The sequence below is a fragment of the Cochleicola gelatinilyticus genome, assembly GCF_001637325.1.
Classification (GTDB): domain Bacteria; phylum Bacteroidota; class Bacteroidia; order Flavobacteriales; family Flavobacteriaceae; genus Cochleicola; species Cochleicola gelatinilyticus.
In genome coordinates this window covers 922747-980417 of sequence record NZ_LRXL01000026.1, presented here as the reverse complement: position 1 = coordinate 980417, position 57671 = coordinate 922747, and the positions used below count along the sequence as shown (strand labels likewise).

The 57671-nt window shown below is 36.9% G+C and carries 56 protein-coding genes and 1 pseudogene (1 of these 57 running past the window's edge); 22 read left to right on the top strand and 35 right to left on the bottom strand.

The window, feature by feature from the left end:
• From ULVI_RS06510 to gdhA, 4 genes are all read right to left on the bottom strand, one after another.
• Window positions 1-1548, bottom strand: the 5' portion of a protein-coding gene (locus ULVI_RS06510; RefSeq protein ID WP_068590908.1) for a TonB-dependent receptor. 861 nt of this gene lie to the left of the window's left edge; 1548 of the gene's 2409 nt are visible here — the first part of the coding sequence; it begins with the start codon at window positions 1546-1548; its stop codon lies beyond the left edge, outside the window.
• A gap of 3 nt (window positions 1549-1551) precedes the next feature.
• Window positions 1552-2271 (bottom strand): DNA repair protein RecO, encoded by a 720-nt coding sequence (gene recO, locus ULVI_RS06505; RefSeq protein ID WP_068590906.1) that lies wholly within the window; start codon window positions 2269-2271, stop codon window positions 1552-1554.
• The gene (gene porZ, locus ULVI_RS06500; protein ID WP_068590905.1) at window positions 2271-4586 is read right to left on the bottom strand and encodes a type IX secretion system anionic LPS delivery protein PorZ; all 2316 of its coding nucleotides are present in this window, start codon (window positions 4584-4586) and stop codon (window positions 2271-2273) included. Before porZ ends, recO begins: the two co-directional genes overlap by 1 nt.
• Window positions 4587-4728: 142 nt before the next feature.
• Window positions 4729-6072: an NADP-specific glutamate dehydrogenase gene (gene gdhA / locus ULVI_RS06495; protein WP_068590903.1), complete on the bottom strand. Its 1344-nt coding sequence runs from the start codon at window positions 6070-6072 to the stop codon at window positions 4729-4731.
• A gap of 241 nt (window positions 6073-6313) precedes the next feature.
• Here gdhA and ULVI_RS06490 point away from each other — a divergent pair, with 241 nt between their 5' ends.
• On the top strand, window positions 6314-7114 hold the full coding sequence (locus ULVI_RS06490) for a THC0290_0291 family protein (protein WP_068590901.1): 801 nt from the start codon (window positions 6314-6316) through the stop codon (window positions 7112-7114).
• Between the two features lie 86 nt (window positions 7115-7200).
• Here the strand turns inward: ULVI_RS06490 and ULVI_RS06485 are convergent, their stop codons facing one another.
• Complete coding sequence (locus tag ULVI_RS06485) at window positions 7201-8343, bottom strand: trans-sulfuration enzyme family protein (RefSeq protein ID WP_068590900.1); 1143 nt, start codon at window positions 8341-8343, stop codon at window positions 7201-7203.
• Between the two features lie 135 nt (window positions 8344-8478).
• Here ULVI_RS06485 and ULVI_RS06480 point away from each other — a divergent pair, with 135 nt between their 5' ends.
• Window positions 8479-9240, top strand: coding sequence for a DUF3298 and DUF4163 domain-containing protein (locus tag ULVI_RS06480; protein ID WP_068590898.1), 762 nt, complete (start codon window positions 8479-8481; stop codon window positions 9238-9240).
• Here ULVI_RS06480 and ULVI_RS06475 read toward each other — a convergent pair.
• Window positions 9237-9692: a DinB family protein gene (locus tag ULVI_RS06475; RefSeq protein WP_068590896.1), complete on the bottom strand. Its 456-nt coding sequence runs from the start codon at window positions 9690-9692 to the stop codon at window positions 9237-9239. The two genes, ULVI_RS06480 and ULVI_RS06475, sit on opposite strands and share 4 nt — an antisense overlap.
• Window positions 9693-9776: 84 nt before the next feature.
• Here ULVI_RS06475 and ULVI_RS06470 point away from each other — a divergent pair, with 84 nt between their 5' ends.
• From ULVI_RS06470 to ULVI_RS06455, 4 genes are all read left to right on the top strand, one after another.
• On the top strand, window positions 9777-10133 hold the full coding sequence (locus ULVI_RS06470) for an arsenate reductase family protein (protein WP_068590894.1): 357 nt from the start codon (window positions 9777-9779) through the stop codon (window positions 10131-10133).
• A complete protein-coding gene (locus tag ULVI_RS06465; RefSeq protein WP_068590892.1) occupies window positions 10133-11047 on the top strand; it encodes a DMT family transporter in 915 nt (304 codons plus the stop codon). The genes ULVI_RS06470 and ULVI_RS06465 overlap by 1 nt, the downstream gene beginning before the upstream one ends.
• Window positions 11037-11606: a hypothetical protein gene (locus tag ULVI_RS06460; RefSeq protein ID WP_068590891.1), complete on the top strand. Its 570-nt coding sequence runs from the start codon at window positions 11037-11039 to the stop codon at window positions 11604-11606. The genes ULVI_RS06465 and ULVI_RS06460 overlap by 11 nt, the downstream gene beginning before the upstream one ends.
• A 100-nt stretch (window positions 11607-11706) precedes the next feature.
• Entirely contained in the window at window positions 11707-12066 is a 360-nt protein-coding gene (locus tag ULVI_RS06455; RefSeq protein WP_068590889.1) for a nuclear transport factor 2 family protein, read from the top strand.
• A 74-nt stretch (window positions 12067-12140) separates the two neighbouring features.
• Here the strand turns inward: ULVI_RS06455 and ULVI_RS06450 are convergent, their stop codons facing one another.
• From ULVI_RS06450 to ULVI_RS06440, 3 genes are read right to left on the bottom strand one after another with little or no spacing between them, the layout of a single operon-like run.
• A complete protein-coding gene (locus ULVI_RS06450; RefSeq protein ID WP_068590887.1) occupies window positions 12141-12614 on the bottom strand; it encodes an acyl-CoA thioesterase in 474 nt (157 codons plus the stop codon).
• A complete protein-coding gene (locus ULVI_RS06445) occupies window positions 12605-13459 on the bottom strand; it encodes an alpha/beta fold hydrolase (RefSeq protein WP_082830792.1) in 855 nt (284 codons plus the stop codon). Before ULVI_RS06445 ends, ULVI_RS06450 begins: the two co-directional genes overlap by 10 nt.
• A gap of 11 nt (window positions 13460-13470) precedes the next feature.
• Entirely contained in the window at window positions 13471-14061 is a 591-nt protein-coding gene (locus ULVI_RS06440) for a TetR/AcrR family transcriptional regulator (RefSeq protein WP_068590883.1), read from the bottom strand.
• 138 nt (window positions 14062-14199) lie between these two features.
• Here ULVI_RS06440 and ULVI_RS06435 point away from each other — a divergent pair, with 138 nt between their 5' ends.
• The 4 genes from ULVI_RS06435 to nadD all read left to right on the top strand — a co-directional run bounded on the left by ULVI_RS06435 (window position 14200) and on the right by nadD (window position 17319).
• Window positions 14200-15162 carry a YheT family hydrolase gene (locus tag ULVI_RS06435; protein ID WP_068590880.1) on the top strand — a complete coding sequence of 321 codons (963 nt, stop codon included), beginning with the start codon at window positions 14200-14202 and terminating at the stop codon, window positions 15160-15162.
• A gap of 104 nt (window positions 15163-15266) precedes the next feature.
• The gene (locus ULVI_RS06430) at window positions 15267-16124 is read left to right on the top strand and encodes a YicC/YloC family endoribonuclease (RefSeq protein ID WP_068590878.1); all 858 of its coding nucleotides are present in this window, start codon (window positions 15267-15269) and stop codon (window positions 16122-16124) included.
• Window positions 16124-16717 (top strand): guanylate kinase, encoded by a 594-nt coding sequence (gmk, locus tag ULVI_RS06425; protein ID WP_068590876.1) that lies wholly within the window; start codon window positions 16124-16126, stop codon window positions 16715-16717. The genes ULVI_RS06430 and gmk overlap by 1 nt, the downstream gene beginning before the upstream one ends.
• Window positions 16717-17319 carry a nicotinate (nicotinamide) nucleotide adenylyltransferase gene (gene nadD / locus ULVI_RS06420; protein WP_068590875.1) on the top strand — a complete coding sequence of 201 codons (603 nt, stop codon included), beginning with the start codon at window positions 16717-16719 and terminating at the stop codon, window positions 17317-17319. The genes gmk and nadD overlap by 1 nt, the downstream gene beginning before the upstream one ends.
• Before the next feature lie 77 nt (window positions 17320-17396).
• On the opposite strand, the gene ULVI_RS06415 is transcribed toward nadD, so the two are convergent.
• Window positions 17397-18311, bottom strand: a complete 915-nt coding sequence (locus ULVI_RS06415; protein ID WP_068590873.1) for a nicotinic acid mononucleotide adenyltransferase — start codon at window positions 18309-18311, stop codon at window positions 17397-17399.
• Window positions 18312-18567: 256 nt separating this feature from the next.
• Between ULVI_RS06415 and ULVI_RS06410 the strand changes: the two genes are divergently transcribed.
• A complete protein-coding gene (locus ULVI_RS06410) occupies window positions 18568-19572 on the top strand; it encodes an NAD(P)H-dependent glycerol-3-phosphate dehydrogenase (RefSeq protein ID WP_068590871.1) in 1005 nt (334 codons plus the stop codon).
• A gap of 9 nt (window positions 19573-19581) precedes the next feature.
• Here ULVI_RS06410 and ULVI_RS06405 read toward each other — a convergent pair whose 3' ends face one another.
• From ULVI_RS06405 to ULVI_RS06390, 5 genes are all read right to left on the bottom strand, one after another.
• On the bottom strand, window positions 19582-20007 hold the full coding sequence (locus ULVI_RS06405; protein ID WP_068590869.1) for a PepSY-like domain-containing protein: 426 nt from the start codon (window positions 20005-20007) through the stop codon (window positions 19582-19584).
• Between the two features lie 105 nt (window positions 20008-20112).
• Window positions 20113-20508, bottom strand: a complete 396-nt coding sequence (locus tag ULVI_RS06400) for a hypothetical protein (RefSeq protein WP_068590867.1) — start codon at window positions 20506-20508, stop codon at window positions 20113-20115.
• A 3-nt stretch (window positions 20509-20511) separates the two neighbouring features.
• The gene (locus ULVI_RS15535; RefSeq protein ID WP_197463482.1) at window positions 20512-20682 is read right to left on the bottom strand and encodes a hypothetical protein; all 171 of its coding nucleotides are present in this window, start codon (window positions 20680-20682) and stop codon (window positions 20512-20514) included.
• A 10-nt stretch (window positions 20683-20692) separates the two neighbouring features.
• Window positions 20693-21712 carry a phenylalanine--tRNA ligase subunit alpha gene (gene pheS, locus ULVI_RS06395; protein WP_068590865.1) on the bottom strand — a complete coding sequence of 340 codons (1020 nt, stop codon included), beginning with the start codon at window positions 21710-21712 and terminating at the stop codon, window positions 20693-20695.
• A 97-nt stretch (window positions 21713-21809) separates the two neighbouring features.
• Window positions 21810-22166 (bottom strand): hypothetical protein, encoded by a 357-nt coding sequence (locus ULVI_RS06390; RefSeq protein ID WP_068590863.1) that lies wholly within the window; start codon window positions 22164-22166, stop codon window positions 21810-21812.
• A 115-nt stretch (window positions 22167-22281) separates the two neighbouring features.
• On the opposite strand from ULVI_RS06390, the gene ULVI_RS06385 reads away from it, so the two are divergent.
• Entirely contained in the window at window positions 22282-22827 is a 546-nt protein-coding gene (locus ULVI_RS06385) for a CvpA family protein (protein ID WP_068590861.1), read from the top strand.
• A 62-nt stretch (window positions 22828-22889) separates the two neighbouring features.
• On the opposite strand, the gene ULVI_RS06380 is transcribed toward ULVI_RS06385, so the two are convergent.
• The 14 genes and pseudogenes from ULVI_RS06380 to ULVI_RS06315 all read right to left on the bottom strand — a co-directional run bounded on the left by ULVI_RS06380 (window position 22890) and on the right by ULVI_RS06315 (window position 38164).
• On the bottom strand, window positions 22890-24737 hold the full coding sequence (locus ULVI_RS06380; RefSeq protein ID WP_068590859.1) for a SulP family inorganic anion transporter: 1848 nt from the start codon (window positions 24735-24737) through the stop codon (window positions 22890-22892).
• 148 nt (window positions 24738-24885) lie between these two features.
• Window positions 24886-25518 carry a carbonic anhydrase family protein gene (locus ULVI_RS06375; RefSeq protein ID WP_068590857.1) on the bottom strand — a complete coding sequence of 211 codons (633 nt, stop codon included), beginning with the start codon at window positions 25516-25518 and terminating at the stop codon, window positions 24886-24888.
• Between the two features lie 52 nt (window positions 25519-25570).
• Entirely contained in the window at window positions 25571-26377 is an 807-nt protein-coding gene (locus tag ULVI_RS06370) for a universal stress protein (protein WP_068590855.1), read from the bottom strand.
• 9 nt (window positions 26378-26386) lie between these two features.
• Complete coding sequence (locus tag ULVI_RS06365) at window positions 26387-27967, bottom strand: SulP family inorganic anion transporter (protein ID WP_068590853.1); 1581 nt, start codon at window positions 27965-27967, stop codon at window positions 26387-26389.
• Window positions 27968-28044: 77 nt separating this feature from the next.
• On the bottom strand, window positions 28045-28338 hold the full coding sequence (locus tag ULVI_RS06360) for a hypothetical protein (protein WP_068590851.1): 294 nt from the start codon (window positions 28336-28338) through the stop codon (window positions 28045-28047).
• A 68-nt stretch (window positions 28339-28406) separates the two neighbouring features.
• Window positions 28407-29165: an SH3 domain-containing protein gene (locus ULVI_RS06355; RefSeq protein ID WP_068590849.1), complete on the bottom strand. Its 759-nt coding sequence runs from the start codon at window positions 29163-29165 to the stop codon at window positions 28407-28409.
• Between the two features lies 1 nt (window position 29166).
• The gene (locus ULVI_RS06350; RefSeq protein ID WP_317039826.1) at window positions 29167-30921 is read right to left on the bottom strand and encodes a BatD family protein; all 1755 of its coding nucleotides are present in this window, start codon (window positions 30919-30921) and stop codon (window positions 29167-29169) included.
• A 31-nt stretch (window positions 30922-30952) separates the two neighbouring features.
• A complete protein-coding gene (locus ULVI_RS06345) occupies window positions 30953-31840 on the bottom strand; it encodes a tetratricopeptide repeat protein (RefSeq protein WP_241780959.1) in 888 nt (295 codons plus the stop codon).
• Window positions 31824-32864 carry a VWA domain-containing protein gene (locus tag ULVI_RS06340; protein ID WP_068590844.1) on the bottom strand — a complete coding sequence of 347 codons (1041 nt, stop codon included), beginning with the start codon at window positions 32862-32864 and terminating at the stop codon, window positions 31824-31826. The genes ULVI_RS06345 and ULVI_RS06340 overlap by 17 nt, the downstream gene beginning before the upstream one ends.
• Window positions 32865-32943: 79 nt before the next feature.
• Window positions 32944-33929 (bottom strand): annotated as a pseudogene (locus ULVI_RS06335) (VWA domain-containing protein).
• The gene (locus ULVI_RS06330; protein WP_068590842.1) at window positions 33929-35614 is read right to left on the bottom strand and encodes a hypothetical protein; all 1686 of its coding nucleotides are present in this window, start codon (window positions 35612-35614) and stop codon (window positions 33929-33931) included. Before ULVI_RS06330 ends, ULVI_RS06335 begins: the two are co-directional and overlap by 1 nt.
• Before the next feature lie 21 nt (window positions 35615-35635).
• Window positions 35636-36499, bottom strand: a complete 864-nt coding sequence (locus ULVI_RS06325) for a DUF58 domain-containing protein (protein ID WP_068590840.1) — start codon at window positions 36497-36499, stop codon at window positions 35636-35638.
• A gap of 101 nt (window positions 36500-36600) precedes the next feature.
• The gene (locus ULVI_RS06320) at window positions 36601-37605 is read right to left on the bottom strand and encodes an AAA family ATPase (RefSeq protein ID WP_068590838.1); all 1005 of its coding nucleotides are present in this window, start codon (window positions 37603-37605) and stop codon (window positions 36601-36603) included.
• Between the two features lie 172 nt (window positions 37606-37777).
• Window positions 37778-38164, bottom strand: coding sequence for a hypothetical protein (locus ULVI_RS06315; RefSeq protein ID WP_157632576.1), 387 nt, complete (start codon window positions 38162-38164; stop codon window positions 37778-37780).
• Window positions 38165-38305: 141 nt separating this feature from the next.
• On the opposite strand from ULVI_RS06315, the gene ULVI_RS06310 reads away from it, so the two are divergent.
• The 6 genes from ULVI_RS06310 to ULVI_RS06285 all read left to right on the top strand — a co-directional run bounded on the left by ULVI_RS06310 (window position 38306) and on the right by ULVI_RS06285 (window position 44192).
• Window positions 38306-39064: an SDR family NAD(P)-dependent oxidoreductase gene (locus ULVI_RS06310; protein WP_068590834.1), complete on the top strand. Its 759-nt coding sequence runs from the start codon at window positions 38306-38308 to the stop codon at window positions 39062-39064.
• Window positions 39061-40194 (top strand): DUF5929 domain-containing protein, encoded by a 1134-nt coding sequence (locus tag ULVI_RS06305; RefSeq protein WP_068590832.1) that lies wholly within the window; start codon window positions 39061-39063, stop codon window positions 40192-40194. Before ULVI_RS06310 ends, ULVI_RS06305 begins: the two co-directional genes overlap by 4 nt.
• A gap of 198 nt (window positions 40195-40392) precedes the next feature.
• On the top strand, window positions 40393-41058 hold the full coding sequence (locus tag ULVI_RS06300; RefSeq protein ID WP_068590831.1) for a collagen-like protein: 666 nt from the start codon (window positions 40393-40395) through the stop codon (window positions 41056-41058).
• Window positions 41059-41166: 108 nt separating this feature from the next.
• Window positions 41167-42306, top strand: coding sequence for an SPFH domain-containing protein (locus tag ULVI_RS06295; protein WP_068590829.1), 1140 nt, complete (start codon window positions 41167-41169; stop codon window positions 42304-42306).
• Between the two features lie 72 nt (window positions 42307-42378).
• The gene (locus tag ULVI_RS06290; RefSeq protein ID WP_068591418.1) at window positions 42379-43470 is read left to right on the top strand and encodes a DNA helicase PriA; all 1092 of its coding nucleotides are present in this window, start codon (window positions 42379-42381) and stop codon (window positions 43468-43470) included.
• Window positions 43467-44192 carry a metallophosphoesterase family protein gene (locus tag ULVI_RS06285; RefSeq protein ID WP_317039825.1) on the top strand — a complete coding sequence of 242 codons (726 nt, stop codon included), beginning with the start codon at window positions 43467-43469 and terminating at the stop codon, window positions 44190-44192. Before ULVI_RS06290 ends, ULVI_RS06285 begins: the two co-directional genes overlap by 4 nt.
• A 14-nt stretch (window positions 44193-44206) precedes the next feature.
• Here the strand turns inward: ULVI_RS06285 and ULVI_RS06280 are convergent, their stop codons facing one another.
• From ULVI_RS06280 to ULVI_RS06255, 6 genes are all read right to left on the bottom strand, one after another.
• A complete protein-coding gene (locus tag ULVI_RS06280) occupies window positions 44207-44746 on the bottom strand; it encodes a hypothetical protein (RefSeq protein ID WP_068590825.1) in 540 nt (179 codons plus the stop codon).
• 30 nt (window positions 44747-44776) lie between these two features.
• Window positions 44777-45718 (bottom strand): OmpA family protein, encoded by a 942-nt coding sequence (locus ULVI_RS06275; protein ID WP_068590824.1) that lies wholly within the window; start codon window positions 45716-45718, stop codon window positions 44777-44779.
• A 179-nt stretch (window positions 45719-45897) separates the two neighbouring features.
• On the bottom strand, window positions 45898-46728 hold the full coding sequence (locus ULVI_RS06270; RefSeq protein WP_068590822.1) for a GIN domain-containing protein: 831 nt from the start codon (window positions 46726-46728) through the stop codon (window positions 45898-45900).
• Between the two features lie 131 nt (window positions 46729-46859).
• Window positions 46860-48413 (bottom strand): L-piperidine-6-carboxylate dehydrogenase, encoded by a 1554-nt coding sequence (gene amaB, locus ULVI_RS06265; protein ID WP_068590820.1) that lies wholly within the window; start codon window positions 48411-48413, stop codon window positions 46860-46862.
• 150 nt (window positions 48414-48563) lie between these two features.
• The gene (locus ULVI_RS06260; protein WP_068590818.1) at window positions 48564-49100 is read right to left on the bottom strand and encodes a 3-hydroxyanthranilate 3,4-dioxygenase; all 537 of its coding nucleotides are present in this window, start codon (window positions 49098-49100) and stop codon (window positions 48564-48566) included.
• Window positions 49101-49169: 69 nt separating this feature from the next.
• Window positions 49170-49673, bottom strand: coding sequence for a CAP domain-containing protein (locus tag ULVI_RS06255; RefSeq protein WP_068590816.1), 504 nt, complete (start codon window positions 49671-49673; stop codon window positions 49170-49172).
• A gap of 207 nt (window positions 49674-49880) precedes the next feature.
• Between ULVI_RS06255 and ULVI_RS06250 the strand changes: the two genes are divergently transcribed.
• The 4 genes from ULVI_RS06250 (at window position 49881) to ULVI_RS06235 (ending at window position 57581) form a co-directional block, all read left to right on the top strand.
• Entirely contained in the window at window positions 49881-50957 is a 1077-nt protein-coding gene (locus ULVI_RS06250; protein ID WP_068590815.1) for an isoaspartyl peptidase/L-asparaginase family protein, read from the top strand.
• A gap of 15 nt (window positions 50958-50972) precedes the next feature.
• Window positions 50973-51407, top strand: coding sequence for a hypothetical protein (locus tag ULVI_RS06245; RefSeq protein ID WP_068590813.1), 435 nt, complete (start codon window positions 50973-50975; stop codon window positions 51405-51407).
• Between the two features lies 1 nt (window position 51408).
• On the top strand, window positions 51409-51720 hold the full coding sequence (locus ULVI_RS06240) for an antibiotic biosynthesis monooxygenase family protein (protein WP_068590811.1): 312 nt from the start codon (window positions 51409-51411) through the stop codon (window positions 51718-51720).
• Between the two features lie 269 nt (window positions 51721-51989).
• Window positions 51990-57581: an alpha-2-macroglobulin family protein gene (locus ULVI_RS06235; protein ID WP_068590809.1), complete on the top strand. Its 5592-nt coding sequence runs from the start codon at window positions 51990-51992 to the stop codon at window positions 57579-57581.
• Window positions 57582-57671 lie beyond the last annotated feature (90 nt).

Here is a 57671-nt window from a genome sequence, read left to right as displayed (position 1 = left end):
GAATGTTGCATCTAATTTAATCTGATTAAAACGCAGACCTCCTTGAAACGAAAGTTCTTCTATTAATTTTAATTGTATGCTACTGTAAGCGGCTATAGATTGCCACGTGGCCCCGTCAGGATATCGAGGTGTATCTACTTGAGAAATACCATTGGTTATATCGGTTTGTTTTCCTTCTGAATTCACTTTATTGAATACATACTCTGCACCATAAAATAAAATATTCTTTGAGCCTAACTTTTTTTCAAAATCTAATGCAGCAGTATATGCATTCACTTTTTCGTCGGTTTCAAATAAGGTGGCTGCTCCAAAATCACGATCGTTCCGACTTTCTTTAGATCTTTGGTATGAAATTGTAAAGATACTTTGGTCGTAGAGTGTAACAGATTCGGGTTTCGAAGTAATCTGAAGGTTTCCTGATAACCATTCTTGTGGACCATAATACCATTCTGCAGCTCTTAAACTTCCATTCCTTTTTCGGATAAGGCGATCGTATCTAGGATAATCGCTGGTAGTGGTATAAAACAACCCAACATTAAAGTCCCATTGTTTAGAGGGCATAAACCTTATTTTCTGCATTGCATTTATTTGGTCATATCCTGTCGGATTTTGCACTAATGGGTCTTCATTAGGAATCACAGTATCAACACCATTTACCGTTTCAACATATTCGGTTCTTAGGTAATCGTCTGGTCCATGATTTCCCATTCGTAAATCACCAAAATTGCTATAGGTCACACTGCTTAAAAACGCCCACTCTTTTGTACCTATATTTAGATCTATATGTCCTGTTTTTTCATTGTTAGCAGTGGCATATCGTCCTGTAGTGTTGCCAGAAAGTGATATTCCTTCTTCAAAAGAAAACTTTGGTTTTTTGGTATAAAAATTCATTACTCCTCCAATAGCATCACTCCCATAAACTACAGATCCTGGTCCGAGAATTACTTCGGTTTTTTCTACCGCAAAAGGATCTATTGAAATAACATTTTGAACATTCCCAGCTCTAAAAATAGCAGTGTTGAACCGAACTCCATCTACCGTAATTAACAATCGGTTGGTAGAGAAACCTCGTATTAACGGACTTCCACCTCCTAACTGACTTTTCTGAACATATACTTGACCGCTCGACTCTAACAAATCGGCAGCCGTTTGTGGATTACTAAAAAGTATGTCTTCACTACTTAAACTTAGTATTTGCTGAGGAATATCACGCCTTTTTTGTCCGAATTTTGAAGCGGAAACAACTACTTCATCTAAAGTACTAGAATCGGTTTTTAGATTTACAACAGTATTATTTATAAGTTCATTTTTAACGATAGACACCGTTATATGTGAAATATGTTGGAAAGTAAGCACTTCATCATCTAAAAATTTAGATAGAGAAACAAATCCATCGAAATCTGTAATTGCGCTTTTCGATTTGTCATTATTATAAATTGCAACTCCAGAAATAGGTAGTGATGAATTTTCCTCTAGTACTTGAATGGTTTGAGCATTTAAAGCACCATTGAAAAACATAAAAAGACTTAGTAAAAATGGTATGCGCATTGGTTAGTGAAATAGTTGGTTAAGCACTAAAAGAGACTTTGGTTTTTTATACCCCTGCAAATGTAATTGATAATACGCCAACAACAAATTTAGTACGTCTGATCGTTCTTTTTTAGTTAGTTTTATTTCACTGATTGCATCAAAATTTACACCGAAAAACTGCTTAAATGCCTCAATCGTAACACCTTCTTCCGAATAAATATCGGTACTTTCAGATTGAAAAAAACCTGCTGCGATATTAAAATATGGAGCTTCAATATCTGATGCATCGGGGTAAAATCCAAGATAGGCAGATAGCTTCAGAAGAAAAAGAATATGAAAATTTCCAATTGCGTCGTGAGTATCTAAATAATCGAAAGCAGCAGATAGAAAGTTAAATAAATCGGGGTTCGATTCTTCTTCTTGAATACAGTTTTTTAGCATTTCTGCTAAGAACATTACTAATGAAGATTTTACTACCTCGGTGTGCAACGTTTCATAAGGATGCAGAATTTTTGCTTCCCGAATACTTTCTAAAGTTCCTTTGTTTTTATGGTATGCTACCATCTCCAACTGAGTAAGAGGTTGAAAATAAGACGTTTTTAATTTTCCTTTTCTCGATTTTAAAATGCGGCGCAGTAAATAGGTTTTAACACCGGCTGCTTCAGTATAACACGTAACAATTAGGTCTGCTTCTGCATATTTTAACGAAGACAATACAATTGCATTGGTAGTAACAATCATTACCGAATTACCATTATTTTTGAAACTGCTGTTTCTAGCGCTTCTTCTCCTGTGATAATAACGAGATACACGCCAGATCGCACTTTATATCTTCCGAAGGCCGTGGTATCCCATAATACGCTACCGCCCTCGCTGGTTGTTTCGAATACAAGATTTCCTTCGATATCTGTAATCTTTACATTGGCATTAGCGGTTAATCCATCGATGGTGACATTCCCTGTGAAACCCGGACGTACTGGATTGGGAAATGCAAACACTTCTTCGAGGTTTTCTCGTGGAGCTGTTGCGCTACCATTATATGCAACTAATCCTTTGTCGGTGGCGAAATACACAACCCCAGTAAAGGAATCGATTGAAATGTCTTGAATATTATTTGAAGGGAGAGGAGAGTTTGCCTTTGTAAACCGAAGTAGTGTTTCTTGCCCATTAGGAGACAGATAAAACACCCCTGAAGTAGAAGTTCCAATCCATTTATTATTAGATCCATCGACTTCAATGTCTGAAATAAATTGCTGAAAAAGCAACTCTTGCGGCACTCCGTCTTCTAAAATTATGATGGGTTGTGTGTCGGTATCGGCATCTTCTTCGAAAAAACCACCTACATTAAAGAGAACTCGCAACCCTCTAGGAGTACCAATCCAAAGACGGTTATTATTATCGAAAGCCAAACAACGTACAGTATTGTTGGGGAGATTTCCATTTCCTAGGTCTTTTCCGATAGAGTTATAACTAGTATTATTAGGGTTGAACGCCATTAAACCATCGGCATATCCACCGAAGAAAACATACCCTTCTCGACTTATAGCCATTTCGGTTAATGGGTTTTCACTGGTCGGCTCGGAAATAAGTGGAGTAATATCAAACTTTTGAAGTTGTCCTCCGGCTGAGAGTCGCAAAATCCCCTCTTCTTTTGCAGATTGTACAAACCAAAGATTTCCTTGACTATCGAAATCGCTTCCGTAGATTCGCATTCCTCCCCCTTGACCATTTCCTTCTATTGTACTGGTGCTTTCATTATAAATAAAAAAATCATCAGGACTTGAAATCTTTATAATTCCATTTTCAAGTGAACTTATAAAAACCTCTTCTGGATTCTCTGGGTTAAGATTTACTTCTACAAGATCGGTTGCTGAAAAACCTCCTATTTTCTCTACTAAGTCATCATAGGTATAATTGGTCCAAATATTTTCCTTAAGATTACTAATACCTCGACGAGTAAGAGGAAAAGGGTTATACGAAACCGAAGGCTCTCCATAACTTACCCAAACTTGGCCTGGAGATGCATCGATACTATACGAATCGTTTCTAAGGGGTCCGTCTGGTAATATCTGAACCGAATTTTCATTGCTAAAAGGGATTGCTAACATTCCCAAGTCGAAAGTACCAATATAAAAAGTGTCATTAAATGCATATCCTGTTTGTATAGTAAATGAAAATTCTGAAGAAGTATTATTTACTATACCTTGAATAGCAAAGCCTGGACCATAAGCTCGTATTGCAGCTAACGTACTTAAAACCAGCACATCATTTTTCTCGGTAAAGCTAAGAATTTCCGCATTTCCAAAAGTTTGTACTGTTGTGATAGTAGGAACAACTTCGACACCTATACGCACCACCGAACTGCTCCCAGCATTTACCGCATACACCTCGTTTTGAAGCGGTTGAACTCCACTATAGTTTCCAAGAGCAATGGTTGTCCATTGTTCGTAATCGATTAAGTTTGGATTATCAATACTAGCCCTGCGAAGACCTCCTGTGGAAGATGCTGCATAAATATAGGGAGGTTGCACAGTAGTTTGTAAAATAGGAATGTTTGTACCAAAGTCTCCAATTATAAAACTATCTCCAAATTCTAATGAAGCTAGGTTAAATTCCGAAATTCCGAAATCGGCAGCTATATATAAAATACCTTCGTATTCATTAAAGTGATTAATTCTTTTTTCGTTGGGAGGTATGGTTGGTTTTTCTAAAATATCTACTACGGAAAGGATTTCTTCATCACTATCGGTTACAATTTCAATTAATCCATTTTCATAACCTATTACCAGCACTCCAAATTCCTCACTATAATAAAGGCTCGAAATTGTATCTCCTGAAAGCCCGTTAATAGTTGATATAGTTTCAAACTGAAGCGTTGAAAGATCGTACGAAAAAACAGCATTTTCTGAAGCAGCATACACTTTATCATTCCCTTGAGAAATCGCTCGTATAGATCCATACGAAAAATAGCCAGACCAAGTATCTTCGAAATTTTGAGCATTTACTGTGGAAGAAATACACGCTATAAGTAAGAAGACCAAAAAGTTTCTATACATAGTTAATTCTTTACTGAAACATAACACATTTTACAGGTAAATATTGCCGTTTAAAATTCAAAAAAGGTTGCCCATTGAGAAACAGGCAACCTTGTGATCTTAATTATATTTATTTTAATTCTGTTTTTGAAAACAAAATTAATTAAACTACTCCTTGTGCGAGCATTGCATCGGCAACTTTTACGAATCCAGCAACGTTTGCGCCTTTAACATAGTCTACATGACCATCACCGTCTTTACCATATTCTACACATGCTGCATGAATGTCATTCATAATAGCATGTAATTTTTCGTCTACCTCTTTAGAAGTCCAGCTTAATCGCAATGAGTTCTGAGACATTTCTAACCCTGAAGTAGCTACCCCACCTGCATTTGAAGCTTTTCCTGGTGCAAATAAGATTTTTGCTTTTTGAAAAACGGTAATTGCATCGGGTGTGCTAGGCATATTAGCTCCTTCACTCACACAAATACATCCATTCTTAACAAGCGTTTTTGCTTCAGACTCATCTAATTCGTTTTGAGTAGCACAAGGAAGTGCAATATCACATTTTACGCTCCATGGACGATCTCCTTCGGTATATTTAGCGTTTGGATATTTATCGACATATTCTTTAATACGTCCTCTTTTTTCATTTTTCAGCTCCATAACAAATGCGAGCTTCTCTTCATTTATTCCTTCACTATCGTAAATAAATCCTGACGAGTCAGAAAAGGTGACAACTTTTCCTCCAAATTCCATTGCTTTTTGAGCAGCATATTGTGCTACATTTCCAGAACCTGAGATCACTACTGTTTTTCCTTTAAAAGTCTCGCCTTGTGTTTCTAGCATGTTTTTGGCGAAATAAACATTTCCGTAACCCGTTGCTTCTGGGCGAATTAATGAACCTCCAAAAGATCGACCTTTTCCAGTAAACACTCCTGTAAATTCATTTTGCAATTTCTTGTATTGTCCGAACATAAAACCAATCTCACGACCTCCAACACCAATATCTCCAGCAGGAACATCGGTATTAGGACCAATATGTCTCGATAATTCGTTCATGAAACTCTGGCAAAAACGCATCACTTCATGATCACTTTTACCCTTTGGATTGAAATCACTTCCACCTTTACCACCACCCATAGGTAGTGTTGTAAGACTGTTTTTAAAGGTTTGTTCGAATCCTAAGAATTTTAAGATACTAAGATTCACACTTGGGTGAAAACGAAGTCCCCCTTTGTACGGGCCAATAGCAGAATTAAACTCTACACGGTATCCACGGTTTACATGAATCTCGTTATTGTCGTCGGTCCATGGCACACGAAACATAATAGTACGTTCCGGCTCCACCATTCGCTCTAATAATTTTTTCCCTTGGTATTTTTCATTCTTCTCAATAAATGGAATTACAGTTTCAGCTACCTCTGTAACGGCTTGAAGAAATTCAGGCTCATTGGGATTCATTTTTTCTACTCCTGCAATGAAATCTTTAATGCTTTGTTTCATTTTTAAAAATATTATGATTTTAAAATTGCTTCTGAAGGTTAAAAGTTCAAAAACGACTTCACGATTTATTTTAAGCTATTATACGATATCGAAATCGATTTCGTTATTTGAGTGCAAATATACCTTATTACGCAAAATCGGAATACTAATTTTATGTAAAAACATGAAATAGTTTCATTAAATTTCCCTGTTTGCCAAGATTTTATATATTTGTTCCGTCTCAATTTAAACCTAATCTACAATGAATACCAGAATTTTGCTATTGGTATTTTTACTTCTTGCTATCTCGAAACAAGAAGTTTATAGCCAACTGGGCTTTTCTCATGAAGTGGGAATTATAACTGGTCCTGTCGCATTTTACTCAGATTTCGGGGTTCGTAACGATTTTGAAACCAACTCCGGTAACGTGGGTATTGGTGTCGGGCTTGTTCATTATATTAATTTCGCTTACAGAGCTGATTGTAATTGCTACACGCGCGATAAATACTTTAACGATCACTTTAAAATTCGAACTGAAATCGATTTTCACAAAACAAGACTCGAGCACTTTGGAGAATTTGTTGCCCCAGACGAAGAATCGTTATTTTCTGAGCAGCTTCGTGCTATGACGGGAAGTTCAACAGTTATAGAAGTAGGCTCTCAATTAGAATTTTTTCCATTAAGTATCCGAGATTTTGCCGCAGGAGCATTTAAAGTAGCACCCTACGGAAGTCTTGGAGTGCATTTTGTAAGTTTCGATCCAGAAGTTACATCAACTCTTGGAGATATCGACACTAGTTTTACTACACCAGAAAAATATATTGGCTCTTTTCAACAAGAACCGGGAACTACATGGGCTGCGGTAGGTAGTATTGGAATAAGATACAAATTAACGCAATTAAGTGATTTGTTATTGGATAGTCGATGGACCTATTATTTTTCAGATTACGTTGATGGCTTAAACCCAACATTAGAAAACAATGGAACTAGACCTGTTCCTGAAAATAAATCGAATGATTGGACGTACTGGTTAAATATAGGATATATCTACTATCTAGATTAAACTCAACAATACCTTTAAACATCAGAAAACCGTTCATAATATGAGTTGTGAACGGTTTTTTTAATGTTCTTTTAATGCTAGCTATCCTATCCTATTGCTTGTTTCAGATCTTCAATAAGGTCTTCGGCATCTTCTACACCAACACTAAGACGAATCAACGAGTCTACCACTCCAATTTTTTCTCGCTCCTCTTTAGGAATACTCGCATGGGTCATACTCGCAGGGTGTCCTGCTAAACTCTCTACACCGCCTAAACTTTCAGCTAACGTAAACACTTTCAAGTTTTCTACAATCTGAATTGCTTCATTATAATTATTCCCTTTAGTGACAAAAGAAATCATTCCTCCATAATCTTTCATTTGTGATTTTGCTATACGATGATTTGGATGGGTTTTAAAACCTGGCCAATACACTTTTTCGATCTTAGGGTGATTCGCTAAGAATTCTGCTACTACTTTTCCATTTTCACAATGGCGTTGCATACGAAGATGAAGGGTTTTTAATCCTCGCAACACCAGAAAACAATCTTGTGGACCACAAATCGCACCACTTGCTTTTTGAATAAAATACAATCGGTCTGCCAAAACGTTTTCATTAACAACTAAAGCCCCCATTACTACATCACTATGTCCGCCAAGGTATTTGGTGGCACTGTGCATCACAATATCAGCCCCCAGTTCTAAAGGTTGTTGTAAATATGGGGTTGCGAATGTATTATCTACTGCAAGCAATATATCATGTTTTTTGGCAATGGCAGCCGTCGCTTTAATATCGATAAGATTCATCATTGGGTTAGTTGGCGTTTCTACCCAAATAAGTTTTGTTTTGTCGCTTATATAATGTTCTATGTTCGCTGCATTTTCCATCCCAACAAAATGAAACTTAATTCCAAAATCTTCATAAATAGAGGTGAATAAACGATAGGTTCCTCCGTAAAGGTCGCTCGTAGATATTACCTCATCTCCAGATTTAAGTAATTTAAGAATGGCATCGATCGCAGCTAATCCACTACCAAATGCCAAACCATGATTTCCATTTTCGAGACTAGCAAAAGCTCTTTCAAGCGCTGCTCGGGTTGGGTTTCCACTGCGAGAATATTCAAAGCCTTTATGACCACCGGGAGTTGTTTGTGAAAATGTACTTGTTTGATAAATAGGAGGCATAACAGATCCATATGCTGGATCTACATTTTTTTGCCCTCCATGAATTGCTTTGGTATTAAATTTCATAGTCCCTAGTTATTTATAGTATCGCTTCAATTTTTAATAAAATTTTTAGAGGAAGCGGTTTTTAAGTGCTTACTTTTGAAAGAACAAAGGTAACCGCTTACCTTTTAATTCATGAATCTCTAGCACTTTTAACGAATGCATAACAGAATCCTTATCCTCTTATTTTCAGGCCTTATTCTTACTGCCTGTAAAAACAACACTGCAACAGAGCCGCTCACATTTTCTTCGGAAAGTGTTACCGAAAGCGACCTCCCATCTTGTAAGAATGAAGACTGCCCTAAAATAACGTTGAATTACGAATTAGCAGCAGGAGATTCTAGCACGTCTGAAGCGATAAATAAAACATTAGAAAAACATATTATCGCATCATTGCAATTAGGCGATGATGTTATTACCGCAAAGACGATTCCGGCTGCTATGGAATATTTTGTAAGCCGATATAGAAAAGACAAAGAAAAATTTCCCGATACTACTTTCGAATATGAAGCTAAAGTGGATCTCTCAAAACTCGCTCAATTAGAAAAGCTTGTGAGTTTTGAGTTACAATCGTATCAGTTCGCTGGGGGAGCCCACGGATATCAAGCCACCACGTTTCTAAACTTCAACACAGAAACAGGAACCCTCTTATCTCGCAGCGAATTATTTAAAAATGAAAAAGAATTTAAAACCTTTGCCGAAACCAAGTTTAAGGAAGCGAATAATATTGCTGTCAATGAAAACATCAATTCAACAGGTTTTTGGTTCGAAGACGACACATTTTTCTTACCCGACACAATAGGATTCACAGAAGATAACCTTATTCTTTATTACAACCAATATGACATTGCTAGTTACGCCGATGGTCCCATCGAGTTAGAAATCCCAAGAAAAGAAGCCGAAGCTTTTTTAGTATATTAAACGAGCTTACGAAGTGCTAATACATATCCTAAATGGATTCCTTCGTGAAAATTATTAAATTGCGAAGCTTCCTCCACATTAGTAAGTGTAGATTTTGTTGTGACTGTATATTCTTTATAAGTTTTAAATAATCCTGCTTTATAATCTGTAACGGTTTGCTCTAACGTTTCAAATAATTGAGTTTCTAAAATACGTACATCTTCTATCGAAATATCTCCCAATGGCTCTGTTCCTTTGCGGTATTTTGTAATCTCAACGTCCGATACTTGCATGGGCAAATTTGATAGTCCGTAAACAAGTAGTTGCTGAGTTACAACCACATGTTTAATATTCCAGAAAATATTGTTTTTAAATCCTTCAGGAATGGTATTAAGTTGTTCTAAAGAGAGTTCTTTCAGAAAATTTTTGAATATAATACGAGTTTTTAAAGTGGTATCTAAAGTAAAATCCATAGCAGCTATTTTCAACTAAAAGTAGCTATTTTCAGAAGTAAAGAAGGTATTTTTGTATAGAAATGAACCAGAAATTCTGAAATCATGCAAAAAATTTATTACCTCTCCACCTGCGATACCTGTAAACGCATTATGGATGAAATTGAAATTCCACAATCTTTTATTAAACAGGATATTAAAACGCAAGGTATTACTGAAGAAGAATTAGAAGAACTTTTTAATCTTTCTGAAAGCTATGAAGCGCTCTTTAGCAAACGTGCTAAACTGTATAAAGAACGGAATTTAAAAGATAAAGAATTATTAGAGGAGGATTACAGAAACCTTATTCTAGAACATTATACTTTTTTAAAGCGCCCAGTAATTGTAAATAATGATGAGATCTTTATAGGAAATAGTAAAAAAACGGTTGAAGCTGCTAAAGCTTCAATCCATAATAACTAATGAATCCTCGAGTTATTGCCCTCCTCGCCGCAACGGCAGCAAGTACTATATATGGTATAAATCACACCATCGCTAAAGGCTTAATGCCAGATGTAATTGGTCCATACGGATTTATTTTATTGCGTGTTGTAGGTGCTGGAATTATTTTCTGGATCCTGAGTTTCTTTCTGCCTTCAGAAAAAATTGAACGAAAGGATTGGTTGCGAATTATTGGTTGTGCCTTTTTCGGAATGGTACTTAATATGCTTATGTTCTTTAAAGGACTAAGCCTATCTACCCCAATAAACAGCTCGGTAGTGATCACATTATCTCCAGTATTATTATTAATTCTATCTGCCGTATTTCTAAAAGAAAAAATTACTTGGTTAAAATCGGTAGGCATCGGATTGGGATTGCTGGGCGCCTTGGCTTTAATTCTTTTTGGAGCTAAAACACAGCCCAACGCTCCCAACATACCGTTAGGAAACATGTTGTTTATCGTTAATGCTGCCTCCTACTCGGTATACCTCATCATGGTAAAACCGTTGGTTGCAAAATATTCATCGATTACCTTAATGAAATTCTTTTTTCTATTTGCTATCGTAATGAACCTCCCAGTGGGCTGGGCAGAATTTAGCGCAGTAAATTGGGGAGCACTTTCCTTCGAATCGGTTTGGCAACTCGCGTTTGTCGTCGTGGGAACCACCGTGCTTACGTACCTTTTTAATATTTATGCCTTAAAACAATTAAGTCCGTCGACCATTGGAGCCTTCATTTACCTCCAGCCATTAATCGCTGCTCTGTTTGCAATTTTTATTGGTGCCGATCAACTTACCCCATTACGAATGGGTGCCGCAGCACTAATTTTCTTTGGAGTGTATCTTTCTTCAAGGAAACCAAAACGAAAATTAACTCCTGTTTCTTATGACGAGTGATGGGAAACTTACTTCGGAAAAACCTCTAACACAGCTGTTTCACTCCCTTAAAATTAGACACTGGAAAGCAGCAATTTCTCATGTTCAAAAATTACCCTACGGAAGAAATTCTAATCGGGAAAACATATCGTTAGTACTTACAGAACAACAAGGAACCTGCAGTTCGAAACACGCACTTTTAAAACAACTTGCAGACGAAAATAACATTCCTAATGTTCAACTTGTGCTAGCGTTATATCGCATGACTGAAGCAAATACCCCTGGCATCGCCCCCATTTTAAGCCAACATGCGCTTTCGCACCTTCCAGAAGCCCATTGTTATTTAAAAATTGGAGGAGTTGTGGTAGATATTACTTCAGAAGAAACAAATTTTAAAAAGCTTCAGAAGGACCTTATTTCAGAACTACTAATTGCGCCATATCAGGTTTCAGCATTTAAAATAGACTATCACCAATCGTACCTTCATACATGGCTTGCTTCCGAAGCTACACATCCTTATTCATTTAAAGAGTTATGGGCTATTAGGGAATTATGCATTCAACAATTAACACGCTCATAATCTAATCTTTACATTTTATTACTTAAAGTTTTGTACCTTGAACAAGTCTTTTTTTCTAAGGCATGATCTAAACAATGTAAAACTTTTAACCTCTCTAAAAATGAATACTCAAGAAATCGCAAACAACCTTGTAGCATGGTGCAATAGCGGCCAAGAAGCTCGTTGCTACCAAGAATTATATAGTCCGAATATCGTAAGTATAGAACCTCATGGAGACAACCAAGTAGCCGAAGGCATGAAAGCTGTTGAAAAAAAAGGTGAATGGTGGCGTGAAAATTTTGAAGTTCACAGTACGGAGACTAGCGCCCCAGTGGTTGCCGAAAATTGGTTTAGCGTACGTCATAATATGGATGTAACACATAAACCCAGCGGACAACGCTCTCAAATGTCTGAGCTTGGAGTATATCAAGTAGCAGATGGAAAAATAGTTAAAGAGCAGTTTTTTTACGACGCTGAATAGAGCGAATTACTTTTTAAAGCCAACGAATTAATTAAACAATTGTGTAAAAATTCGTTGGCCTTATTTTAAAAACACTATTTATCCGCAGGCACTTGACCGAAACGGCGGGTGTCTTCTTTTGTAAGTGTTCTAAAATCACTTGTTTTAGGAACATTCGCCATGTTTTGAAGCAACTCTTCTGGAAGTCCTGTAAGTTTTCTGGTTTTTAGGTCGATCCATGCACCCATCATTTCGCAACGGCCAAAATTCTTGCCGTTGGCATCGTAGAAATTATGCACAAATTCGAAATACATTCCATCCTCACTAAGCCCTTTAACTTCTAAGGACACTTCTACGGGTTTGCCAGGAAACACCTCTTTGAAATAATACATATGTTCATAAAATACGACGGGACCAATCGTATATTTTGCCATAGTTTGGTGTCCAAAACCTTTTTCAGATAGATATGCCATACGAGTATGACTCATAAAATTAATATAGGCGCTATTTGCTAAGTGTCGGTTTGCGTCGATATCGCTCCAACGGATATCAAATTCTTTTACATACATACAAGTTCGGTATTTGGTTGTTTTATAAAGTCTGTGATTGTTTCGATCGTGTCTTTTCCGATAAGGTTATGCCCTTGGCCATCGGTAAAGAAAGTTTTTATATTTTTTTTCTTCGGAATTAAACGTTCTATTGGTTCAAATTTGGTTATGCCATCCTGCCTGTCATGAACTACGAGTACCGGTTTTTCTATTTTTTCGAAAAAAGATTGCATGGTTAATTCACTTGAAGGAATTTTTAAAACAGTATTTACTTTATGAAGTAGATTGGCAAAAGCCCTTTTTCCGAGTGGGAGTGCTTCTTTAAAATAAACAAAAATCGCATCCATCCCCGAAGGTGCTCCCATAATAACATAATTTTGTATTGGAATTTTAGGGTCGTTTAAATACATATATGCACCAACCAAACTTCCTAACGAATGACAAACAAGAGTTTCTACTGGACCAATCTCAGAAATTACAGCAGCAGCAGCTTGACGGTATTTTTCTATGTTTAAAAATTTTCCTTCTGACCGTCCGTGAGCAGGAGCATCGACCGAGTACACCGTAAATTGTGTAAGATCTAGAGAGTCTATATAAATTTTCCATCGATACGAATAGCTCATCCATCCATGAAGAAAAACTATTTTTTTAGGTCCGTTACCCCAAGTATGAACGGCTACTTTATTTTCTTCAACAGCAATAAATTTTGTCTTGGCTGTGTCTAGAAATTTATTTCCTTCGCTCGAAATAGCCATGGGTTTAACTTTACACAATTGACGAAACATTTGTTCTTGATTTATTCTTGGAAATAAATAAGCCGTTGTTGTAAAATAAGCTCCTGCTAGTCTTGGTATCATCTTCTTCATAACTTCTTTAATTAAATAGCTATCATTTCTATCACATTTCGAAGGTGATCTATGGTATAATGAATCGATTTTTTATCCCGTTCTAAACGACTCATCATGACCCCACCTTCTAATACAGCAACGATCACCGTACTATAATGTCGAATATTTATTCCGTTTTCTACCTGGCCATTCTTAATTCCGTTTTCTATAATTTTCGAAACCGAATCTTTTAACTGTCCCAACATTTGTTCTACTTGTAATCTCAATTGCGGATTGGTATCGTCTGTTTCTACTGCGGCATTCATGAGTGGACAACCTCCTTCGTATAAAGGACTATCCATATAATTTTCAAAAAAGGAGAAAATAGCTTCAAATTTTGTTTTAAAAGTTTTTGCTGCTCGTATTTGGGCTCCTATTTCGTCGAACATTAAACTGCCTAGTCGCTGCAATGCATGTTTTTCTAAATCATCTTTATTCACAAAATGACGATAGATTGCTCCTTTTGTAAGACCAGTAGCTTTAGTAATATCACTAATAGAAGTTGCCTTGTACCCTTGTGTATTAAAAAGATTGGCACTTTCTAATATGATGTTATTTCTTGTGATCTCGGAATTTCGCATATACAAAGATACCAATCGGTATCTTAACTGCAAAACATCCCAAGAAGATCTCTGTAAGATGTGTCTGGTGTTTCAAAAAAAAGTACTTTTGCGTCTTCATAAAAACCCTTATCGTTAAGGTATTTTGATCTTATAAATATGCCTTTAATAACTTCCCCTTACCGGGCTAAAGGATTGTTTAAAAATCCGCATTTCAGTACAATCTATTCGGCTAAATTGCGACCTACTCCTCCCATTGTGCAAAAAAGGGAACGGTTAGAGTTACCCGATACCGATTTTTTAGATATCGATTGGTCTTTTTCTAAAACCAAGAGTAACAAATTAGCAATATTGCTTCATGGTTTAGAAGGAAGTGCAAGTCGCGCGTATATTAAAGGGCAGGCTAAGGCACTTTTAGACGATGGTTGGGATGTAGCCGCTATGAATCACAGAGGGTGTAGTGGCGAGGAGAACCGATTGTTTTTATCGTATAATAGTGGGAGAACCGATGACTTGCATTTTTTAATTACACAGGTTTTAAAAAAGAATGTTTATACTAAAATTGCACTTATTGGTTTCAGTTTAGGGGGAAATCTAGTGCTTAAATATCTGGGCGAACGGCAAACGCTTCCGAAGGAAATCTATAAAGGAATTGCAATTTCAGCACCGCTAAGCTTAAAAGGTTCTCTGCAATCTTTAGAAAAGCGAAAAAACTGGGTTTACCGAAATTCATTTCTTCTAAATCTTCGGGCCAAATACAAACGTAAAATGGAACATCACCCCGATAAGATGACGGCTTCAGAATTAAAACAAATTAATTCGTTATTACAGTTCGACACCCTATATACTGCACCGGCACACGGATTTAAAGACGCATACGATTATTACGAAAAAAGTAGCAGTCTCCAGTATCTAAATTCGATTACAACACCAGTCCTAATTTTAAACGCATTAAATGATACTTTTTTGTCACCAGAATGTTATCCCTACGACTTGGCGAAAAACTCCAAATTCGTTTATTTAGAAACTCCTAAATATGGTGGTCACGTAGCTTTTCATGTTTCTAATTCTTTGTATTATTCTGAAAAAAGAACCGTGACGTTTTTAAATACGTCCCACTAAATAAATTGTAACATAGAAAAGATCTTAATTTCTTAGGCACGAACGCGGTTCGATTCTTCATTCTGAAACTGAATTGTGTACCTTTGCACTTCTAAAATAGTACTATGATTCAATCAATGACCGGTTATGGGAAGGCTGTAATTCAATTGCCTTCAAAAAAAATATCTATAGAAATTAAGTCGTTAAACAGTAAAAGCCTTGACCTTAACGCAAGGGTTCCCTCTACATATCGTGAAAAAGAGCTGCAGATGCGTAATAAATTGGCAAAGTCTTTAATGCGCGGAAAAATAGATTTTAGCTTGTACATTGAAACAAATGGGGATGCGATTAGCACCCAAGTAAATGAAGAGGTGGTTGCTGCGTATATGAAGCAATTAGGAAATGTAGCCGATGGAGATCCTGTCGATCTTTTAAAAATGGCCATTCGCATGCCAGACGCATTAAAAACTGAACGTGAAGAAATAGACGAAACAGAATTTAAAGCGATCCTAGAAGGAATAGACGAGGCGTTAGAAGCCATTAACAAGTACCGATCTGATGAAGGTGCAGTTTTAAAAGCTGATTTTGAAAAACGCATTCATAAAATTGCCGCACTACTTGAAGCGGTTATCGAAGTAGACCCTCAACGAATCGCCAATGTGAAAGAGCGACTTAATAAAGCTTTAAGCGACCTAAAAGAGAAAGTAGATGAGAATCGTTTCGAGCAAGAATTAATCTACTATCTTGAAAAATATGATATTACAGAAGAAAAAGTTCGGCTTCAAAATCACTTAGAATACTTTTTAGAATCGCTTTCTTCTAAAGATAGCAACGGTAAGAAACTAGGCTTTATTACACAAGAAATAGGAAGAGAGATCAACACCATTGGAAGCAAATCGAACTTTGCAGAAATGCAACAATTGGTCGTTCAAATGAAGGATGAGTTAGAAAAAATTAAAGAACAAGCGTTAAATGTATTGTAATGAAAGGAGGAAAATTAATCGTTTTTTCGGCACCTTCCGGAAGTGGTAAAACAACCATTGTTCAATATTTACTAGCACGGGAAGCGTTAAATCTAGACTTCTCTATCTCTGCGACATCCAGAGACCCACGTGGTGACGAAGCACATGGTAAAGATTACTATTTTATCACACTCAAAGATTTTAAACAACATATTAAAAACGACGAATTTTTAGAGTGGGAAGAAGTATATCGGGATAATTTCTACGGAACTCTTAAAACCGAAGTAGAACGTATATGGGCAAAAGGAAAAAATGTAATCTTCGATATCGATGTTGTTGGTGGACTGCGTATTAAAAAAAAATATCCAGATCGTACCTTGGCTGTTTTTGTTAAACCTCCCAGTGTAGATGAATTAAAACGAAGACTCAAAAAACGTAAAACCGAGAGCGAAGAACGTATCAACATGCGTATTGCAAAAGCATCTGTAGAACTTGCAACAGCACCACAGTTCGATTTTATTATCGAAAACAATGACCTTTCAACAGCATTAGCAGAAGCGGACGAATTGGTTTCAAATTTTATCGCAAACGGTCACGAAAGCAAAAAAGAATAATGGCTTCGGAAAAAAAAATAGGACTCTACTTCGGAACTTTTAATCCCATTCATTCTGGACATCTCACCATTGCCAACTATATGGTAGAATATAGTGACCTGGATGAAGTGTGGATGGTTGTTACGCCTCATAATCCACATAAGAAAAAAAAGACCTTGCTCGATGATAATCACCGTTTATCAATGGTTCGAATTGCCTTAGAAGAATACCCAAAATTAAAGGCAAGTAATATCGAATTTGGGCTCCCACAACCTAATTACACTGTGAATACGCTGGCGCATTTAGAAGAAAAATTTCCCAATAAGCAATTTTGTTTAATTATGGGAGAAGATAATTTAAAAGGATTTCACAAATGGAAAAATTACGAGGTGATTTTAAAACGTTATCCTATATACGTATATCCAAGAATTTCTGAAGGTGTTGTAGACCATCAGTTCTATTCTGAAGGAAAACTTCATCCTTCCATTACGAAAGTAGATGCACCAATCATGGAACTTTCTTCTACCTTTATTCGGAAAGCAATTTCTGAAGGTAAAAACATTCGCCCTATGCTTCCGTTCGAAGTTTGGAAGTATTTGGATGAAATGAATTTTTACAAATAGTGTTAATTAGAAACCGCCCCGACAACATAAAGCTGTGGAGCGGTTTCAACTAACCAACCAAAAAAAATCGTTGTATTTTAAAAGTTGCTGATCTTCACCATTTGTTTTTCAATCGTGGCTTTAGACTCACGCAATTTATTAGTTCCTTTATATTGAATAAATCCTTTACCTCTAAAGCGATATACCGTTCCTGAAGCATTGTGATATAATTCTATCGTTCTATCATCGAGAACGTCTAATTCAAAATATTCATTGCCTAGATAGTCATAATCTAACGTTAAATATTTTCTATAATTCGTTCCAGGTACATTGTCTATATTATAAATTCCTGTATAATCCCAATAAATATTTTCTATATGAGTTCCCTTAGGATCCTGCGAGCTTTGAAAATTTCCGTCCCCACCGCCTGGCAGAAATTGTACAAAATTTTCATTGTCAAATTCGTTTATTGCACCATATTCACTGGTATAAATTTTTTCCCATGTAATATACTCTTGTAAGAAATAATGTATGTTATCATAAAAAACGAGGTCATAATCGAACGAATTACGCTGATATCCTACCAGTACATATGAAAGATTGGAACTTGTATCGTACAATCGTATTTCATTAGATGAAAGTTGATCAACTTCAAACCTATAATATCCATTTACATCGTGCGAAATTTCTAATTCATAGTTAAAAGTATCGTAATAACCGATAGTGCTTCCAAAGCCATTTCCTGCATCTCCTATTCCCACCAAATTATTATTTGCGAATAGATTACCGTTGCGGAAAGACACCGTAAATGCTGTTTGTAGGAAAGGGATATATCCATTACCTCGTGTACGCTCTATATCAACGTACCAAAGTTCGTAGTTAGACATTAATTCTCCTAATGTAATAGTTGGCTCTGGATCTACATAAGTTTCTTCCACAACTGCTTCCGAATAACACGAACTAAATAACACAATACTTAGTGCAAGTAGCGATATTTTTTTTAGAGTTTTCATAAGCCAAAATTTTTAGGATTTCTATATCTGAAATTTCAAAAGCCATGCCAAAAATATAAATCATTGTTTTTTAGTGTTTTAGAGCGTATTTTTCAATTGTGGAAAACCTTCAATTCTTTTAAAAAAATAAATTTAATTGCGTTTTTATAATTCTAAACATTGAGAAAGGACTGTAAACACTTGAATTTTGACTATCTCAATTTTAAATATTCCTCATTTTATTTGCTTATTTTTGAAAATACACTAAATAGATTTTATGACGAACAATCCAAAATTTGCTGTTTTCGGAGGAGGAAGTTGGGCGACTGCCATTGTAAAAATGCTCTGTGAAAATTTAGACGAAGTGGGTTGGTATATGAGAAGTGTCTATGCACTTGAACATCTTAAAAAACAGCAACACAATCCGAACTACCTTAGTTCTGTAGAATTTAATCTGGAACAACTTAAGCTTAGCAACGACATTAACGAAATGGTCGAGTATGCTGATTACCTTGTTTTTGTGATTCCTTCTGCCTTTTTACATTCAGAATTGGAAAAACTTACAGCATCTTTAGACGATAAAGTTATTTTTTCTGCAATTAAAGGAATTGTTCCAGAAACGAGCCTTATAGTAGGCGATCATTTTAATACACATCTTAATGTTCCTTTTAATAATATTGGAGTAATCTCAGGCCCCTGTCATGCCGAAGAAGTTGCTTTAGAGCGTCTTTCCTATTTAACGATTGCATCGGCCGATGATGCAAAAGCAAAGCTAGTCGCAAAAGTGTTGAGTAGTGATTATATAAACTGCACCACAAGCGATGATGTTATAGGAACAGAGTATGCAGCCATGCTAAAAAATATTTATGCCGTAGCTGCTGGAATTGCACATGGATTAGGGTATGGTGACAATTTTCAAAGCGTGTTGATGAGTAATGCGATTCGCGAAATGAAAAAATATGTAAAGAAAGTACATAAAATGAAACGAGATATTAACGATTCTGCATATTTAGGGGATTTGCTCGTTACAGGATATTCAGTGTTTAGCCGCAACAGGATGTTCGGAAACATGATTGGTAAAGGCTATACTGTAAAAAGTGCACAGCTTGAAATGAGTATGATCGCAGAAGGATATTACGCTACAAAAAGTGCCTATAATTTAAATCAAGCTAAAGGAAAGAAAAAAGCAAAAACACCGATTATTACAGCGGTGTATGACATTTTATACGAAAACAAAGATCCTAAAAAAATCTTTAAGAAATTATCTGAAAAACTGGATTAGAACTAAGTTTTAGTGGAGTATGTTCCCTTCGGAATCGAACTCAACATCCATGTTTTTCCCTTTTTGTTTAAACTCAACATCGTAAAAAACTCCTTTTGAAGCACTTTCAACACGTTCTACTTCGGTGATCTCACGATCGGGATACAATTCCTTTATTTTATCTTTAATAGCTTGAGGAAGCTCTGAATCTTTAATGCTGTTTTCGGTTTCAATCCAATCCCCATTCGGTTTAAAGTCAGCCCTGTATTTTTCGCCTTTTTTCTTAAAATTTGCCTCCCAGTTTCCGTGGGCATCTGTATGCCAGTCGGGATCGTTTTCGCCAGGATATTTTTCCTGAAAAGTTTGTTTAACTGCTTCAGGTGTACTTTCTGAATTTTGACAACTTCCGAAGGAAATAGCGGTTATAAAAAAAAGAATAGATAAAGTAAGTTTCATGTTTGAAGTGTATTCCGTAAAACTACAGGAATAGTAACACTAAGGGTCTAAAGAGTATCATAAGGTTTTCTATATAAAATACTAAACCCAATATAAAACACTTAATTAACGCGCCAGCACCCCATCTTTGTTCATCACAGGAAGCGATACTGTGTTCTCTTTCATGATTGAGTTTGCGGGAAGCTCAAATCGTTTGTCGAACATAGTGTTTCCTATAAAATAGGTAATGGTAAAAAAATTATCTAGGCGAAAAACACTTTCATCTAAAAATTCAATTTTCGCATATCCTTTGGCTGGCACAACTTTAATGGTATGTCGCATGGGAGCTGTCATGTCTTTATCGTCGTATCCTTGTGACACAATAAGCACGGTTTCAATAGCTTCAGAACCGTCATTAATAAGGTAGACATTCCAGTCGTGTGTATTGAAATCTTCATTAAAATCTAATACGGCAGCAACATACACATCTTTTACTTCTGGTATTTTAATGTCTTTCCGCATGACTTAGTCGTCTTTTCTGTTCTTCCAAGTGATCCAAAGACCTAGTAGAGCGATCACAAAAATGACTAAGAAAATACTTCCTATTGCAATCTCTATAACAGCCATTACAAAGGTAAGATACCCTACAATAAGTAGCGCAATAACCAATAGGGCAATGATGAGGTATTTTTTCATAATAGTAAATTTAGTAAGCGCTTTTAAATTGTTCTAAAAAACGAATATCATTTTCACTGAACATGCGAATATCGGGGATTTGGTGCAAGAGTAGTGCAATACGATCGATTCCCATTCCGAAAGCAAAACCTGAATATTCGGTAGCATCGATTCCACAATTTTCTAACACATTTGGATCTACCATTCCGCATCCCATAATCTCTAGCCAACCAGTTCCCTTGGTCATTTTATAATCGGTTTCTGTCTCTAAGCCCCAATACACATCAACCTCGGCACTTGGCTCTGTAAAAGGAAAATAAGAAGGTCGCAAGCGAATCTCAGATTTTCCGAACATTTCGGTAGTAAAATATTGTAATGTTTGTTTAAGGTCGGCAAAGCTCACTCCTTTATCCACATACAGCCCTTCTACCTGGTGGAAAAAGCAATGCGATCGCGCCGAAATTGCTTCATTTCGATAGACACGTCCAGGAGAAATAGTTCTAATAGGAGGTTTATTGTTTTCCATATAACGCACCTGCACAGAAGATGTATGAGTACGGAGCAATACATCGGGGTCTTTTTCTACAAAGAAGGTATCCTGCATGTCTCTTGCGGGATGGTATTCAGGTAGGTTTAATGCTGTGAAGTTATGCCAGTCATCTTCGATCTCTGGTCCTTCAGAAACATTAAAGCCAATGCGTGAAAAAATCTCGATAATGCGATTCTTAACTATAGAAATGGGGTGTCTTGATCCTAGTTCAAGCGGTTCTCCTGGACGGGAAAGATCTCCATAAACGCCTTTAGATTCTTCCTTGCTTTCAACGCCTTCTTTTAATGCAGCTACTTTTTCTTCAGCTGCGGTTTTAAGAGCGTTGATGGTCTGACCGAATTCTTTTTTCTGGTCGTTAGGGACATTTTTAAATTCAGAAAAGAATTCTTTCAGCAGTCCTTTTGAGCCCAAATATTTAATCCGGAAGTTCTCAATATCTTCTTTTGTAGTGGCTGAAAATTTTTCAACCTCGTCAATATGTTTTTTAATCGTATCGATCATAATACTATCGTACTTATAGTTTCAATGGCAAAATTACGCAAACTCAGATAAAGACAATCTTTCTAAATTTTGGAATTTTTAATTATTTTTTTGGCCTTTATCCAATTACTTCATTCTCTAAAAAGTACTGCACGATTGCTTCTTTCATAAGAACACTTTGCTCACCTGCTTTTAAAGGTGGTAATTGTTCCAGAATTTTATAATGAGGCCAACCGGCATCGTCGAAATATTCAAATTCGTAATATCCAAACGGTTCTAACAATCTACAAATAGCAATATGCATTAGATTAATTTTCTCGTCTTTTTTAAATTTTCGGTGTAGTTGCCCTAATTCCTGTACTCCTATAAGATAGATAATTGCATCTAAATCTAGTCTGTCTCCATCTGCAAAGCGGTTGCTAAGCAACAATACTACCTCTTCCCATTGTTTTTTTAATACTTCGTCTCTAGCCATTTTCTAAATAAAACGCAAAGATACATTTTAAAAATTCTGAAGAGATACTTCTACCTTGAAAGCTGCTAAACATTCATTTTATGAGAAATACTATCTTTACGCTAAACTAACATTTATGGAGACAGTAGATATTATTTTAGGCGTGATTATTTTAATTGCTTTTTACCTTGGCTTTAAAAAGGGGTTATTTGTTACGCTAGCTTCTTTAATTGCGTTAATCTCAGGGGTTTATGGCGCCATTTATTTTTCTGGATATGCAGCTGAGTTTCTCTCAGATCGTTTTGACTGGAGTGAGCAAACTACCCAGCTTGCTGCCTTTGCCGTTACTTTTGTTGTGATAGTTTTTGTGATTTCTTTAGCTGGAAAATTCCTCACTAAGCTTGCTGATTTCGCAGCATTGGGAATTATAAATAAGTTATTAGGAGGAGTATTTAATGCAATAAAGTATGTTTTTATTGTAAGTGTAATTTTTATGTTTGTAAATGCATCTGAAAATTATTCGATCGTTCCTCAAGAACAACGCGACAATTCTGTTTTGTACTATCCAGTAGCTTCAGTAGCACCTATTCTTATTCCACATATTCTTAAAGAAGTGGAAGATCTAAATGATCCTGAAGAAGAAACGAACCCAGAAACTGAAACGCCTTCAGAAACAATATAAAATTAAAAAATCCGTACTGTTTTGGAAACAATACGGATTTTTCAAAAATTATAGTTACTCTATTAAACGATATCGTTTACATTTTCACGAATATAACTCATCGCTTCTTTAAACGAATTAAAAATTCGCTTTTCTGGAACTAGATCTGGTATAATATCGATACCTCTCATCATTGCGTTAGGTTGTGCTTGAACATTAACCAATATTGTTTTAATATTTCTTTGACTGTATTGCAATAAAATTTCCTCCATTGCAAACAATCCAGATTGATCCATGTAAGGCACTTTTCCCATTCGAATAATTACGTGGGTTGCAGTAACTGGGAGTCCACCTGCCAATTCTTGAAAATCGTTTGTGTTTCCAAAAAATAGAGGTCCGTCTAATCGTTTAATAAAGACTTCTTCCTTTAATTGGGTTGGAAAATTATCTTCATCGTTCCAAGGCAAACCTAATTCATCTGCATTCCCAAGAGGCACCATTTTGGATCGTGTAGCACTTACATCACCTATTTTCTTCATAAATATTAGGGATGCTAATACTAATCCAATACCTACCGCATACACCAAATTCCAAAATACCGAAAGTATAAGAACCACTAACAAAACGGCAATTTCCCCTTTCTGCATTTTTGGAATTGCCTTAAGACCTCGGTAATCCATTACACCTATTCCCACAGTTACAAGTATTCCTGCTAAAACTGCTGCTGGAATTTGCGATGCTACAGGGCCAAGTGCTAGTAGAATTATTAACAATAAAATTGCAGCAATCATTCCCGAAAGTTTCGTAGTTCCCCCAGAGTTAATATTCACCACCGTTCGAATGGTTGCTCCAGCTCCTGGAATTCCTCCAAAAATCGCTGCAACACTATTTCCAATACCTTGACCAATTAATTCTTGATTTGGCTTGTGTTTTGTTTTTGTCATATTATCTGCCACTACCGAGGTAAGCAATGAATCGATTGCTCCTAAAAACGAAAGGGTCAATGCAGTAAAAATATAGGGAGATATTTGTCCGAAACTAAAATTAGCAAAAATGTCTAAGTTCGGTAAGGGAAGTCCTCCTGGTATCTGTTCGATTGGGCGGTAATCTAAATTAAAAAAGATCGCTACGCACGAAACAACTACCAAAGCGACTAAGGTGCTAGGCACTTTTGTTGTAATCTTTTTAAATCCAAATATGATGAAGATGGTAGCGAATGCTAAAATAAATTCTAGCCAATTAATATTCTGTATTGCTTTAGGTAATACTTTTATTGACCCTAAAACTCCACTACTATTAGACTTAGCAAGTGTACGTGCTTCTTTATAAATTTCGTCGTTAGTGATTTTTTCAGCTCTACTTACCGTTTCCTTAAAGTCTTCTAAAACTAAAATTCCTTCCCCAGCTTCATCTTTTAAAATTTTGTCTAACAAAACTTCTTCCGCCTGCGGTTTAAATGTTTCCACGTACTCGTCATCTTCATTTGCATAATATCCTAATGCTGGAAGTATTTGAGTAATCAAAATGATCACACCAATTGCGGTCATAAAACCTGAAACTACAGGGTAGGGTATGTACTTAATATATTTTCCTAAACCTATTAATCCCAATACAATTTGGAACAGACCAGCTAATAAAAAAACTAATAAAATGTAGGGTAAAGCAGTAGCTACATCTCCATTATTAGCAGCTATGATTCCTGCAATTACAACCATAGAAACGGCTGTCATCGGAGCCGTTGGTCCTGATATCTGAGTGTTAGTTCCTCCAAAAAGAGAAGCAAAAAAACCAATAAATATAGCTCCATATAATCCAGCATCTGGACCTAAACCAGATTGCACCCCAAATGCAAGTGCGAGAGGAAGCGCTACAATTCCTGCTGTAATACCACCAAATAAATTTCCTCTTAAATTTGTAAATAAATTCTTCATAGACTTTTCAAAATATTCTTAAATGTACGATAAAAGTAGTTTTTATCAACCAAAACTTTATGTGTATAGCAATAAATAGTCAATAATTTAAAAAGGTCAGACCTTACGGACCGACCTTCCTTTAGAGCTAATTTTAATGTTGCAATATTTATGCGTCGATAAATTCTACCGCGCCAGAACCTACATCGTATACGGCACCAACAATTGTAATTGTCCCCTCCTCTTGCATCTCTTTTAAAACGGAACTTTGCTTTTTCATTTCATCCATAGTCATACGTACATTTTTATACACCACATCATTAACAAATGTTGTGTTGGCACTTGTCCGCTCCTCCGAGTTAGATGGTGAAGTAACTGCGTTTACAGCAGGTTTTATTTTAGATAATAATGGTGTAATATTTCCTAACTGGACATCATCACAGGCTCCTTTCACAGCACCACAACCAGTATGCCCCAAGACAACAACTGCCTTACTTCCTGCAACTTTACAACCATACTCTATACTTCCTAATAGGTCTTCATTCACAATGTTACCCGCCACTCGTGCGCTAAAAATATCTCCAATTCCTTGATCAAATACCAGTTCTACTGGGACTCTAGAATCAATACAACTAAGCACTACTGCAAAAGGCCATTGACCTCCCGAGGTATCTTTTACTTGGTTAAGCAAATCACGGTTTACTTGAGTACTATTTAGAAATCTTTTATTTCCTTCTTTCAATGCTTCTACAGCAGATTGAGGGGTATATTGATTTTGTGTTTCTTTCGTTTGTGCTTTCATTTTATTTTTTTCTTTTAATTAATATACAAAAAAAATTGCTTCTTACGCTTACTTAAGAGAGCAAAACGGGAACTTTCATAGTTTGTACTAAATCATTCAATTTTGAAATTGAAAAATCCCGATTATTACTACCAATTTTCGAATTACGATTAACTAGCAATAAGTTTATTTTACTCCTATTCATATAGCTAGAAATGGTCTGTAATGATTGATCGCTTTTTTCAAAAACATAAGAAACAATTTCCTGCTTCTTTTGTGCGGTCCTATCCTCATCTTCTTTAAAGCCGCTTGAAATTTCATAAGAGTGTATCGGAGCTTCAGAATTTTCAAGCAAGGTTTTAATGTAAGGGGATTTAGACTCAAGTGGAGTATTATCTAACACTCCAATCTTTAATTTAGACATTCCATTTAATACGACATCATGATCTGTCACCATTACCGTTCCCTGAAATTTTTTCAGAAGAAATGGAAGAATTTTATCTCCTATGAACCCAGGGCTTTTTGAAGCTTTTTTTCCAACAACTACAATGTCTGGATTTGTTTTACGAATATGTTTCTCAATTTCATTTTTTATATTCCCAAAAGTATGAAAATGATTTCCGCTTATATTCGAATTTCCAAAGACTTCGACTCCCATTTTTTTAAGCTCATTTTCAATAGTTACAAAATGATCTTTGATGTCTTTAACCGCAGAGAGGTTGCTATCCATCTTTACAATTTGAGTGGGTTTACGAACGTGAAACATTTCAATTTCAGCGTCTACAATTTCCGCTATTCTATTTGCGCTTTTAAGTACGTTTAGACTTCGATCATTTAAATCTAAAAGAACTAATACTTTACATTTTTTAATATGTTTCATAGGTATAGATTATGCAGATTTAGGTCTAAGTTGGAAAAACTCGATAAAACTTGATGGATTATCTACCACACCTCGTTCCGAAATAATCTTGATATCTATGTTTCTTTCCTTGGCCTTAAAAGCAAAGTCTTCTAGTATTTCAACAATATCTGCGTCTAGATACCTAGTCTTTTTTACATCCAATTCTAAATAAGTGTCTCTTGGCAAACGATCAAGCTCTTTTAAGATCGCACCTTTATTAAAAAATGTAACCTCCTCTGCTAATGCCATCTTGATCCTGTGTTTTCCGTTACTTTTATCTTCAATATGAAGAAAATGAGAGTTCTGGTAGCTTTTAAGTAAAACGATTACAATTCCAACTGCCAATCCTAATCCTATACCAATTAATAGGTCTGTAAACACGATTCCTACAATGGTTACAATAAAGGGTACAAACTGTTTCCATCCTGCTTTATACATGGCTTTAAACGTAGATGGTTTAGCTAACTTATAACCTACGATTAAAAGTACTGCAGCCAATACCGAAAGCGGTATCATATTAAGTATGGTTGGAATAATAATTACAGATATAAGTAAAAGGAATCCATGAATAATAGCCGATAATTTCGATTTACCTCCAGACTGAATGTTCGCAGAACTTCGTACAATTACTTGTGTTATAGGTAACCCTCCAATTAATCCAGATACAATATTTCCTGTACCTTGAGCTAAAAGCTCACGATTTGTTGGTGTCACGCGTTTTTCAGGATCCAATTTATCGGTTGCTTCTACACACAATAAGGTCTCTAGACTTGCTACCAAGGCAATTGTAAAACCAACAACCCAGACCTCAGGATTTCCAATAATTGCAAAATTAGGAAAGCTAAACTGACCGATAAAAGAGTTAAAATCGTCTGGAACCGGTACCTTTACTAAATGATCCGCGGCTATAGAAAGTGTTTCATTACCCTTCGTGACTATATAGAAAATAATTCCAGCTGTTACAGCTACTAAAGGGCCTTGAACGATTTGAAAAAATTTACCCTTTTTAGATAATACCTGACTCCATAATAACAAAATTGTTAAACTAATAATAGCAATAATTGTAGCGCCAATACTAATAGAGTTGAGGGCGACAAAAATTTCAGAGAAAGTGTTTTCTCCATCTACTTGAAAAAATGCAAAATCGCCTTCTGGATTCGCATCATAACCAAAAAAGTGTGGAATTTGTTTTAAAATAATGATGATTCCAATTCCGGTTAACATTCCTTTAATTACTGAAGAAGGAAAATAATATCCAATAATTCCTGCCTTTAAAAAACCAAAAAGCAATTGAATACACCCTCCAATTACAACAGCAACAAGAAAGTTTTCGTACCCCCCAAGGGTTCCAATAGCTGTTAAGACAATAGCTGCAAGACCTGCAGCGGGGCCACTTACTCCAATAGAAGACCCACTAAGAGCCCCTACGATTATTCCTCCTATAATTCCTGCAATTAAACCTGAAAAAAGAGGTGCGCCACTTGCAAGAGCAATACCTAAACATAAAGGTAGCGCGACAAAAAATACTACGATACTCGCTGGGAGATCATTTTTAATTCTTGAAAACATAAAATAGATTTTTGGACCGAATACAATCGGTCATGAATAAAATGAGCCAAAAAAGCTCTAATAAAAACTAAAAAAATCTATAGGTATTCTGGGGGAGGAGAAATGGTTTCTAGAGCCAACGTTTCCCAAAACTGATCATGGTTGGCAAAATTAGATTTGTTCTCTAAGAAATCGAACAACAAAATTTTTGGAATTACAGAATTGGGTGTATTGTACTCCTTTGCACTTAATTTGAAGGTTTCAGAGTTTTCTTCCTCATTCATTGAAAATAAGGTCGCAAGATCAACATCTATATTACAAAGCGTAACAATCGTAGGGGTAAGAATACACCACGAAAATACTAATAATAAGAAAATGCTCTTTAGTTGCACAAGTCTGTTTTAATTGGTTGGCAAAAATAACGGTCTTCTTACGATTTCTTGTTAAGAAAATATTAAATCTAGAGTACTTTTAAATCGGTTGCAGGAATCCATCCATCTTTTCCATCTGCCAACTCAATTTTCACCCAATCTGAATCTGTATCTAAGATCTGAACTTTAGTTCCTTCATGCAAAGTAAAAGCAGCATCACTTCTCAAGTTAGGCTCACTTTTTACTTCAGCACTTTCAGAAAAAACGATTGCTGGCATATCTTTTTCTATCGCCCCAAATGTATTGTACGCCATTACAACAGCAATAACAGCTATTAAAACAGCTCCCATGGAACCCACAAAAAAAAGTCTTTTTCGTTTTTCAGAATAAGAAAAATAATACACTAAAAATAGCAACACAAATAGGGCTAAAGCGCTTACTGCGGTTAAAGCCCATTGATCGTATGTAAACAATCCTTCAACAGAAGCGTTCCATTTAGCAAATACACTCTTTGGTAGGGGTTCGATTACATCGATACGGGCATTTTGGGCAAATTGTAAATTGTTTTTTATATCCTCATCATTTGGTGCTAACTGCAACGCCTTTTCGTAATAATATATGCTGGGTGCAATATCGTTTAACTTGTAGTGTGCATTCCCCAGATTAAAATATAAGGCGGCAGAATGTTCACCATCTTCTAATATTTTTGTCCACGTGGTAACTGCTTCGTGGTACTCTTCTGCCTTGTATAGTTCGTTTCCTTTTTCAAATAAAGATGTACTCTGCGCAAAAGTAATTGCCGAAAAAAACAGCATAAAACCCGATACTAAAAGTTCCTTTGTTCTCATATTAACGATACTGAATTTGTTTGTCGATAGCTGAAATTGTTTCGACCGCTTTGTTATAATCTTGCTGAATCGTAACGTTCGAGGCTGGACTATAACGAGCATACTCACAACTTTGTAATAGTCCTGTGAACTGGCTTATGGTAGCCACTTCTACATTTCTTTCTTCTAGCAAGCGAGCGATGTATTCCTTATCAAATTCTGAAGTTTCTATGCTTAGTTTGGCTTTTAAATAATTGTGTAAAGCACGCTCTAAAGCTTCGTAAAAAACAACTTTGTCTCCAACATTCTTTTTAGCTTCAGATAGATACTTTTTCGCCAAACGATTTGCTTTCCGAAGTTTATTTCCTTGCACATCGCTCCTACGTTCCCGACGTTTGTTTCCTACAAGTATAAACAACGGAATTAATAACAACGGTCCACCAAGCAACGACCAAAACAAAGTCGATTTAAAGAATGGATCTTGGTTAATAGGCTTTAAATTGGTGTTGAGTTTAATGTACTCAAATTGACTTTTCGCTGCCACCACCGCTTTCTGATTGCCATCTCCATTATTCGAAACAGCCGGAACTGTAGCTATAGGACCATTTTCCACATCGATAACTATTTCTTTAGAGGCGATAGTCACATACTTTTCGGTCTTAGGATTAAAATAAGAGAATGTAATAGGCCGAATTGGATAAATCCCTTGGTTCTGAGGTACCACGGTAAAGGTTTCATTAATGTTTCCATTCATTCCACTGCGGTCGGTTCGAACATTTTCTTTACGCTCAGGATCGTAAACCTCTAAGGAACTAGGCAACTTTGGAGTGGGTAGTTCAAAAAGCTTTAGATTTCCTTTTCCAGAGATTTTAACATTCAATTCGAGCGATTCGTTTGCATCGAGGGTTGTTTTATTAGCGGTTACATTAAAGTCAAAATCTCCCACCGCACCATTAAAATTGTCTGGTCTTCCATCTGCGGGAAGTGGTTTTACAGAAATACTTCTTTTACCCGCCGAAATCTTTTTATTAACTCGTGTTGTCATCCTTCTTCCGAAGATATCTCGACGATTTCCTGGCACATCGATAGGAACATCCAGGGTCAAGGGCTCTATTTCAAGCTTGCCCGTTTTTTGTGGATATAATACAGTGGTTCGCAAAATTACATAGCGGTAATCCTCTCCTTGATATTTCCCTTCGTAAATTTTAAAATTACCTTGGTTGTTAATATTCTGACTCCAAAAGTCGGCATACTTAGGGGTATCAACTTCTCGCCATGTGCTCGTAATACTTACATCGTGAGACACATACATTTTGTAAACTACCGTAATGGCTTCATTTAAATAAGGGCTAGAATTAGAAATTTCTGCTACAAGATGTACATTTTCACTAGCGACATAAGTTGCGTCGTTCCCATTTTTCGGAACCTCAACTGCAGATGTCACAATTACAGAGACTGGTAATGTTTTGTAGGTTTCTCCATCGATCTCGATGGTTGCCTGAGCAATAGTGAAATTACCTTGGGATTGCGGAGAAAGAAAATACGAATATGTTTTAGAGTACGATCGTTTTCCATTAATGTACGAATTACTAATCGCCTGATTAGGGCCTCCTACTACATCGAAACCTTCGAATGCAGGGGGATTGAAATTATCTCCATCTTTATTCATTTCAAAATCAATGCGAAGTCGTTCGTTGATCCCGATTTTCTTTTTGCTCACTTTGGCGTCAAATTTTACTTGAGCCTGCATCATTCCAGTGCCGAAAATAAAGAGCAATATGTATATGAAGTGTTTACATTTCATTGTCTTACCAATCTTTATTCGATTTTACTTTTGCACCTTTTTGTTTTTGTGCGTTAATTTTTTCTTGAACCTTTTGTTCTTCATTATTCATGGCATCCAACAAATTCTTTACCTGCTGTGGAGATAATTGTCCCGGTACAGGTTGTTGTTGTTTTGGCTGCTCCTGCTCTCCTTCTTTATCTTCAGGCTTTCCTTTATCTTTTTCATTATCTCCTTCCTGTTTGTCTTTCTCTTCTTCTCCTTTATCTTTTTCATCCTTTTCGTCACCTTGATCTCCCTCTTTATTGTCGCCTTCGTCTTTTTTATCCTTATTCTCTTGATCGTCTTTATTCTCTTTATCTTCATTGTCATCTCCACCTTCATCATTTTGCGGCGGATTTTTTTCAAGCATCTCTTTTGCTAGTGCAAGATTATAACGAGTTTCGTCATCGGTTGGATTATTGCGAAGTGCATTTTTGTATGACTCTACAGCACCTTCGTATTGTTTCTTTTTCATAAAGGCATTACCTAAATTATGAAATGCTTTATGCTTTGCTGGTTTACCTTCCGCTACCTGTGCCGCTTGTTTGTATCGCTGAATAGCTTCCTCTGTAAATTGCTTTTCATAATACGCATTTCCCAGATTATACTTTCCAGTTTCATTGGCACCCTGTAAAGAAATCGCTTTCCTGTAATCTGCTTCTGCTTGCGTAAATTTTTTATTTTGCATCGCAACACTCGCTTCGCTAAGATAGGTGTCGGATTCTTTTTCAATTTTAAGTTCTTCTTCGGTTTCTTGTCCAAATAACACTACCGAAAAACACAATAAACAGGATAGAAGAAGGTTTTTTTTCTTCGGAAGGTAATTCGCTATTTTGTTTATTTTCAAGTTCATATCAAGCTGCTTTTTCATTAAACAAGTTCAACTTTTTAACCCAAGCTGTCTTACGTTCAAGGAGTAACACATCGAATAACAACAAAAATAATGCCCCACCGATAAACCATTGAAATTGATCTTTAAAATCTGTGAATTGCTTTGCTTCAAACTCTTTTTTATCCATTCCGTTTAAAATAGCTGTCACTGTGTCAACCACTTCTTTGGTGTTGCTTCCATTAATATATTCTCCTCCTGCTTCCGAAGCAATTTCTTTTAACTTTTCTTCTCCAAGCTTCGTAATTACCTGTTCGTTGTTCTGGTCTCTTTTATAAAACTGAAGGATTCCATTTCGTTTAATAGGAATTGGCCCTCCTTGTAAGGTTCCTACTCCAATGGTATAAATTTTTATGCCACTGTCTGAAACTTCCGAAGCAATATCGGCTGCATCTCCTTCGTGATCTTCTCCATCTGAAACGATAAAAAGCACCCTATTGGTTTGATTTTCATCATCGTAATAGGTTTTCGCCATTCGAATTGCTTCATTTATAGCAGTTCCTTGCGAGGAAACCATGTCGGTATTCATATTACTTAAAAATAAGCGCGTTGCAGCAAAATCGGTAGTAATTGGTACCTGTGGAAATGCACTCCCCGCATATCCAATTACACCCACTCGATCGCCTCCTAGACTATTAATGATCTGCGAAATAAGTTGCTTCGACTTTTCTAGCCTATTAGGAGCAATATCTTCTGCCAGCATACTTTTAGAAACATCGAGCGCAAAGACCACATCGACACCTTCTCTGGTAACTGTTTCAAGTTTGGTTCCCACTTTAGGATTTACCAATCCAAAACTAAAACAAGCAATAGCAAGGCTCAACACCAGTACTTTTAAAACAGGTTTGAACACAGAGCTGTTCGGACTTAATTTTTTTAGTAAATCTGTATCAGCGAATTTTTTTTGCGTGCGTCGTTTCCATATCTGTACCACAAAAAATAGCAGTATTACCACTGGAATGGCGACTAATACATAAAAGAAAACGGGTTGTTCAAATTGATACATAGTATGTCCGCTTAGGCGGGTACTTTTAAATTATTTTTTTTACTGCTCTTAAAACAGTGATCTTTTTATTTATAATCTTTTACACAAAACTTCGAAATAGGGTATAGCGCAAAAGCAGCTCTAATCCTAGCAATCCTAATGCTAATAGTACCCAAGGACGAAACATTTCGTTGTAACTTTTATATCGAAATTCTTCAATATCTGTTTTTTCCAGTTTGTTGATCTCGTCATAAATCTCTACCAGTTTAGTAGTACTTGTTGCACGAAAATACCTTCCGCTAGTAGTTTCTGCAATCGCTTTTAGCAAGGCCTCATCGATTTCCACTTTCTGTTGTCCGTATTGAAATCCGCCGTCGGGACGAATGCCTATGGGAGACAATGCCATTCCGTTAGTTCCCAGTCCAATGGTGTATACCTTTATTCCAAATTCCACAGCCAGCTCACTTGCAATTTTTGGATCTATAAATCCGGTATTATTAACTCCATCGGTTAATAAGATAATTACTTTACTCTTCGCTGTGCTTTCTTTTAAACGGTTTACTGCGGTCGCCAATCCAGAACCGATTGCGGTACCTCCTTCAATAATCGTATTGTATTTAATTCCTTTTAAAGACGACAGCACAATGCTTTTGTCACTCGTTAATGGTGTTTTTGTATAACTTTCTCCTGCGTATTCAACGAGTCCGATACGGTCGGTAGGTCTTTCGTTAATAAATCGAGCTGCAACCGGTTTGGTTTAAGGTCACGTGCTAGCATACTTGCCGAAACATCGATCGCCATCACAATATCGATTCCTTGGTTGTTTACCGTTTTTGTAGTTTCATCTACTGTTCGAGGACGTGCCATCGCTACAATCAATGCAGAGAGCACAAGCAGTCGCAACACGAAAAGCAGTGGACGCAATCGTGCCAACCAATTTTTCTTGGTTTTAAATCCTTTAATGCTTGAGATTTTTAATGCAGCAGTTTGTTGTTTCCTTTTCCAGAAATACCATAGGATAAGCACTGGAAGTAATAAAAACAACCAGAAAAACTGTGGATTAACAAATTCAAAATTGTTCAACATTATTTTTTAGTTTCTGATATTTCAAGCTCTATAGACCTTACAATACGTTCTTTAATATCTTCAGCAAATCGACCGTCCTCTTTATAAACGATTAATACCTGTTGCACGCCACCTTGTTGTGCAAAATAAAATAACTCGTAAGTACTTTTCTCTTCCTGTATTCTATTTGGAGCTACTTCGGCATTAAATGTTCCGTAGGCACGAACTCCTTTAATTCCTTTATTAGTTTCGAAGTCATCCCTTTTCACGAGCATATTTTTAGCCCCTTGTTTTTCAAGAAACTCCAACGAAGAATCCAACCCTTTTTCGAGGTCTTGCTCTTGTTGTTGCTGAGCAGGTGGAACCAAGAGAGTGGAAACCGAAATAAATAATGGGTCTGAGGTGTCTCCATATGTAAAAGTGCTTTTACCTGGTGTAAATTGCTGCAAGGAGTCTGACGCTGGTTTCCCTGTTCTTACTAATACTTCTGGAGTTTCAAGAATTACTGCCGGATAACCGTATTCACTACGCACCCATCGACCTTCAGAAAGATCGCGGAGTTCGTTTCCAACAATTTTATCTTTCAGATTATCGAATCCTGTGACGCTTCCGTAGACAATCATTCCTAACAATAGTGCTACGATCACTCCTCCGATTGCAAGCGCCCATTGTTTGCGTTTGTGTTTCTTCCGAAGCATTTCACGATATTCTTCATTCGCCTGTAATTCTTCTTCGGTAGGTTCGGGAATTACTTCGTGCGTTTCATTTATAATAGATTCTACCGTTGCGCGGTCAGCTTGAGCTTGTCCTTCAGCCTGTTCCATTTTAGCAAACTTTACAAGGTCGGCACGTTTTAAAATTTGGTCGAGATGACGAATGGTTTCTGTATCGAACTCAAAGTGTCCTGCCTGCTTATGCATGTTGAGACGTTGGATCAACTCATCGGTTGTACTTTCTAAAGCTGTCTCGTCTACTTCACGATCGAGGTAGCGTTTAACGATTTCTGTAAGCTGGGAGTAATATTCTTTAGACTTGCGTTCTTTCAGTAGAGATGAACTATCTAATACATGTAATGCCGTAATTGCTTCTTCATATGGTGGTAGTTGCTTTTCTTCGGCATCTTTTTTCTTTTTTCTTCGGAAGAGATAATACCCTAACAACCCTAATACTAGTAAAGCTGGAAGTATAAAATACAACCAATCCCAGCTAAAAGGAGGGCTTTTTACTTCCATTGCAGGTTTAATGTCGTACATTTTTTGTGTAGTTGTGTCTACGACGACATCACGAACTTCGACTGAAACCGAATCGGTCGTATAGATTTTCTCACCTATAAAAACACGTTGCGGCGGAATGGTATAGGTGCCAGAATCGAATTGAGTTAGTCCGTATTTTTTAATGAGTCGGTACTTTGCATTTTCATAAGTAGTATCTACTTTATACGATTCTATAATCTCTAGGGGAAGAAAAGGCTGCCCTTCAGAAAATCCAACCAATGCTGTGGTATCGGCAACGACCTCGATGGTATATTTTAGTTCTTCACCAATCTTAATTGATGTAGAATCGATGGAAGAGGTTACTTGTGCATTCGATAGAAAAGAGAAAAGGATAAGACACAAAGACACAAAAATGTGTTTTGGACTGTTTGTAGTTGTTTTCAGAAATTTGGTTTGAATGCGATTCAATTTTAAAAATCTTTTATCTAACATCTTATTCTTTGTTCTAAAAAGTTATCGTCTTTTAAAATAACCTAATAATTTCTTTACGTAACTTTCATCTACACGACAACTTAATGCTCCTGCACCACTTTTTTGAAATGACTCTTTAAAATAGTCCACACGGTCCCGATAGTAGGTTTCGTATTCACGACGCACTCCTTTTGAAGCCGTATTTACCAATAGTAATTCTCCTGTTTCTTGATCCTGCATTTCGACCATACCGAGGTTTGGAATTTCTTCTTCCCTACGATCGTATACTCGAATTCCGGTTACATCGTGTTTTCCCGAAACAATGCGCAATGTGTCTTTATAATTGTCTGTTATAAAATCGGAAAGCACAAAAACGATGGCTTTCTTCTTCATAACATTCGCCATGTATTTTAACGCATGACCAATATCGGTGCGTTTACTTTCAGGCTTAAACTCAAGCAATTCACGAATTATACGAAGTACGTGCGACTTTCCTTTTTTTGGTGGAATGAATAATTCGATCTCATCTGAAAAAAGAATGAGACCAATTTTATCGTTATTCTGCATGGCTGAAAAGGCAAGGGTTGCTGCTATTTCAGTAATAATTTCATTTTTGAACTGAGCGTCTGTCCCAAAAAATTCAGAGCCACTAATGTCTGCCATTAAAAGCAAGGTAAGTTCTCGTTCTTCTTCAAAAACTTTTATAAAGGGTTCGTTATATCGGGCGGTAACATTCCAGTCGATGTTACGAACGTCGTCTCCAAATTGGTATTGACGCACTTCACTAAAAGTCATTCCACGACCTTTAAACGTACTGTGATATTCGCCACCAAAAACGTGGTCGCTTAACCGACGTGTTTTGATTTCGATTTTTCGTACTTTCTTAAGAAGTTCTTTGGTATCCATTTCCTTTAAGTAAACAGTTTGCAGTAACAGTTAGGTTATCGCTCGATAAATACAAAGCAAAAACAATCTGTTTCGGCTTGTTAAAAACTGAACATTAACGACTAAGGTACTTCGATCTCGTTTACAATCTTATTGATAATGTCTACAGAAGTAATATTTTCGGCTTCAGCTTCGTATGTAATTCCAACACGGTGACGTAATACATCGTGTACAACGGCGCGAACATCTTCTGGAATTACATATCCGCGACGCTTGATGAATGCATAACATTTTGCCGCCATCGCAAGATTAATACTCCCCCTTGGAGAAGCACCAAAATTAATAAGAGGTTTTAAATCTGCTAATCTGTAATTTTCTGGAGAACGTGTTGCGAAAATAATATCAAGGATATATTTTTCGATCTTTTCGTCCATATATACATCACGAGCGGCTTGTTGTGCCCTTTTAATCTGATCCAGCGTTACCACAGGGTTTACCTGTTCGTATGCACCTTTTAAATTTTGACGAACAATGAGTTGTTCTTCTGCCAATTTTGGATATTCGATAACCGTTTTTAGCATAAAACGATCCACTTGGGCTTCTGGTAACGGATACGTCCCTTCCTGCTCAATTGGGTTTTGTGTTGCCATTACCAAAAATGGACGATCTAAGATAAACGTTTCTTCACCGATGGTCACTTGCTTTTCCTGCATCGCTTCCAACAAAGCAGATTGAACCTTAGCCGGCGCTCTATTTATCTCATCTGCAAGCACAAAGTTTGCAAAAACAGGCCCTTTTTTAATGCTAAAATCGTTCACCTTCATATTATAGATCATCGTTCCTACCACATCGGCAGGAAGCAAATCGGGTGTAAACTGTATTCTGCTAAAAGTTCCGTGTACTGCTTTTGAAAGTGTATTAATAGCGAGCGTTTTTGCTAATCCGGGAACCCCTTCTAGTAATATATGCCCTTGTGCTAGCAATCCAATCATTAATCGTTCGACCATGTGTTTTTGACCGACGATTACTTTATTCATTTCAAGCGACAGGATGTCAACAAAAGCACTTTCCTTTTCAATTCTTTCATTTAAAGCCCCAATATCTAAGGCAGTATTTGTTTGTTCCATGGTATTTATTTTCAGTAAAAAGCTACAAATTCAATGATTTTGTCTACAACCACGCAAATTGTAGAAATATTGCTTAAAATCCTGTTAATGATTGGTTAAAAATAAAACGGAAGTTATTAATAATAACATCCGTTTAAAATATGTACTTGTACGCTTATTATATACATTGCCCTTAATCGATCGTAACAGTACCTAAAGCCGTGACTTCTCCTGTGCGAATAATTACCTCTTCAAATTTTTCAAATTGAATATTGGGGGTGTCTTGCGAAACGATTTCCATGGTGTAAATTCCATCTTCGAAGCCTTTAAGAAAGTAGTCTCCCGAAGCTTCAATAGGTTTACTAATTTGAGACTTTTCATTATATATGCTAAGTGCAATATTAGATTTATTGGTAATAATGCTACCTAAAATTGCGCCATCAGTTGGGGTTTTTTCAGAAGAAGTTAAAACAGATTCTGTTTTTATATTTTCAGAAGTTGTTGGATTTTCATCAAAAAAAGAAGTAATTCCCCACATTGGAAGAGCAACAAATAAAAGGTATAACGTAATTTTCCACATAATAATTTCAAGATTTACTATAAAAGTAATGTGTATTCTAAATTTACGTTCATTGGTTAACAACGATTAACATAAGATTTAACCGCACCTTAACGATAAGAACTAATCGAGAAGTTATATTTTTAAGCAAAAGATTTATAAATGACACAAAAAACTGCCCTAATTACAGGAGCCACAAGCGGGATCGGAATGGCTACCGCCAAAATATTTGCTGCGCAAGGAGTACGGGTTATTCTCTGCGGAAGACGACAAGAACGGCTCGATGCCCTAGCGAAAGAGCTTTCTGAAACCACAAAGGTACACACCCTTAATTTCGACATTCGAAATAAAGACAACGTATTTGAAGCACTAAATACCCTACCTGAAGCTTTTTCCGATATCGATATTTTAATTAATAATGCAGGAAACGCCCATGGTTTAGACCCCATTCAAAGTGGAAGTATTGAAGATTGGGATGCCATGATAGATATCAACGTAAAAGGCCTGTTGTATGTAACTAAAGCAGTTCTTCCAACGTTTATAAAAAAACAATCGGGACACATTATTAATATTGGTTCGACTGCAGGAAAAGAAGTATATCCAAATGGAAATGTGTACTGCGCCAGTAAGCATGCCGTAGATGCCCTAAATCAAGGAATGCGAATCGACCTAAACGGAAAAGGCATTAAAGTTGGAGCCGTTAACCCAGGGTTGGTAGAAACAGAATTTAGTAACGTTCGCTTTAAAGGTGATACAGATCGTGCTAAAACAGTTTATAAAAATTTCACTCCTTTACAAGCAATCGATATTGCAGAAATTATTTGTTTTGCTGTAACACGACCTCCGCATGTAAATATTGCGGATCTTACTGTTATGTGTCTGGACCAAGCGAGTAGCACGATCGTGAACAAAATAGAATGATTAATAAAAGGTTGCTTATTAAAAACTTGTTAGCTCACAATGATGAGAGCAGCTTCTATGATAAAAAACGAAAAATCGATTTGGGCAGTAAAGAGGGCAAAGCAAAATTTTTAAAACACATTTGTGCTCTTAGCAACAGCAACCCAAATAATAACTCATTTATTGTGATCGGTGCTGAAGACGAAACCAATGAAATACGTGGAGTTGATTTTTTCGACGATAGTAAAATTCAAAATTTAGTAAATGCCTACCTCACCAACGCACCGCTCATTATTTACGAAAACGTAGCTTTTCCCCATTTGCCCCCAGATAAAGTGGTGGGATTAGTAACGATTCGACCTAATGGAAAAATTACCTCCCTTCGCAAAAACATTTGGAAGTATTGGGGAGGTTCTATTTTTCTTCGCGACGGAAGCATTTCGATGCCAAAAGATTTCGATATCGAAATTAAAGATGTGAATTCAGAGATCGTTAAGGGGATCGAGAACATGGCCAAAAACAACATCGAACTTACTTTAGATGGCGTGATGGATTTTATGAATACACGCCACAAAAATCTAGAATCACATTATAAAGTATTTAAAGAGTTGTTTGTGGTTTGTTGGGCAGGAATTACCAATACTGTAAAAAATGAAACGTACTACTCCCGGGTGGATATTGAATTAATTAACGAACAAGTGCGTTTGTTCTACTCTGCTCTAGATGAGGTCTCGATCGTTTATTCTGAAAATGAATTTAAAATCACCGAGTATGTCCATCTTGGCTTAAACAATCAATATCGGTATTACCCTTTAGAAATTGTCACCATTACCTTCCGTGATAGCGGATCGTATCACTTAGAGTCAAAATTAATATTTAACCCACCTCGTTTTAATAAAAAAACGCTGCATCACATTTATAATGCTAACAATGCTTTGGTTGATAAACTTCGGAAGGCAATCCCTTTAACTCCTTCCGAAGAAAAAGATTTAAAACATCTGCCAGCTACATATCTCATTTGTTTTCTGAATGATTTTTCTGAAGCACGATCAAAACTTGAAGCTTCAAAGTCACTTCTGAAACCTTTTCCCGAAGTATACCGTTCTTATAAGGAGTCGGTTCGTATTCTTCGAAAAGTTAAATACAACTAATCTTTTCGCCACGTTCTGAAGCAATTTAGAAACACTCCTTTTCTTCAAATAGGATTTTCCCTGCTTAATTCTGTAGAACCCCTTCTTTATTTTAAGCTATTTAACCAACTCAATTACAGTTCTTAAACTACTTAATAACCTACCTTCTTGCTGCATCTTTGTGATATCAAAATCTAAAAACAATTTAAAACTTACATTATGAAAACTACAGTAAAATTTTTATCGCTAATAGTAATGGCTTTCGCTTTAACAATGGGCTCATGCTCCCCAGAAGATGGAGAAGATGGAATGGACGGAGCTATGGGAGAACAAGGAATTGCTGGAATGGATGGGCAAGATGGTACTGACGGCCAAGACGGTGCTGACGGACAAGATGGTCAAGACGGTGAAGACGGGAATGCAAATGTATTCTCCAGTGGATGGGTTGAGTACGACGAAGCCGTGTGGACAGAAGTTACCGGTGAATTTGGGATAGATTATCGCAACTACCCTATCGAAGAAGCTGAGATCACACAAGACATTGTTGACAATGGCGTTGTTTTGGTATACAATCGTTTTGTAATAACTGGAACTCACGTTTATACCTTACCGTTTACAGAAAACATTACAAGTAATGATCCTAATGGACAAACAATCTCTTACCAGTTTGAGGTGAACGAATTAGTATTAAAAATGAGGAATGCAAGTGGATCTGGTGACCCTGGAACTTTTGGTGGTCCTGGAATTGCAGAATTTCGATACATTGTTATTCCTTCTACAAATGGCGGAAGACCTTTTAACTTAGAGATATTAACTGCAGACCTTGCTGCTAAAGGAGTAAACATTAATAACTACAATGAAGTTCTTGCTTACTACCAATTATAAGATCGTTTGTTAAATCTAAATTATGTCCGGTACTCAAACGAGTATCGGACATTTTTAATTCTTAAGAATTAGTATCTTTAGTCCTCAACTTCATAAACCTAAAAACTCATGAGCATTTTCGATAAAATAAAAGAAAAATTAAGTCACGAATTTATTGATATTATTGAGTGGCTCGATTATACCGATGATACCATCGTACACCGTTTTGAGCGCTATCAGAATGAAATTAAGAACAACGCTAAGTTAATTGTTCGTGAAGGACAAACTGCTGTATTTGTAAATGAAGGACAACTCGCCGATGTTTTCACGCCCGGAACATACACCTTAAACACAAAAAACCTTCCTATCCTTACCACTCTTAAAGGTTGGAAATATGGGTTCGATAGTCCTTTTAAAGCAGAGGTCTATTTTGTAAACACCCATTTATTTACCGATGAGAAATGGGGCACCAAAAATCCAATCACGTTAAACGACGAGCGTTTTGGTTTAGTAGAAATACGTGCTTTTGGTACTTATGCCTTTAGAATTGGTGATGCTGGTAAATTTGTGATTGATATCGTAGGAACAGACAACAATTTTACTAACTTCGAAATAAACGAACACCTTAAAAGTCTAATCGCCACTCGCTTTACCGATACCGTTGGAGAGGCAAATTTACCCATAGAGCTTTACGCTGCTAATACTTCCGAGCTTTCAGAAACCTGCAAAGAAGTGATGCAGCCTGAATTTCAAAGTGTAGGTATATCGTTAGAAAAATTCTACATAGAAAATGTTTCTATGCCCGAAGATCTTAAAAAAGAGATTTTCGAATACAGCCGTATCGACAAGCTGGACTTAGATAAGTTAACCAAGTTTAAAACAGCTAAGGCTATCGAGGCTGCTGCAAACAACGAAGGAGGAACTGCCGGAGCAGGTATGGGAATGGGAATGGGATTTGTCTTAGCGCAACAAATGGGCGGAATGATGCAACCAAATATGGGCGGGCAACAACAACCTATGTCACAACAAACAGGCGGAGCTATGCCACCACCGATGCCGGTAGCCATTCAGTATTTTTACGCTGCAAATGGACAGCAAGCAGGCCCAGTTTCGTTTGAGCAATTACGCGGTTTATTTGCCAATCGTACGGTAAATAAAGACACTCTGGTATGGAAACAAGGAATGTCGAACTGGACTCCAATTAGCGACGTTGAAGAATTAAAGGGCTTTTTAGGCGGTAATACACCACCCCCACTTCCACAGGTTTAATGGCAAACACGATATTTTTAGAATAAACCGTAATCCATACTTTTCTTTTTAGGAATGGGTAGAAAAAGCACCATGCAAGAAACTTTGGTACAATCTTCCGAATTAAAAAAATCCTGTATTAACTGTGGGGCTGGTCTGCGATATGCTCCTGGAACCACAGAACTAACCTGCGAATACTGTGGATATAAGCAAGAAATAGTACCGTTAGAATCTGGTTTTGAAGAATTAGAGTTAAAACCGTACTTAAATGAAATGGGGGCTCAGTCGCATAGTGAAGAGATCACCATGCTACAGTGCAAAAATTGTGGTGCCAATCAACATATTGAAGAGAATTACAAATCCCTGCATTGTGTGTATTGTACGATGCCACTTATTATTGAAGATGCACACAAAGAAGACTGGATTCTCCCTGGGGCGGTATTACCCTTTCAAATAGATCAAAAAAAAGCACATCAACTTTTTAAAAAATGGGTTCAAGGATTATGGTTTGCTCCAAACAATTTAAAAAAAGCTGCCATTGATCCACAGTATACTAAAGGATTATACGCCCCGTATTGGACCTTTGATGCTCAACTGTACGCCAATTATACAGGCCAACGAGGTGAATATTATTATGTGTCTAAAACCGTTGGGAGTGGAAAAAATAGACGCACTGTACGAGAGCGACGTACGCGTTGGTACCCTGCAAGTGGTCATGTTAGTGGATTTGTAGATGATACTTTAATAAAAGCATCAAAACAACGCTCTGGAGTTATTCCCGAAAAAATAGCGCGTTGGGATCTTAAAGCCTTACAACCTTTCGATAGTAGTTTTCTGGCAGGATTTGTTACCAAAAAATATACTATTCCTTTAAAAGAAGGGCATTTAGAATCGAATAAAGAGGCTAGGAATATTGCCGATTCTTGGGCACGACGAGATATTGGAGGAGACACCCAAAGTATATCAACCATCGATATGAAACTAACCGAAGAGACCTTTAAGCATATTTTACTTCCAGTCTATATAAGTGCTTACAAATACAAAGGAAAGCGGTATAATTTTTTTATTAACGGACAAACAGGAGCGCTTTCAGGAAAACGACCATATTCATTCTGGAAAATTTTCTTTTTAGTTCTATTTATATTTATTGTAATTGGAATCATTTTAGTACTATCGCAATCATGAGAACATTGGTTTTTGGAGATATTCACGGGGGATACAAAGCGTTACTTCAAGCAATTAAATTGGTACAACCTGCTATTGAGGACCGTCTTATTTTTGTCGGTGATTACGTCGATGGTTGGAGCGAATCTCTTGAGGTAATTTCGTATCTTATTGCTCTTTCAGAAAAGCATCACTGTATTTTTATTCGTGGAAATCATGACGAATTATTATATAAGTTTCTGAAACACGGAGATGCGAATGCGATGTGGTTGGCACATGGCGGGGAATCAAGCAAAAAAAGGTACGAAGATCTTTCCGAAGAAATCCTCAACAAACACATAGAATTCTTAGAACAACTTCGCAATTATTATGTTGATGAAGAGAATCGACTTTACCTTCACGCGGGGTTTACAGATCAATCGGGTCCTGAGCATGAATTTTACCCCAACACAATGTATTGGGATAGAACCTTGTGGGAAATGGTCTGCGGAATGGATCCTGAATTAACTCCTAATGACACTAAATATCCGAAACGACTGAAGCTTTTTTCTGAAATCTACATTGGGCACACTCCCACAACGCGTATAGGCAAAGCAGTGCCTACTCAATTTGCAAATGTATGGAATACCGATACAGGAGCAGCTTTCAAGGGACCTCTTTCAGTAATTGATGTGAATACAAAAGAATTTTGGCAGAGTGACCCTGTGTGGAAGTTATATCCAAATGAACAGGGAAGAAATTAATTGAGCAATTTTTGTTATTCTTTTCCTTTATCAAGAATATCCTGCCAAGCTTTTAACTCTTTCCATTTTCCTTCGTATGCCATTTTTGCCTGTCGTGGCCATGTTCCCGGATTATGTACTACAAAGCGCTCTCCTCCTTTTCGAAGAATTTCTTTACAATGTTCGACAGAAGAATTAGCAAGGTCTTTCCATGTTGTTATTCCCTGATTATGAAAAATATCACGAATTTTAGGGCCAATACCTTCCACCACCGTAAGGTCGTCTTGTTTAATCTTCTTTCCTAAAATTTCCTTCGCAACTACAGCATTAAATTCAACAAATGGTGTATTCGATGCTTCAGGAACTATTTTTTTAGGACTTTCTTTTAAAGTTGTTTCAGATTTTAATTTAGAACGACATGCCGCAAGGTCGGCTTCTAACTGTACATTTTTATTTTTCCATAACTCTACCTCAGACTTTCTATCATCATTTTTGGAAAACAATCTTCCAATAAGGTATCCAAATAGCGCACAAAGCAACCCGACGAGTAAAGGTATTAATATACATAAATTCATATTGCTCTCTTTTTTAAATTATTGATTGGTTTAATTAATTGTAATGACCGTACGCCTGTTTTTTGAACGTCCAGCTTCTGTTTTATTCGAAGCGATTGGGTCATCGGGTCCCCTCGAAATCGTTTTAATTTTAGTTGCATCTATCCCATTTTTCGTGAAATAGGCTTTAGCAAATTCGGTGCGTTTTTTTCCAAGTAAAAAATTCGTTTCTCCAGAGCCAGTATTGTCCGTATGTCCTGTAATCTTAATCGTTGCACCTGTTACTTTATCGAGATACGTAGAAATATCTGCAAATTTTTTACGCTGTGTTTCCGAAAGTGTAATAGAAGTAGCCCCAGAATTAAAATGTAATACAAGGGGATTGTTTCTAATTCGATCTCGCAATGCATTCATTTCTTCTGTTTCTTTTTCTTGAAGCGTCTCATCTACCGTTTTTATGCCAAACGAGACTGGTCCTCGATATGTAGTTTTATCAAGCACCATATCATCATGTAAAGCTCCTAATGTATTGATCTTGTTTGAAGGAATCCCTGAAGAAACAAGGTAGTTTTTAATCGAATTTGCCCTAGCGATCCCAAGATTAGGGAATGCAGATTTATTTTCTTCTTCGGAAGTATACCACCCTGTAATATTTAAATATTTATTTGGGTTTTCAGAAAAATATGTTTTTAACGTATCTATCCCCACGCGAACACCATCCGATAGTGGTTCTAAATAGGTGGCTTCAGAACTATTAAAATCAAAATTATTGGAACTGCTATAGTTAAAATCTCCAACTGCATCGGAAACTACAAATTCATTTCCTGTAGCAATTTTAATATCTACCTCTTTCTTGGTATTTGCGGGTTGCACAATATTTTCGTTGTATTGTACTGTATCGCAACAAGAGCTACAACATAATTTCCAAAAAAAATACGTTCCAATTAGAATGGTAACTAAAATACCTATTAAGTACAATGTTCTTTTACTCATCAGGCGATTGGTTAGTGATTAGTACATTCTAAGATACATAATTATCTTATATAGAATAATTATGATTGCCTGATATTCAAATACTTTCGTTTATTGGAACAATTTATTCGTTTATACACAAAAACCCATCAAAAATAAATTTAATGGGTTTTTTCACTATGTAAATGTATGTAGGGGTACTATTTTTTTATAATTCTGGAAGCATCTGCAAGCCCCTTAATTACAATCTCAGGATTTCCGTAAAGGTAAATTTCACTTTTTCCTTCGGCATAAATTTCGAAATCGGTTGTTGCATGAATAAAAACATCCGCGTTATTTGTCGCATACAGTTTTGCTGATGTCACTTTCATTTCTTTAGCTTTCAGCTCCGACTTTTCTTTTAATTCATAATTGGCATTTTTTGAATCTCCCGCAACAGTTAATTGAGCGCTTTGATTTAAAATAGAAGTTAGGTCTTGAGCGACTATATATGCTTTAAGGTCGGTTCGGTCTAACATTTCGATAGTGGTTTTGTTAGAGTCGATGTTCATTTTTCCTCCGGCATTCTGTTTCAGTAAAACGGAAACATCTGGGGCTTCAATATCTAGGTCGAAACTACTGCTTTGGTTGGCGGTGAGTTGAAATCGTTCTCCTTCAATTTTACCTTTTGTTTTTGCCGAAGCATCATTTTTCAGAATTAAATATTGAACTGTTGGTGCATTTAATTCAATTTGAAGTTTTTTACTGGATGTGATGCGGTTACTTGTATAAATTTTTAATACTGAATCTATAACACGAAATTCTATCACTTCTGTTAAGTTTAAGTCAGCTTTTAGTCTATAAGACGGGGTAGCATCTTGTTTAATTTCTACAGAAAGACCATCGTCTATTTCTACAGTATTAAACGGATTCACAATTACTTTTTCAATTTCAGTAACATTGCGATCTCCTTTAATTTTTGGTTTTTTTTGTGCTGCGCAAGACAAGGTTATACTTGCTGCAATTACGGTAAGAAATAATTTTTTCATCATATATTTAATATAATGCAAATTTAATTTGTAACACATTGCATTACACATAATTTAACACATTCTATAAAATGAAAAAACCCTCAACAAATGTAGTGTTGAGGGTTTAATATTATATACTATATTAAATAGGTCTATAAATCAAATTTAATTCCTTGTGCTAACGGAAGCTCAGTCGTGTAATTAATAGTATTTGTTTGTCTTCTCATATAGATTTTCCAGGCATCACTACCACTTTCGCGGCCTCCTCCAGTATCTTTTTCTCCCCCAAAAGCACCTCCAATTTCGGCACCGCTAGTTCCTATATTTACATTTGCGATTCCACAATCACTTCCTGCTACCGATAAGAAACGCTCTGCTTCCCGAAGGTTATTAGTCATAATTGCAGAAGATAGTCCTTGTGCTACACCATTCTGAATGTCTAATGCGTTTTCAACATCACCACTATACTTAATAAGATATAATACTGGGGCGAACGTTTCGTGTTGAACAATTTTAAAGCTATTTTCAGCTTCAGCTATTGCTGGTTTTACATAACAACCACTCTCATAGCCTTCACCACTTAAAACACCACCTTCAACTACTATATTTCCTCCTTCTTCAACTACTTTTGTAAGCGCATTTTCATAATTACTCACAGCATCTTTATCGATTAGAGGTCCGACGTGATTGTTTTCATCTAAAGGATTACCAATACGTAATTGTTTATAAGCATCTACGACTGCTTTTTTAACTGTATCGTACATACTTTCATGAATTATTAATCGGCGTGTGGACGTACAACGTTGTCCTGCAGTTCCAACTGCCCCAAATACAGCACCAATCACTGTCATTTTAACATCGGCATCTGGTGTTACGATAATAGCATTATTTCCACCTAATTCAAGAAGTGATTTCCCTAAACGCTCTCCTACAGTTCTACCTACAATCTTACCCATTCTTGTTGATCCTGTCGCGGAGATAAGCGGTACTCTTTTATCGGTTGTAAGATATTCTCCTACTTTATAGTCACCATTTACCAAACAAGAAATTCCTTCTGGAAGGTCGTTTGCTGCAAAAACCCGTGCTGCAATTTTTTGACAAGCAACACCACATAAAGGTGTTTTTTCTGAAGGTTTCCAAACACAAACGTCTCCACAGATCCAAGCTAACGCTGTATTCCAAGCCCAAACAGCAACAGGAAAATTAAAAGCAGAAATAATTCCTACAACTCCCATAGGATGATACTGCTCGTACATACGGTGACCCGGGCGCTCACTGTGCATAGTAAGTCCGTGTAATTGTCGCGACAATCCAACGGCAAAATCACAGATATCGATCATTTCTTGAACTTCACCTAAACCTTCTTGGTAACTTTTTCCCATTTCGTAAGAAACTAATTTCCCTAGAGGTTCTTTTAAACGACGAAGTTCATCACCAAATTGACGAACAACTTCACCGCGAAGTGGAGCTGGTTTTACGCGCCAAGTTTTAAAAGCCTCTGTCGCTTTAGTCATTACTTTTTCGTAATCTTCTTTAGAAGTTACGGTAACTTTTCCTATTAATTTTCCATCAACTGGGGAATGAGAAGCGATTGTTTCTCCCTCTGAAAACCATTGAGATCCAGTGGAGGTTCCTTTATTAACGGCTTCTAATCCAAGTTGTTTTAAAGCTTCTTCGATACCGAAGGACGTTGCTACTGTAGACATATATTGTATGTATTTTTAATTGCGAATTATAAGACGCGAAGGTACGTAAATAGAAGAAGAATATAAAATGAAGGCGAACAGGATTGCTTCATAATCGCAAGATCCTGAATATTGTAACTAGTTTGTAAAATTCGATACTAACTTAGAACTCTATCCTGTAGTAAATCGTTCATCGGCTTCCATGACCTCACCACAATTGTTACAGGTTCGAAGCTCTTTGCTTCCGTAGAACTCTTTAAAATGTTTAAGAAAATCGTTCTCGATATCGTTTAATGGAAAATACACTTCATATAATTTATTATTGCAATTATCACAAAACCATAACAACCCATCTTTTCCAGCAAGATCTTTTCTTTTTCGCTCTACGACCAAACCAATAGAGTTTTCCATACGTACTGGGGAGTGCGGCACTTTCGCAGGATGCAGATACATATCACCTGGCCCAAGTTTCATCGTTCTTTTAACACCTTCATCTTGAACATGTACCTCGATATTCCCTTCTAATTGATAAAATAATTCTTCGGTTTCATTATAATGATAATCTTTTCGGGCATTGGGTCCAGCGACAACCATCACTATATAATCATCTGCATCTTTATAAAGATTCTTATTTCCTACAGGGGGTTTAAGGGATGCTCTGTTCTCCGCTACCCATTTTGTAAGATTAAAAGGTTTTAAAATAGCCATTGCCGTATAATTTATGTTTCCATAAAAATACGGCAATTGGTTTAAAAGAAAAAAAGGTTAGATAGGTATTTATTTTTTGTAAAAAAGCTGTGTAAAGAAATAGGCACCACTATCATTTTTTAGAATTCCGAACCCAGAATGACTAAAGTCTCCTTCAATAATTTTCTTGTGACTTGGACTATTAAGCCAAGCATGCACAAGATCCTCCGCTGTATTATAGCCATACGCTACATTTTCTCCAACATGAGTAGCCCCTCTGCTTTGAAGTCCAGCCGAACGGTAGGTAAAATTATCATGATTAATTCCGTGTACATCGATCATATATAATGTGTGTTCAACTGCATAAGCCGAAGCATATTGCTGATCTTTTTTAATTGGTGTCAAATCCATCGTTGATCGATGTTCATTTACTAACTCTAAAACTTCTGCAGCTAACTCCCAATTAGTTTGTTCAGCTAAAGAAATGTCGATTGTATAATTTTCAGGATTTGGAAGAGTATCTTCATCCTTTTGGCAAGATGTTGCAAAGCATAATAATACTATAGCAAGTAGGCTGGTTCTAAGTAGTTTCATAATTCGGGGGACATCAAATTTGGGGCATGATGTTGATACAAATATAAAACTTTTCTTACAATTTACAACACTTAAACGTTGTTATATTGCATTTAATCGATTTTGTACTACAAAAAGTTCGCTCTCATTCCTACAAATTCTACTTGTCAACTATAGCATTTATGGGGCTTTTTAAGTATCTTACGCTTTCAATATAAATTATAGTTTATGTATAAAACTTTAACACTTTTTATGATAATTTCTTTTTTAGTAGGATGTAAAAATGATCCTTCGACCACAAAGAAAGAGCCTATACAAACTGTCGAAAATATAGAAGCTAACAAAACTTTTGGAATAGTAATTCATGGCGGCGCGGGAACAATATTAAAAGAAAATTTAAGCGACTCTTTAGAAACAGCCTACAAAACCAAATTAAAAGAAGCAATAACAATAGGGCACGAGATCCTTAAAAATGGTGGAACAGCAATGGAAGCTGTTACAAAAACAATTAACATACTTGAAGATTCTCCGTTATTTAATGCAGGCAAAGGAGCCGTATTTACTTTCGAAGAAACTAACGAACTCGATGCTTCTATTATGGATGGTGCCACCCTTAATGCAGGGGCTGTTGCTGGAGTAACTAGAATTAAAAATCCTATCGATCTGGCTGAAGCAGTTATGACACAATCAGAACACGTGCTGCTCAGTGGAAAAGGAGCGGAAATTTTTGCTTCAGAAAAGGGATTTGATATGATGGATCCTTCTTATTTCTATACCGAAAAAAGGTTTCAGTCAATGAAAAATCAGAAAGAAAAACTTCTTCAGAAGGAAAAAAATAATTCATCTGCAACAACGTTCGCTACAGACCCTTATAGTCAAGATTCAAAATTTGGAACTGTTGGGTGTGTGGCCCTTGATAAAAATGGAAATCTCGCCGCAGGAACTTCTACCGGAGGAATGACGAACAAACGATGGAATCGAATTGGAGACGCACCCATTATCGGTGCAGGTACCTATGCAAATAATGCCACATGTGCCGTTTCCTCTACAGGCTGGGGAGAATTTTTCATAAGAGGTATGGTAGCCCACGATATTTCAGCCATGATGGAATATAAAGGAGTATCGCTTCAGGATGCTGCTTCCGAAGTAATACAAAATAAACTCCCCACTCTTGGTGGTTCGGGAGGAATTGTTGCGATCGATCATAATGGAAATATAGCCATGGAATTTAATACTCCCGGAATGTATCGCGCCCACATGAATGCTGAGGGAGAACTGATCATTGGTATTTACAAGGAACTTTAAAAGTTAGTGTTCGGTATGTTTCAACAATTTATTACGCTTCTTAAAAAAGCCCCAATTTCTTTATATCTTATTTATGCAGTGATCTATATTCCCTTTGGTTTTGCGATGAATGCCTTCGGAAACTACGCCGAAATCGCAAAATTTACCCATTGGTGGCAGGTCTTTACGTGTTACGGGCTATACATGATCCCTATTTCGATACTTCTGAAACAATACCCTTTCTTTACACAATATGCCTATGGCTTAGTAGCTATGGGCGTGTTAGAATTTTTAGGCTATGCATTGCAAACATCTTACGTTTTTCCCAACAATATACTAGACAAGCTGTTTCAACCACAGAATTTTGCACTGGCTATGGCCTTGTTTTTTGCCGTATACTTTCCGCTCGGAAATGCACTGGTCGCTAAAGTACACGCTATAATTTTCCCTAATTCATCTGAATCTTTATAAAATGAAAACTCCTTACTATGCTGTTATTTTTACATCACAACTAACAAACCATACAGAGGGTTATATTGAAATGGCAGAACTCATGGAATTGGTAGCAAAACAACAACCCGGATATTTGGGATTAGAAGCTGCTCGAAATGAGATTGGCATAACTGTAAGTTACTGGAAAAGTACCGAAGCGATTCTAAAATGGAAGTCGCAAGTAGATCATCTGGGTGCTCAAAAATTAGGGAGAGCGCAATGGTATGCATGGTATAAAATTAGAATCTGCAAAGTAGAAAGAGAGTACGAATTTTTAAAAAAAGATATATAACCGCATCTTTTCTTTCGTTTTATAACATCGTAGTTAAATTAAAACGCTCTCAAAAAAATGCACACACGATTGTTAAACTCTTACTAAAATATAACGTCCTCTATACGAACACTATTCAATCTCCGTTCAAAAAATATCCTTCCTATTAGTTTCAGTGCTTCGGCGAGTGTTGAAATGCAAACCACAGAAAATCTTCTTTAAATAGACGATGCTTCGGTTTGTTCGTGCCTTGTATTCTTTATACTTTTAATAACGCAAAACCATCTCGTATGAAAACCCTTCAGCGCTTTCTATTTATCGCCGCATGCTCTCTCCTTATTATCGCTTGTAAAAACAAGAATGCAGATCACGCAGCAACCGATAATCTTTTTAAATTCAAAGAGTATATTTCTTCAAATACCTACGGAAACAGATCGATCGCTGAACCAATTCGTATTGATTTAAACCAGCCGTTAGACCAATATGAAATTACGCAAGAGCTGGATACCGACTTGCTCAAGATTTCTCCGAAAACTGAAGGAAAATTACTTATTGAAAACGGACGTACTTTACTTTTTCAGCCCGATGAATACCTACATCCGGACACAGAATATACGGTCACCGTTAAATTGAATAAACTTTATCGGGACATTGAAAGTGATTTTAAAGAATACACATTCAGTTTTAAAACCATAAAACCCGATTTTAAGATTGATCTTGCAAATCTACAGTCCTATTCTAAAAAATGGCAATATGTTGAGGGTTCGCTAGAGGCTTCAGATGTTATCTCATTACAAAAAGCCAAACAATTACTTTCGGTAACGCAAAAAGGAAAACAATTAGCTGTAAAATGGCCTTCGGAAACCAACGAAGCGACGTACTTTAACTTTACCATAGACAGCATTTCACGTACCGTTACTGATTCAGAAATCCAAATAAAATGGAACGGAAAACCGATTGCTTCGGAAACAAAAGGGAAAAATAACTACAGCATTCCAGGACAAAATAATTTTACCGTTGTGGGTGTAAAAAGCACCTTGTCTCCACAAACTTCTATCACTATAAATTTTTCTGATCCGTTGAAAGAAAATCAGAATTTTGACGGTTTGGTAACGATTGAAAATTCAGATAACCTTCGTTTCGAAATCAATGGAAATGTTCTTTCTATTTATCCCCCAGGCCGCATTATTGGAGAGAAACGCATCACTATTTTCAACGGAATTAAAAACACCGACAACTTCAGTCTAAAGGATGAATTTTCTGAACTTATTTCTTTTGAAGAATTAAAACCTGCTGTTCGGCTTGTTTCGAATGGAGTGATTCTTCCCAACGCTACTTCAACACCTTTTTATTTTGAAACTGTAAATCTTTCGGCAATAGATGTACGAATTATAAAAATTTACGAAAACAACATATTACAATACCTTCAGTCATATAATCTTAACAACAATAATGTGTACGGCGTAAAACAAGTGGGCCGTCGTATTGCTAAAAAAACACTGTCACTTGACAAGAACAATCTGGGCGACTCAGGTATCTGGAAAGCGCATGCCCTTAATCTTTCAGAATTATTTAAAGCAGATCCAGGAGCGATCTATAGGGTGGAATTTAGTTTTAAGCAAGATTATACGATATATGATTGTGGCAGTTCCACCTCCGAAAATTTTGATGCCCAAGACAGGTACGATGAATCTTATTACGAAACCGTAGAAGGAGACGAAGAAGAACGGGAACAAAAGTACTGGGACAATGAGATCTATCAATGGCGTAACAATGTGTATAATTGGCAAGAGCGTGATAATCCATGTCACCCTGCTTACTACAATGATGATCGGGTGGTAAGCAGCAATATTTTAGGAAGTGATCTAGGTTTAATTGTAAAAGAAAGTAACAACCGTTCCTATCATTTTATTGCAAACAACCTTTTAACAACAAAGCCCGAAAGTGGCGTAAAAATAAAGTTGTACAATTATCAGCAGCAGCTCATAGAAACGGCAACAACCGATGCAGATGGTATGACACTGTACGACAGTAAGAAGAATGTTGCTTTTGCAGTTGCTAAAAAAGGGAATAATTATGCCTACGTAAAACTAGGGGATGGAAATGCGCTTTCCCTAAGTAAATTCGATGTTTCGGGAAAACAGCTTCAAAAAGGACTTAAAGGATTTATCTATACCGAACGTGGGGTGCATCGTCCCGGAGACACTATTCATTTAACTTTTGCTTTAAATGATATCGCCAATCCGTTGCCTAAAAACCACCCTGTAAAATTAGAAGTAACCGATGCTCGCGGAAAATTAGTACTACGCACCATTTTGCACGAAGAAACTCCTACTTCTAAAGCAACATCCGGAATGACCTCATCTGCAACCAATGGATTTTACTATTTTCCAATTCCAACTACAGCTACAGCTCCAACAGGAACTTGGAATGCAACAATTACGGTGGGTGGCGTACAGTTTACAAAGTCGCTTAAAGTTGCAACAATAAAGCCCAACCGACTAAAAATCAAGCTCGATTTTGATGATGAGGTTCTAGATGCCAGCAAATTAATTACAGGAACGGCTCAAGCTAATTGGTTGCATGGCGCTCCTGCACGAAATCTCAAAATTACAATGGATGCAACACTTCGTAAAACAACCACAGCTTTTAAAAAATATTTGCAGTATCAGTTTAACGACCCTATTAGAACATTTAATGAAATCGAGCTTCCCGTATTAGAGGAGGCACTTTCTTCGGAAGGGACCCTAGCTTTTTCAAAGAAATTTGAACTCAACAAAAATGCCCCTGGCATGTTAAAAGCAACCTTTTTAACTAAGGTATTTGAAGGTGGTGGTGATTTTTCGATAGATGTTTTCTCGAAAGATGTTGCTCCATACACTCATTTTGTTGGGCTTCGATCTCCCGACCCACATCGCTACGGTTCTTATTATACCGATGAAAATACCGAGTTTGATATTATAACAGTGGATGCACAAGGAAATGCTTCTGGCAATCGATTAGTAGAAATTAAGGTGTTTAAAATTGAATGGCGCTGGTGGTGGAATCGTGGAAATGACAATTTATCTCGGTACGAAAATGCGACAGTTCATACACCAGTAAAAGATTTTACCCTTACCACTAATGATAAGGGGGCAGCCAATTTTAATCTAAACATCCCTGAAGATGAGGGTGGGCGCTATCTAATTCGAGTGATCGATAAAAAATCTGGACACGCAACTGGGCGTATTACATATTTCTATCGCAATTGGTGGAAAGCGCCCACCGATGGCAATGCTGAAAGTTCAAAAATGCTGGTTTTTTCTGCAGATAAAGAAACCTATCAGGTGGGTGAAGAAGCAATTATTACTTTCCCCTCCGGAAGTGCTGGAAGAGCCTTGGTAAGTATCGAAAACGGCACGGAAGTACTTTCCACCCGTTGGATCGAAACACAGAAAGGAGAAACAAAGGCAGCGATTAAATTAAGTAAAGTGATGGCGCCTAATGTATATGTGAATATCTCTTTGCTTCAGCCGCACGAGCGAACAAAGAACGATCTTCCGGTACGGTTATATGGTGTAATTCCCCTATTAATTGAAGAACCTTCTACTATTTTAAATCCCGAGATTACAATGCCCGCTGTGTTAAAGCCGGAAGAAAAATTTACTGTAAAGGTTTCCGAAGCAAACAATAAAAAAATGACCTATACGCTTGCAATGGTCGATGAAGGATTGCTCGATCTTACACGTTTTAGTACGCCAGATATTCACGAATCATTCTATACCCGCGAGGCATTGGGAGTAAAAACATTCGACATTTACGATGATGTCATTGGCGCCTATTCAGGAAGTGTTGATAATATTTATGCGATTGGTGGTGGAGATGCCGCTGCTGGAGCTAAAAACCGAAAAGCAGATCGTTTTAAGCCAATTGTAAAATATTTAGGTCCTTTCGAACTAAAAGCAGGAGTCACTGCTTCACACCAAATAGAAATGCCAAATTATGTTGGGTCGGTGCGCACCATGGTAGTTGCCGGAGACCATACAGAAAGTGCCTACGGAAAAGCCGATGAGACCACGCCTGTTCGAAAACCTTTAATGGTATTGGCTTCGCTTCCGCGGAAACTTTCTCCGGGTGAGATAATTACATTGCCTGTTACTGTATTTGCTATGGAAGACAAGGTGAAAAATGCCACAGTTTCAGTAAAAACAGGGGATGCACTGAAGCCGATACACGGAACTTCAAAAACTATTTCCTTTAAAGAACCCGGAGAACAAATTGTTAATTTTCAGTTTGAAGTTTTACCTACCGATGAAATCCAGACAATTTCGGTAACGGCTTCAGGAAATGGAGAAAAAGCAAGTTATAAAATAGAGATCGATGTGGAAAATCCGAATCCTATCTCTCAAAAAACAACTCAATTTACTCTTTCAGAAAACGGAGAGCAAGTAATTAATTTTGAAACTTTTGGTGTAAGCGGAAGCAATGGGGCAATGCTTGAATTCTCGACGGTCCCACCAATGGATTTTGGAAAGCGAATGGAATATCTTATTCGGTATCCGCATGGTTGTGTGGAACAAACTACCTCAGCTGCTTTTCCACAGTTATTTCTCGCCGATGTGTTCGATATTACGTTGGATAAGAAAAAGAACATTCAGAAAAATGTGGAAGCTGCCATACGTAAATTAGGAAGTTTTCAAAATCCGTCGGGCGGACTTAGTTACTGGCCAGGAGAACGGGAGGCAGATGAATGGAGTACAAATTATGTGGGTCATTTTATGCTGGAGGCAAAACAAAAAGGGTATGTACTCCCTGTTTCTTTTTTAAGTAACTGGTTGCGGTTTCAGAAAAACACTGCGCGACAATGGCGCAATACCAGTACAAGCTACAATTCGAGTTTAACACAGGCCTATCGTTTGTACACTCTGGCACTAGCAGGGCAACCCGAGCTGGCTGCTATGAATCGATTACGCGAGTCGAATACCATGAGTAATGACGCAAAATGGCGTTTGGCGGCTGCATATGCGCTGGCAGGTAAAAAGAACGTAGCTTCCAACATTACGCAAACTGCGAACATTGCCTTCGAGCCAAAACGGTACGATTATTATACGTATGGATCTCCATTCAGAAACAAGGCAATGGCTTTGGAAACAATGGTTATTCTTGAAAGTGCTCAACAAAGAGAATTAGCTATTTCTGTAGCGAAGGAACTTTCCTCGCAACAATGGTATAGTACTCAAGAAACTTCATACGCTTTATTAGCTATGGCGAAGATGGTCAACGCGAATGGTGGAAAAGCCCTAGAACTTACCTTCAGTAAAAATGGTAACACTGAAGTCGTACAAACAGATCGGACGATTGCGCAAAGGGAACTTGCAATTTCTATGGGGGCTAATTCGGTTTCAGTAACCAATAAAAAAGGGAATGTCGTTTACGTAACATTGATTCAGCAAGGGAAGTTACCCTTGGGAGACGAACTGGCTGAGAAGAAAAACCTCACCCTTAATGCTACCTATCTTGATGGCGATGGCAAAACTCTGGATATTTCAAAACTAAGACAAGGAACCGAAATCACAGCCAGTGTTACTATTGCAAATACTTCCAAAGATCACGTGCAAAATCTTGCGCTTACCAAGATCTTCCCGGGAGGATGGGAAATTGTAAACACAAGCTTTACTAATTTAGGTGGCGGTGCTGATGGGCGGGCGAGGTATACCGATATTCGTGACGATCGTGTGAATTTTTACTTTGATCTGCGCGCAGGGAAATCTAAAACTTTTACGGTGAAGTTAAATGCTTCCTATCTGGGCACGTATTACCTGCCAGGAACACAGGTAGAAGCTATGTACGACCGTAATTATTACGCACGCAATAAGGGAATATGGGTTGAAGTAGTGCAATAATGGAGTCTTCGACAAGCTCAGACTGACATCGAATTTCATAGTTAGCTGTTGAAATAATATAAATTAAAGGAATTAGGTCACGCTGAGCCT

Bases quoted from the DNA above. Each gene is read 5' to 3' on its own strand.
- amaB (WP_068590820.1), bottom strand. From the start codon at position 48,413: ATGTCTACAGTAGCAACGTCCTTCGGTATCGAAGAAGCTTTAAAACAA.
- ULVI_RS06275 (WP_068590824.1), bottom strand. From the start codon at position 45,718: ATGAGTAAAAGAACATTGTACTTAATAGGTATTTTAGTTACCATTCTA.
- ULVI_RS06355 (WP_068590849.1), bottom strand. From the start codon at position 29,165: ATGAGAACAAAGGAACTTTTAGTATCGGGTTTTATGCTGTTTTTTTCG.
- ULVI_RS06405 (WP_068590869.1), bottom strand. From the start codon at position 20,007: ATGAAACTTACTTTATCTATTCTTTTTTTTATAACCGCTATTTCCTTC.
- ULVI_RS06490 (WP_068590901.1), top strand. From the start codon at position 6,314: ATGAATACCAGAATTTTGCTATTGGTATTTTTACTTCTTGCTATCTCG.
- ULVI_RS06480 (WP_068590898.1), top strand. From the start codon at position 8,479: ATGCATAACAGAATCCTTATCCTCTTATTTTCAGGCCTTATTCTTACT.
- nadD (WP_068590875.1), top strand. From the start codon at position 16,717: ATGGCTTCGGAAAAAAAAATAGGACTCTACTTCGGAACTTTTAATCCC.
- ULVI_RS06450 (WP_068590887.1), bottom strand. From the start codon at position 12,614: ATGTATGTAAAAGAATTTGATATCCGTTGGAGCGATATCGACGCAAAC.
- ULVI_RS06320 (WP_068590838.1), bottom strand. From the start codon at position 37,605: ATGGAACAAACAAATACTGCCTTAGATATTGGGGCTTTAAATGAAAGA.
- gdhA (WP_068590903.1), bottom strand. From the start codon at position 6,072: ATGAAACAAAGCATTAAAGATTTCATTGCAGGAGTAGAAAAAATGAAT.
- ULVI_RS06370 (WP_068590855.1), bottom strand. From the start codon at position 26,377: ATGAAACATATTAAAAAATGTAAAGTATTAGTTCTTTTAGATTTAAAT.
- porZ (WP_068590905.1), bottom strand. From the start codon at position 4,586: ATGTATAGAAACTTTTTGGTCTTCTTACTTATAGCGTGTATTTCTTCC.
- ULVI_RS06280 (WP_068590825.1), bottom strand. From the start codon at position 44,746: ATGAATTTATGTATATTAATACCTTTACTCGTCGGGTTGCTTTGTGCG.
- ULVI_RS06235 (WP_068590809.1), top strand. From the start codon at position 51,990: ATGAAAACCCTTCAGCGCTTTCTATTTATCGCCGCATGCTCTCTCCTT.
- ULVI_RS06315 (WP_157632576.1), bottom strand. From the start codon at position 38,164: ATGTGGAAAATTACGTTATACCTTTTATTTGTTGCTCTTCCAATGTGG.
- ULVI_RS06290 (WP_068591418.1), top strand. From the start codon at position 42,379: ATGCAAGAAACTTTGGTACAATCTTCCGAATTAAAAAAATCCTGTATT.
- ULVI_RS06285 (WP_317039825.1), top strand. From the start codon at position 43,467: ATGAGAACATTGGTTTTTGGAGATATTCACGGGGGATACAAAGCGTTA.
- ULVI_RS06325 (WP_068590840.1), bottom strand. From the start codon at position 36,499: ATGGATACCAAAGAACTTCTTAAGAAAGTACGAAAAATCGAAATCAAA.
- ULVI_RS06295 (WP_068590829.1), top strand. From the start codon at position 41,167: ATGAGCATTTTCGATAAAATAAAAGAAAAATTAAGTCACGAATTTATT.
- ULVI_RS06375 (WP_068590857.1), bottom strand. From the start codon at position 25,518: ATGAAAGCACAAACGAAAGAAACACAAAATCAATATACCCCTCAATCT.
- ULVI_RS06475 (WP_068590896.1), bottom strand. From the start codon at position 9,692: ATGGATTTTACTTTAGATACCACTTTAAAAACTCGTATTATATTCAAA.
- ULVI_RS06245 (WP_068590813.1), top strand. From the start codon at position 50,973: ATGTTTCAACAATTTATTACGCTTCTTAAAAAAGCCCCAATTTCTTTA.
- ULVI_RS06415 (WP_068590873.1), bottom strand. From the start codon at position 18,311: ATGAAAACTCTAAAAAAAATATCGCTACTTGCACTAAGTATTGTGTTA.
- ULVI_RS06470 (WP_068590894.1), top strand. From the start codon at position 9,777: ATGCAAAAAATTTATTACCTCTCCACCTGCGATACCTGTAAACGCATT.
- ULVI_RS06440 (WP_068590883.1), bottom strand. From the start codon at position 14,061: ATGCGAAATTCCGAGATCACAAGAAATAACATCATATTAGAAAGTGCC.
- ULVI_RS06455 (WP_068590889.1), top strand. From the start codon at position 11,707: ATGAATACTCAAGAAATCGCAAACAACCTTGTAGCATGGTGCAATAGC.
- ULVI_RS06380 (WP_068590859.1), bottom strand. From the start codon at position 24,737: ATGAAGAATTTATTTACAAATTTAAGAGGAAATTTATTTGGTGGTATT.
- ULVI_RS06460 (WP_068590891.1), top strand. From the start codon at position 11,037: ATGACGAGTGATGGGAAACTTACTTCGGAAAAACCTCTAACACAGCTG.
- ULVI_RS06340 (WP_068590844.1), bottom strand. From the start codon at position 32,864: ATGTATCAATTTGAACAACCCGTTTTCTTTTATGTATTAGTCGCCATT.
- ULVI_RS06485 (WP_068590900.1), bottom strand. From the start codon at position 8,343: ATGAAATTTAATACCAAAGCAATTCATGGAGGGCAAAAAAATGTAGAT.
- ULVI_RS06390 (WP_068590863.1), bottom strand. From the start codon at position 22,166: ATGGCTAGAGACGAAGTATTAAAAAAACAATGGGAAGAGGTAGTATTG.
- ULVI_RS06270 (WP_068590822.1), bottom strand. From the start codon at position 46,728: ATGATGAAAAAATTATTTCTTACCGTAATTGCAGCAAGTATAACCTTG.
- ULVI_RS06365 (WP_068590853.1), bottom strand. From the start codon at position 27,967: ATGTTTTCAAGAATTAAAAATGATCTCCCAGCGAGTATCGTAGTATTT.
- ULVI_RS06255 (WP_068590816.1), bottom strand. From the start codon at position 49,673: ATGAAACTACTTAGAACCAGCCTACTTGCTATAGTATTATTATGCTTT.
- ULVI_RS06430 (WP_068590878.1), top strand. From the start codon at position 15,267: ATGATTCAATCAATGACCGGTTATGGGAAGGCTGTAATTCAATTGCCT.
- recO (WP_068590906.1), bottom strand. From the start codon at position 2,271: ATGATTGTTACTACCAATGCAATTGTATTGTCTTCGTTAAAATATGCA.
- ULVI_RS06410 (WP_068590871.1), top strand. From the start codon at position 18,568: ATGACGAACAATCCAAAATTTGCTGTTTTCGGAGGAGGAAGTTGGGCG.
- ULVI_RS06240 (WP_068590811.1), top strand. From the start codon at position 51,409: ATGAAAACTCCTTACTATGCTGTTATTTTTACATCACAACTAACAAAC.
- ULVI_RS06300 (WP_068590831.1), top strand. From the start codon at position 40,393: ATGAAAACTACAGTAAAATTTTTATCGCTAATAGTAATGGCTTTCGCT.
- ULVI_RS06310 (WP_068590834.1), top strand. From the start codon at position 38,306: ATGACACAAAAAACTGCCCTAATTACAGGAGCCACAAGCGGGATCGGA.
- gmk (WP_068590876.1), top strand. From the start codon at position 16,124: ATGAAAGGAGGAAAATTAATCGTTTTTTCGGCACCTTCCGGAAGTGGT.
- ULVI_RS06400 (WP_068590867.1), bottom strand. From the start codon at position 20,508: ATGCGGAAAGACATTAAAATACCAGAAGTAAAAGATGTGTATGTTGCT.
- pheS (WP_068590865.1), bottom strand. From the start codon at position 21,712: ATGATCGATACGATTAAAAAACATATTGACGAGGTTGAAAAATTTTCA.
- ULVI_RS06385 (WP_068590861.1), top strand. From the start codon at position 22,282: ATGGAGACAGTAGATATTATTTTAGGCGTGATTATTTTAATTGCTTTT.
- ULVI_RS06445 (WP_082830792.1), bottom strand. From the start codon at position 13,459: ATGAAGAAGATGATACCAAGACTAGCAGGAGCTTATTTTACAACAACG.
- ULVI_RS15535 (WP_197463482.1), bottom strand. From the start codon at position 20,682: ATGAAAAAATACCTCATCATTGCCCTATTGGTTATTGCGCTACTTATT.
- ULVI_RS06465 (WP_068590892.1), top strand. From the start codon at position 10,133: ATGAATCCTCGAGTTATTGCCCTCCTCGCCGCAACGGCAGCAAGTACT.
- ULVI_RS06260 (WP_068590818.1), bottom strand. From the start codon at position 49,100: ATGGCTATTTTAAAACCTTTTAATCTTACAAAATGGGTAGCGGAGAAC.
- ULVI_RS06435 (WP_068590880.1), top strand. From the start codon at position 14,200: ATGCCTTTAATAACTTCCCCTTACCGGGCTAAAGGATTGTTTAAAAAT.
- ULVI_RS06305 (WP_068590832.1), top strand. From the start codon at position 39,061: ATGATTAATAAAAGGTTGCTTATTAAAAACTTGTTAGCTCACAATGAT.
- ULVI_RS06250 (WP_068590815.1), top strand. From the start codon at position 49,881: ATGTATAAAACTTTAACACTTTTTATGATAATTTCTTTTTTAGTAGGA.
- ULVI_RS06330 (WP_068590842.1), bottom strand. From the start codon at position 35,614: ATGTTAGATAAAAGATTTTTAAAATTGAATCGCATTCAAACCAAATTT.
- ULVI_RS06345 (WP_241780959.1), bottom strand. From the start codon at position 31,840: ATGAAAAAGCAGCTTGATATGAACTTGAAAATAAACAAAATAGCGAAT.